Here is a 57,671-nt window from a genome sequence, read left to right as displayed (position 1 = left end):
TCTGTCACAATCCCTACATTTTGCTTGCCCCCCTCGAAAAGCTAAATTAACCCCACACATGCAAATCCAGCCCATCTGTCTAGCTGGAGACCCCGCATAAAGCGAATAAGGAGGAATATCGCGTTTAATTATTGCACCTGGTGCTACGAATGCCCATTCTCCGATCGTCACTCCGCAGATAATCGTTGCATTCGCCCCAATGGTGGCTCCACGTTCGACCACTGTCTTCTTATATTCGATACTCTTGTCGTGCGGAAAGGCTGAACGAGGACTAAGTTCATTAGTGAATACCATACTTGACCCGCAAAAAACGTCATCCTGTAAAATGACTCCTTCATATACGGACACATTATTTTGAATTTTAACACCATTTCCGAGTGTTACATGATTATCGATGTATACGTTTTGTCCCAAACTACATTGGCTTCCAATAATAGCTGATGATGAAACATGTGTAAAATGCCATATTTCCGTACCTTCACCGATCTGAGCTCCCTGATCAACAATGGCGGATGGATGAACATATACATTCATAGTTACACCGTCTCCTCGCATTAGAGTTAGTATTGTTGTTATATTCATGTCTTAGTGATTTTAGTAATCAAACGTAAAAAAGACTCTATCCCGAATAACTTGGCCCGGGTTAAAGTCTTAGCTTCATTCCTCACAGGAATTCCTTACATCACACTTGCCAGCTCGGGAATATCCATCCATTCGATCCCATTTCCTCTGTTTTGCAATTGCTCCACAGTTGCCCGAAGTTTATCGCCTTGATGGCAGGTGATAATCAAATAATCTGTACCTGTAATTCCCGCTTCAATCTCTTGTTCAAGCAAACGAATCATCGAAACAGATCTATCTAGGACGATTCTTGCCATGACTTCTAGCAGCAGATCCAACTGATCAATAACTGCTTGAGGCTCGTTGCGAATAGGGATTTTGGGGCCATCCACAAGCCGCGCATTACATAAAAATCCTGTCTCCATCCCACTACGCAAAGCATACGCAGCAATTGCAGCTGCATAAGTAATTCCTAGCTCAATCCGCTCTGGCTCGGTCACCGCTTTCCACATCGAATCGCTAACCTCTATATTCAAACAGATCATAAGTCGATGGTCGGCACTGTAATCCCTCTTATGTACTTGCATGGTCCCCGTACGAGCCGTTGCTTGCCAATTGATCGACCCTAAGCGATCGCCGGGACGATATTCAGTCACACCGGATGTAAGAAAAGGATCCTCAATAATCCATCTCCGCACAGCAATCTGCCCGATCCAACTATGATTTGGGAGCGGTAACTCATCCAAATGAATGACTTTAGGGTAGACTAACAGTTCTAATGCAAGAGGAAACTTCTTTACATTCCCCCCCATACCGAGAGGATCACCAGTAGTCATGGTTACCGAATCTAAGCGGTATAACCCCCTGCGGCTACATGTAATTTGGTGTCGTCTAGTGATTTGACGATACGGACGGAGATAGAACAAACTAATATGATTCTGTAGGGTCTCCCCCGAATATATATCCAAATTGCCTTGGGCTCCAAATATCAGTCCACTTGCCATACTTGATTCCAAACGCAGCCAAGGTAGCGGTAGCAGTTTCTCATTTGTGATCACTTCGATCATATCGATGCGCTCACCCTCAAACACTGCCTCCTTGGAGAAATAGCGCGAATATTTAACACCCTTCAAAGCCCAGGAGTTATAAACTAGGGATAAAATAAATACAATAAAGCCGACGCTGATTATGAACCAAGTCAATTGCATTCTTTAGTTCACCTGCTTGCCCTTTATCATCGAAAGGGGTTCTGCCGGTACCTCAATCTCACTCAGGACTTGTCGAATTATATCTTTGCCTTGTTTGTCCTCAGTTCGTAGACTATGACGGAGTAGCAAGCGATGGGCAAGCACCGGTTCCGCTAAAGTCTTGATATCATCTGGAATCACATAATCCCGCCCTTGTACCAAAGCATACCCTTGTGATGCACATAGTAATGCTACGGTCGCACGTGGACTTGCCCCGAGCCTAACTTCCGGGTGTTTTCTAGTAGCTTCAACAATCCGTATAATGTAAGCTAGTAATTCTTCTTCGATTTTGATTCCTGCGGTAAACCTCTGTGTTGCTGCAATCTCTTCTCCAGAGGTTACCGAACTCAGACTGGTTAGAGGATTATTCTCGCGGAAACGAAGCAAGATGTTCATTCCTTCTTCAGCAGTGGGATAACCCATAGAAATACGGATCAAGAATCGATCCAATTGCGCTTCCGGCAATGGGAATGTCCCTTGACTATCAATTGGATTCTGCGTAGCCATAACAAAGAATGGAGTTTCCAACATATGTGTAACACCATCGATTGTCACCTGGCGTTCCTCCATGCACTCTAGTAAGCTTGATTGCGTCCGAGGCGTCGCCCGATTAATCTCATCGGCTAACAATACTTGAGTAAAAACGGGGCCAGGACGGAATTGAAACTCCCCCGTCTTCTGGTTGAAATAATGAATACCGCTGAGATCCGATGGAAGTAAATCCGGTGTAAATTGAATCCGCTTGAACTCACCATCGATAGAGCGGGCAAGCGATTTCGCCAGCAGTGTTTTCCCTGTACCAGGAACGTCCTCAAGGAGAACATGTCCATTGCCGAATAAAGCGGCCAATAATAAATCGATAACATCTCGTTTTCCGACGATCACTTTACCAATGTTCTCACGAATACGACCAACCACATCTGCTGCTTCCCTCAATTCCATCCAGGCACCGTCCTCTGTAAAAGTATGCTCTAGCTATATTATTAAAACTCTAATCTATTCATCATAGCAAAAAGATTGGTAGGTTTATAGCAGATCAATTACATCGTTGTGCCTTTGTAAGTCAAAGGCGCCCTTCCATGTGGGAGGGCGCCTTTATTTTATTAGTGTGCCGCGCTAGTTATTTCTGAAACTAAAGTATCTATTTCATTAAGCAGTGACTCTGAACGCTGCAACAATGCCTCTTCATCAACCGCATCTAAGTATATCCCCCGTAGCTCGTCTTTGACTCTCTTTGCCTCAGTCAAAAAAGTAGTCGATTCCTTCATAGAGGATGTGTATCGTGCCTTTACTTCCGCAACTTCTTCCGCATATTTCTCGTCTGTACCTTCCGTTATAGCCAGTTCATACACATCAAGAATGCTATCACCTTCACGAACTGGATAATGCTCGTGCGGAGCCGTACTATCAAAGATCGCTAAGCTTAGCTCAGGGAAGATCAGCATATCCAAGCTATGTGGATCGAATCCACAGTGGTAAATCTCTGTATCGATATCTCTATCTAAAGCAGCATTAGCGATCTTTTTAAATAATGTTGATTTACCCGAACCCGGCCGGCCTTTAACAAAAATACGTGTCTGCAATTTATCTGTCAGATTAGGTACGAAATCGACCGCACCACTCGAAGTTGCTGCACCTAGGAAACGATGAATTTCTTTACCTACCTTCTCTTCCAATTGAGGTATTAGATAGTCATCTCCCCACTCTTCAGCGAGCTGGTTCATAACTTCACGGTCCAGATTATCGATATAGAATTTCTCCCACTCATCGTGAATGCGTAGCGTTCTCAGAAATGTCTCATAAGCTTTGCCATAGAGATTACTAATCTCACTTTCTAACGTCGTGATGGTCTCAGAGTTCTCAGCAATTTTCTCTGTGTCTAATGTTTCACGAATATCGATATAACGGATTTCTGTTCCTTCTGGCTTGAGCTCCTCTGACCATGCATCTCCATCTACCAACCCGAGCTGCGCATCTTCTAGTATGATTCCCTCCAGCAGATTACTTTCTAAGGGCTGATGAATGAGCTCTATATTCCAACCACGCAAAGTCCAGGCCGAAGCGAGCCGACCCAAAACCGTTGCTGTCCCTCCAGGATATCCCTGCACAACATATATCGTGCTCAGCCCCTGATATACAGACTCCACCAAGCTGTGCAACCCTTCCGCTGTATTTCCACGTGCAAAATAATGTTTGACCTGTTCCGCCATTTCCGTCAAACTCCCTTCTTTGTTCCGAAAATAATGATTACCTTACACCCTATGCAAGAGTTTGCCACTGTGTGTTAGCCTATACGGGAGAGAAGAAAGTATACGGAATCGACAATTTTTTTATTTCAAATGCGGGGGATGGCTTACACCTTAGGTTATACCCGAAGCCACCGATGTAACTCAACAACCGAAGACATCGCATATTCTATTTGAATAGGAGCTCCGTTCTGAAGCACAACTAAACAAGGCACACTGGATATTTTCCATGCATCTCGTAAGAATGGGGTGTAATTGATATTCATCTTGGATACCGTAATGACAGTTCCCGTCTCCAATACGATATTCAGCATCTTTTCCGTAAGCTTGCAGGTACCACAAAAGGGTGTATAGAAGAACAAGGCTTCTTTGCAACCATTTGGTGTCTGCTGCACTGGACGACTCCGCCATTCGTGTTCTGTCATCTCGGGAATTATGATCTCATTCACCCTCTTTCTTCTATTGGCCCCCACTATTCCGATAACTTTTTGGCGATACCCCTGTGATTTTCTTAAATACCCGGGAGAAATAGAATGTATCTTTGTAACCGAGCAACTCCCCGATTTCCTTTACGGTCATTTCCGTATTGAGCAGGATGTTTCTCGCTTCCGCAGCCTTGAGCCGATGTAGAAATTCATTTAATGGATACCCACTATAGTCATGAATAATTCTTCGAAGTGTTGACAATGAAATATGGTGCCTACTTGCCATCTCTTCAGGTTCAAACGGTACATAGAGTGACTGTGAGATATCCTCGATCACTTTGAGTACGAACGTTCTTGGGCCACCTTCATCCTTACCGTCGGAGCCAGCAGCCAGTTCATATAAGAACGACTCGAGCATCATGGATGCGCGATCCAAATTACTAGGCATCCCGCTATCAATCAGCATGAACATCATTTCCATCTTATGTAGAAGAGCATCATCAATTGTCGCTTTATGAATCAATGAGGGAGAACCAAGCCAATTGTCCACCCATTCAACTACTCTATCTCCTTCAACAGTGAAATAATATTCATCCCAGTATCCATCGTCATTCGGACCATAGTTAAACACTGCGCCAGGGAACAGGCAAAACCAGTTACCAGCCTCGACCTTTTGCAGTGGCCCACCATCCACCTGATAATATCCCCCACCATCCGTAATGACTACAAAAGCCCAATTCATAAAATTAGCGTCTTTACGCTGCATGGTTCTTCCAGGCAAATGTCCGCCATTAATCACGGTAAGTGACTTCACCTTAAGTTTACTTGAATCCACTATAGAGTTAAAAATGCGGATCGGACGCGAACTAATCATATAGTCCATATACTTTGTCATCCTACACATTCTCCCTTTATCATAACTGTGATAAATTGTTGTTACTTGAACAAATAAAACATATCTGTGCTAAATGACTTGTTCTATTGTAGCAAATTGGCATAGATAACGAAAGGATGTAAACGCAATCATGAGCCAACTAAAAATAGGTCTTATCGGTAACGGTTCCATTTCTGAATCACACTTATTAGCGTATCAATCCAATCCAAAGGCACAAATAATCGCGATTTGCGATTTGAACGAAAGTAGAGCACAAGCAGGTGCTAAAAAATTCAATGCCCCGCATGTATATACCGATTATCGCGATCTTTTGGCTAATCCAGAGATTGACGCAATCAGTATCTGCACTTGGAACAATTCACATGCTGAAATCAGTATCGCTGCCCTTGAGGCCGGTAAGCATGTACTGTGTGAGAAGCCACTTTGCAAAACCGTCGATGAAGCACTACAAGTTGAAGCAGCGGTTCGTCGCACCGGGAAGTTACTCCAAGTGGGTTACGTACGTCGCCATGCATCTAACATTTCCGTATTGAAAAAATTTATAGACAACGGCGATCTGGGTGAAATTTATTTCGCTAAAGCCAGCCTTACTCGCAGACTCGGAAACCCAGGAGGTTGGTTCGCTGATAAGGAACGCTCTGGAGGTGGACCACTGATTGATATCGGTGTACACGTTATCGACCTATGTTGGTATCTGATGGGTAAACCAAAAGTGAAATCTGTCAGCGGTAACACTTACAACAAACTTGGTAATCGTTCAAATGTTGAGAACTACGATTTCTACAAAGCATCCGATTTCGATGCATCGCTCAATACAGTCGAAGATATGGCAAATGCCATGATTCGCTTTGAGAATGGCGCTTCCCTGATGATTGATGTCAGCTTCACGCTCCATGCCAAACAGGATTCAGCCTCTATCAATGTATACGGTGATAAAGGTGGAGCAGAAATCGAACCTACACTTTCGATTGCTACTGAAAAGCATAATACGATCATTAATATTGAGCCGCAAATTACAACTCCAGGTTTTGATTTTCAAGGAGCTTTCCAAAATGAAATCAATCATTACATCGACAGCTGCCTAGGTATCATTGAAACTAACAGCCCTGTAGAAGACGGTGTTGAGATAATCAAAATACTGAATGCTATCTATGAATCAGCCGCTACAGGCCGTGAAATTCATTTCTAAAAAATATATATTTTTAAATTAAAGGAGGCCGCATAAGTGAAACTGCAAAATAAAATCGGTGTCATTGTCGATAGCTTTGGTGTAGGCGTTATGGAAGGTCTAAAGAAAGCGAAAGAAGTAGGCGCTGAAGGTGTGCAAATTTACGCCGTATCTGGCGAGATGGACCCAGCGGTGTTGACGAGAGACAAACGTAAAGAGCTCCGGAGCTATATTGATGGTCTAGGACTAGAAATATCAGCACTATGTGGCGATTTAGCTGGCCATGGCTTCCAAGATAGTGCGGTGAACCCTGATAAAATTGAGAAATCCAAACGAATTCTTGATTTAGCACTTGATCTAGGTACTTCCATCGTGACTACTCATATTGGTATTGTTCCCGAAGATCCAAACAGCCAAATTTACGACTCTATGCAACGGGCAGTTGAAGAACTAGGCGTATATGCGAACAGTATGAATGCTTATTTCGCCATTGAGACCGGTCCAGAACCTGCCTCACATCTAAAAGCATTCCTCGACACCATGACGACAAAAGGTGTATCCGTTAACTTTGACCCCGCTAACATGGTTATGGTGACTGGCGATGACCCTGTTCAGGGCGTTAAGACACTGCGGGACTATATTGTCCACACGCATGTTAAAGATGGTAAACGTATGCGTCTTGTAGATCCAAGAGATGTGTATGGTTATCTTGGTTATGGCGGAATGTCTCATGAGAAAATTGCTGAAATGGCCGCATCGGGTTCGGCATTTGAAGAAGTTCCATTAGGTGAAGGTACAGTGGACTTCCCAGCTTACTTCGCTGCCCTTCAGGAAATCGGATATAACGGTTACCTGACGATTGAACGCGAAGTCGGCTCTTCCCCAGAAGAAGACATCCGTAAAGCCGTGCAATTCATCCAAGCTTACCGTAAATAAGGAGAGATAATCATGAAATTAGGAGTAAGTTCTTATAGTTTGTATCAGGCTATGGCCTCAGGTAACATGAACATTCTTGAGGCCATAGAGTGGGTAGCGGAAAATGGCGGCGAGCACATTGAAATCGTTCCGTTTGGATTCGACTTCGAAAGCAATCCTGAGTTGGAGGATCAGATCCGTGAGAAAGCTGCAGCAATGGGCATTGACGTTTCCAATTATGCGATTGGAGCCAACTTCATCACTGACTCTGAAGAGGCTTATGAAGCAGAAATATCTCGTGTTATTAGCGAAGTAGATCGTGCCAACCGCCTTGGAGCAAAATTGATGCGTCATGACGTAGCTTCCCGCCCAGATACCTCCATTGTGAATTTCAATGAGGATCTGGACCGAATCGCTGTAGCTTGCCAAAGAATTGCTGATCATGCTAAACAATACGGTATTATCACAAGCGTGGAGAACCACGGATATTATGTTCAAGCCAGCGACCGCGTGCAAGCTTTGCTCCACGCCGTTAATCGTCCAAACTTCAAGACGACACTTGATGTCGGCAACTTCGTCTGCGTGGATGAAGATCCTATATCTGCAGTGAAGAAGAACATTCCGTTCGCTTCGATGGTGCATATTAAGGATTTCTATATTCGTCCTGCACACCGCAATCCAGGAGATGGCTGGTTCCCAAGTGCTAGCGGAAACTTCCTTCGTGGTGCGATAAGCGGACAAGGAGATCTTGATTTATGGGAAATCCTCCGCATTGTGAAGCAGTCCGGTTACGATGGATATCTATCCATCGAGTATGAAGGTATGGAAGAATGTACAAAAGGAACTAAAATTGCACTGGATAACGTGAAACGTATTTGGAGCGAAGTTTAATTTTATTACAAAAGGGCTAACTAAGATCACGTTGATCTTAAGTAAGCCCTTTTTCTCTATTCGTTATCCACCTGTACAGTCCTGTTAGTACGTTATTCTCCTTATGCATGAGCACTGCCCGACAAATTTAGACCAATTACCCCGGCAATAATCAACATTAGGCAGATGGCCTTCATCCATGTGAGATCTTCTTTAAAGAAGATCATGCCGATTAACACGATCAATACTGTACCCATACCCGACCATATCGCATATGCTGTGCCTACATTTAAATTTTTAAGTGATATGCCTAGTGAACTGAAACTCAAGATATAGAACACAGCCATACCAATAGAAGGCCACAGTCTCGTATATCCCTCCGATAGCTTCATGAACGTCGTCCCCAATACTTCAAATACGATAGCTATTGCAAGCCACAAGTATGCCATTCCCACCACTACCTTCTAAATATTTTATTTATGGTTACTCTTATCACTACAAATCCCTTCAAGCAGAATGTCTACGACTTGTGTAATACCTTCTATAAGAGTCATTTCCCCAGCCCGGGATACCTGATATTCGATCAACCGATACATGGAGCCAATATACATTTGTACAAATAGGTGAAAATTAAACTCCTTAAGAATACCCTGCTCTACCCCTTCATCTACCAATGCCCGAATACCGATCCAGCCTTCCCTCATATATTCATCGGCATATCTCCAAGCTTCCGGATATCCGTTACGGAGTTCATCTAGCAAACGTACATCTTTCATCGCAATTCCACCGGGCAATATGATCAGGGCTTGCTTCAATTTTTCTAGGGTAGGTAGGGATTCGTCTTCTCTAATTGCAGCTTCAGTTGCCCGCATTTCTCCAATAGATTGCTTGACTAGTGCCAAGACCAGCGATTCCTTGGATTCAAACTGCTGATATAATGTCTTCGAACTGATTCCCAGTCTTGAAGTGATATCCCGTATCGAAAACTTCAACCCGCGATAATCCACCTCGGCGGCGACAGCCTGAAGTATACGTTCTCTCATAATTTAAACTTCGTCTCCTTCATGTTATCCGTATTTGATCTTATACCTCTTGGTAGTGTAGCCCCTCTTTCCGAATGAATAAACCTCGGTATAAAGAATAATGGATACAGCAACAGAAATAAATTAGGGATCCACCAGAAGAGATCAAAGTCTCCACGGATGCTCCAGAAGGCAATGGCTTGCAGCCCTGAACAGAACGTCAAAACCAAGGATATTAAGGCGAGTGACTTCCACGCAGGATTGTCATTGCTCTTCGCGCATAGATACAAGGCTGTCAAACCTGTAGCCGAGATGAATAAATCAAGCGGAAGGAAAGACACATTCCAAGCAACCAGCAATGGATTACTGTAATCCTGATATAAATACTCTTTAGGAATCCATCCAAGAAAAGTGATTCCCCAATAGATGATAAAGCCGACATCCGTTAAGAGCATAAATCTCTTTAAAGTTCTGCTCATTTAGCCGCCTCCATTTGAATAGTTATCAGAAAATACAGAAAACATTTTTGTTTATTTGTTTTCCAGCGTATCAAATTCTTCTCTAAGTGTCAAAGAAAAGGGGACTATATCCCCATCTCATGAAATGTAAAAGAAGGTTACCCTCATGATGGGTAACCTTCTTGAACTGGTTTATTTTTAGACCAGTGCGTTCGCAGTTACAATTGACTGATAAGTTGCATTCACATTAAGCGGTGCCGTTGGCACACCGCTCTGGTCAAAGATCAGACGCTCTGCATCCAATTCTTCTAGCGTAGAGACACGACCTTCTACATAGTCCAGAATTCGATCTCCGGCAGATTGGATCCGAGCCTTCAATCCACCGTAACGGATATCAAGCACTTCCCAGCCAAAGGCTTTGTAGGTGAGCATCCACATTTTGCGATTTGCCAAGCGAAGCTCTTCAACTAAAGAGATTAATTTAGGTAATTCGTCACTGACGATCGAGGTCAATTCTCCCAATTGCTTGGCATCATAATGACGTTTGATACGTACACCCAGCGTCGATTTCACCGATAATACAGCAGCTAGTTTCTCATAGCATGCGAATAACTCATGGAAAGGAGTTGGCATAGTCTCTTTGCATCTGCACCATTTCTTCTCCATCTCAGCATAATATCCCGGCAACATGCTCTCAGTCTCAGCTCCAATATGCCCATCGAACAACCCTATCATTAAATCCTGCCATAGCAGGAATTTAGAAGTGTTAGCCATCCAGTGGTTGCCTTCATCCACACCTGGAACTTCGTCCATATACTTGAGCGAGACCAGCGGTTCAAATAAATCTAAGCCCGTACAAGTCTTCAGACGTTTGGCTAGATGCTCGTCATCCACATCATCTCCATACCCATGTTCTGCAAACAACTGGAGTCCAGCTAAAATGACAAGATGATTCGTTTCATTTCCATTGTCACCCCAAGCAGTCGAAAAGACTTCCTTCAGTCCTTTGTTCTTAGCAGCTCGAAGCGCCGGATGACTTATAGTCCATGTCTTACCGTAATTTGGCACGATAGAATTCCACATATGAATTCCACCTGCAAAGATCGGCAGCGAGCCAAATTTTAGATGCATATCATATATTTTCTCGTAACTTGCTTCATCACCTTTACCATAATCCCAATATACAAACTGAACACCTTCAGGGATTTTATCCATATTCTCGTCCGAAAAATTTGCATTAGGGTTATATAAATGTCCCTGATAATCATTCGCGAGCAGATTGAAATACATGTCGCTCCAAATCATTGGATGCAGCTCATATTTATTTGTGATTTCTAGAACCTTGCTTACGTGTTCATTCATAATTTCAAAGCGGTCACGGAAACCGTGCTCACGTAAATACCGTCCTAATCCAACTTGAAACGCTTCATCCATACCGATATGAATTCGTTTCGAACGGAACGTCTTTGCCGCTGTACCGATCATCTGCTCAATAAATTCATAGGTTTTGGGCTCACTCGGGAGCAAGATATCGTTATGATCCTTGATCTGACTGGCATAATCCCATTTCAATGCATGAGGCAGGTGACCTAGCGTTTGTATGCATGGAATCATTTCAATCCCAAACATATCAGCATAATCGTCACAATCCCTTAATTCTTCAACTGTGTAACGGCCTCGCATGTAGCCGAAGTATGGCAACTCCTCAACCTCATAAGTATCCTCGGTATATATCATCAAACCGTTTAGCCCCATGACCGCCATATAGCGAATAAATTGCTTAATTGTATCCGTTGTCATAACTCCGTTGCGTGATACATCTAGCATCGTCCCATTGAAATCAAATCTCGGCTGTTCCGTTACCTCAAATGAACCGCCTTCTTTGGCATGCTCGACAAATAGTCCAAGCGCACGGTAGAAATGAATCTTATTCTGATAGTGGATACGTCCCTGGCCTTCGCTTAGTGAAACCTTCAGGGGGCCTTCCTCTTGAATTATGTCGATGGTCAAACCTTCATTGTGAAGTTGTAACCCAAGCATATCAGCCAACTGAGCTACGCCTTGCGATATCTCTTGGGTCACGCCGTTTAAATGTATCTTCACTTTCTCTACCTCCTCTAGTCTAATTGTCTTCTTTTATTATGAATAAAAGGGGGCTCCCCTTGTCATCCAAAATGACTTAAAAAGCCCCCCTTTTAGTTACTTAATAAAGACGAAGACCTGTCGTCACAATCTCACATGGACCAACCACCATAGATAAACCACCTACGGCATTCTTCGTTAGAGGCGGCATCGCCTCTTCCAAGATCGTTGTTTTGTAGAAGTGCTCACAAGGAATATCTGTACTTAAGGTAAGCTCCGTTTGTTCTTTGCTCATGTTGTACCAACGTAACATGAGATCTCCACTCTCTTCATTCATCTTCATCGAAGAGAAGGCAAGCTCAGCACTTTCCCATTTAAATGGAGTATATGCTGGAGCAATCGGTCCCTCATGAACGTCGCTTTGGCTTACAGTCCATGGAACTTGGAATTGATATGCTTCAGCGTAAGCGCCGGAAGTCATACCGTCTCCAGTGTGTGGAATAAGCTCCATATGGACAGTATGTTCACCCAGGCATTGTGCTTCTGGTGTAGGGAACAATCCCCAATCGCCTAGTTCTCCCACACTGCGAAGCAATGTGATGGCGATCGTATTACGTCCGTCACGTAGTACTTCATACTCGTTCAGACCCAGGTTCGCAACGGTTAGCCCCGCAGTTCCATCGCTTACGTCAACGAAAGCTTGTTGGTGCTGCGTGTTGCTAGGGTTCTGCCATTCTGGCGCAGGAACATTATCCCGCTCCACAACCTCAAACATTGAATCAACTTGATGTACTGAAGCTTCTAGATCCGTAGGGAACAGCGCCCGAACGCGGTGATCCTTCGCTTGGTTATCCAGCTTCGTCTCGATCTGTACGCCTTTTCCACCTTGCTCCAAGGAAATGACAGTTCGGATCTTCATGATCACAGTACGGCTGCTCCGCTGTGCAGTACGCTCTGGGTAATATACCAGTGCCCGTTGTTCTTCATCTAATTTATCATCTGCTGATGCAGGAATTTCCCACTCATGGGTAACTTCTACCGAAGCGCGATAAGGTGTATCTTCCAGCACGGAGATCCCTGCAGTAAGTCCCTTCGTCGTCAACGTCTTCTCACCATCTGGTTGTCTGTACATATATTCGTTACCGATATCTCCAGTATTCTCATATACCCCTAGATCACTGTAGATGCGGCCTGTTGTTTTGTCTGTGAGTGTGAATGAACCGTCGCCCGCAACATTCACTTTCAACGTAGCATTCTCCATTGTACGGTCTCCCGTGAATAAAGAATCACTTTGAGCTGGAGCTCCTGCTTTCCGTACCCATGCATACGTGCGTATGCCAATAGCTGGAACGTTCTCTGCTTGGAACGTCAGTTTGACCTTACGACACATATAAGGCTGACGGAATTTATCGTCTGGTAAGTCGTAACCAAATAAAAGACCTAAATCTTCCACCGTGCAATTCAGCACATTTCCTTGCTCATCAACCAACAGACGGCCGGAAAGATCAATGTCCTTCATCCGCTGTGCAGTCTCCTCAAGCGTGAAACCTTCCCGCAAATACAAACGGGCAGCATCCAACTCGATCGATACCGTTCCCGTACGGCTCCATCCCGTCGTGTTCATCACGAGTAGTGGTAGCGGGTCTTCGCCAAACTCAGCAAAGCCTGCAGTGTTCACTGCCTCAGCAATGATACGTTTGCTGTCATCGATGATGCTCTCAGCGACATGGCGGCTCTTGTCGAAGCGTGTAACCATCTCACGATGCACTTCATCCACGCTACAACCACAAATACTATCGTGTGGATGGTTCTGCATCAAGGTCTTCCAAGCGTACGTAAACAGATGATGCGGATAGTCTTGTCCCAACACATGAGCGATAGATGCAAGGGGTTCAGCGACCTTCTCTAGAATCGCTTGTCCTTCCTGATTCATCTGCTTCAGGTAGACACGAGCTGACGCGGTATTTACAAGCGTGCCCCAACCATCGGTACGTTGGCTGCGAAGCTCGCCTTTTACCGACGACAATTCACGATCGCTAGCACTTTCAATCGCACGTAGATAATCCGGGAAGTTCGAATGAATGAATTCCGTATCCGGGTACAATTCCTTCGCTTTGCGGATAGCTTCCGGTAGATCAAGTTGCAACGGTTGATGGTCGCAACCATTCATGAACAGAAGTTGATCTGTCGAAGCATATTTCTCTGCATCTGCCAGCTTCTTATCCCAAAATTCTTTGGCCTCTGTTTCATCGGTAGGTACTTCGTTCCCATTAGAATACCAGTTAGCAAACAAAATGCCGAGCACTTTAGATCCATCTGGACCTTCCCAAATCAACTCGGAGAATGATGACTCATAGTCGCCGTCCGATACCATGTTATTGAATCCAGTTGGTTTCACACCACGTCCGAAGAACGCATTGGTGATACCGGATTGCAACATCAACTGCGGGGTTTGTCCCACTAGACCAAACGTATCCGGGAAATAGCCGATCTTTGAAGGCTCGCCGTAACGCTTAGAATCCTGGTGCCCGATCTGCATGTTACGTACGTTCGCTTCTCCACTCGTTAGGAATGCATCCTGCAGAATGTACCATGGGCCGATCAATAGACGTCCCTCAGTAATATATTTCTCCAAACGTTCCTTGTTCTCCGGTCGTACTTGGAGGTAATCTTCTAGGATGATTGTCTGTCCATCAAGATAGAAACTCTTGAATTCCGAGTCCCCATCTAATTTATCCAATAATGCATCCACCAACTGGACTAGACGGACATGATGCTTCTCATAAGGTAGATACCATTCCCGATCCCAGTGCGTGTGGGAAATGATATGTGCGGTTCTTTTGTTAGCCATAACCCAGATGACTCCCCTTTCAAATAAACCCTATTATCATAAGGAAATATCGGCCTCATTAGGCCGATATCCCCTTTGCTCTTCTATTCGTACTAATCGTACTAATTCATCAAAAACTATGCTTCCAAAGGAAACTTTTCCATGTACTCAAGCAACTCATCAACAGTAGTAAAGGCTAGGCCTGTCACTGTATCTGCACAGCCATAGTAAATCGCAATTCGTCCTGTTTCAGCATCTGTTAAAGCCGCGCAAGGGAAGGTTACATTCGGAACATCTCCAACGCATTCGTACAAGGTTTCTGGTCCCATAATGTAGTTACGTGACCGTGCAATAACTTTCCATGGCTCATTAATATCCAAGAGAGCAACACCCATACGGTATACAAAACCGTTACAAGTATTGATTACCCCATGATAAATCAACAACCAACCTTTATCAGTTTCAATTGGAACCGGGCCTGGACCGATTTTCTTGGACTGCCAAGCCGAAGTGTCCCCATCTACTGTACCCATTACATAACGGTGTTTACCCCAGAAAGTAAGATCAGGGCTTACACTGTAGAAAATGTCTCCGAAAGGAGTGTGGCCCGTGTCACTTGGACGGCTGACCATAGCATAATGATCATTGATTTTACGTGGGAAAAGTACACCATTACGGTTGTAAGGCAAAAAGGCATTTTCCAATTGGTGGAACGTTTTAAAGTCGAATGTATAAGCGATCCCGATGGTAGGGCCATGATAGCCATTGCACCACGTAATATAGTAGCGGTCTTCAATTTTGATGACCCGTGGATCATAACGGTATTCGCGCTTAATTATTTCTTCGTCTCCCTCAAAAACGATAGGCTCGTGGTTGATTTTCCAGTTCACGCCATCGTCACTGAAACCAGCGAAAATGTCCATACTGACAGATTTCGAGTCGCAACGGAATACGCCTGCAAACCCACCTTCAAAAGGAACAACTGCCGAGTTGAATACACTGTTAGAGTTCGGAATAGCATCCCGATTGATAATCGGATTTGCGGAATACCGCCATACCGGTGAGTTAGTGTTGGCAGGTTTCTCCTGCCAAGGAATGTTTGACAATTGTTCTCCAATAATTTTGCTCATTTTCATTTCTCCTTTTCATTAGAAGCATTTATATTTCAGGTCCATCCGGATTTGCTTATTATAGTCAGGCTTAGAGAATGCCTTCCTTCATCGCACGATATACAAGCTGTGAGAACAGACTGTTTGACCATGCGAACCATTTGCGGGTGAAAATCGTTGGATCATCTACATGGAATCCTTCATGCATAAATCCTGTATCCGCATCTGTGTTCTCTAGCATAGCGATCATTTCCAGTTTTTCTTCAGCCGACTGAGCTGTAATTCCTTGCATGGAAAGTGCCATGTGCCAAATGTAGTTCTTTGGTGTATGTGGACTACCGATACCTTTAGCCATTTTACCTTCAAAGTAGAATGGGTTCTCTTTGCTCAGCGCAAAACGTCTAGTATTCTGATAAATTTCATCATCTGCACTCACGTAACCAAGGTACGGGATAGACATCAAACCAGGTGTACCTGCGTCATCCATCAAGCAGTAGTTGCCAAAGCCATCTGTTTCATAGGCATAGATAGGTCCAAATTCAGGATGACGATAAATACCATACAACTTGATACCGTAATCCACTTCAAATTCCAATTCCTTCAGCTCAGCTAGGAGTTCCATATCACGGAATACCCATTCTGCAAATTCCTGCATTTGACGAAGTGCCACAACCGCAAACATGTTACCTGGAATGTTATAGTGGAAATCGCAAGCATCGTCACTGGAGCGGAAACCTGACCAGATCATGCCGGTGTAATTGACTGGCATTCCAAGGCCATTGTTACGCAATGAATCCTCAGGAATTCCGTTATTCCGAGTGAATCGATAAGGAGATTTCTCGAAATGATGTTGTTCGGTTTTGAATAGCTCAATGATACGTTTCATAGCCGATTTGAATCCAGCGTCGAAGATATCAGTTAATTCAGTTTCTTTCCAATATGTGTAGGCCAGACGGATAACGAAACATAAAGAATCGATCTCAAATTTACGTTCCCATACCCATGGCGACATTTCAGTAACATCCGTCGTATTCCAATGCCAATCGTTAGCAGACTCGTTGAATGCATTAGCATATGGATCAATATGAATATATTGAATATGACGCTTAATAAGCCCACTGATAATACGTTGTAAATCCTTATCTTCCTTAGCAAACGGCACGTATTGAATTACTTGCTCTACCGAGTCACGCAGCCAAGAAGCTGGGATATCCCCTGTGATGACAAAGGTTGTTCCATCATCCATCAGTTTCGTTGTTGTTTCTAAAGTATTAGGAAAACAGTTTTTGAATAACTGTAATAGTTTCGGTCGATGAGCCAGCTTTTCCTCGGCTTCGGCCAGTACCTCTTGTATTGCTACCGGTAGTGTAAGCTCAGGCATCGGTATTTTTGGAAGTCTGAATTGTTCCATGGTAGTCTCGCTCCTTTAAATTTTATATTAGTAGTTAATTTTAATTGTCTTAATCTCATACGGCGTGAATTGCAGTTCAATCCGACCACCAACATGATCTATCACGTCCATCTCTTGCTCCAAAGCATTGGAGTGGAAGATTTCAGTACACGCCTGAGGCCAATTTAGTTCTACAGTTTCCCGACCACCTGCTGATTCGTAGAATCTTAGGATACTCCCCGTTCCATCTTCAGAAGGTTTAACTGTATCGAGTATAACATGTTGTCCCGAGAACTGGATTAAAGATTGCATATTCGGCAGTGAACCTTGCTTATTCTGAGCTGCTACAACAACTGGAGCATGGTTCAGTTCAGCTGCTTTTCTTAGTGTATGAGCTTGACGCCAGTCCTCCATATGAGGATAAAGCGAATAAGTAAACTCATGCTCGCCAAGATCAGCCGTGACATCTGGCCATTTCGGCGCACGTAGCAATGACAGGCGAATGGTACTACCTTGAATGTCATAACCGTATTTGCAATCATTCAACAAGCTGACACCATATCCGCGCTCGGATACATCAGCAAAACGGTGACCACATACCTCGTACTGCGCCTGTTCCCAGCTAGTATTACGGTGAGTTGGACGTTCCAGCGCACCAAACGGAATTTCATACGTCGCTTTGTCAGTTACCACATCTACTGGGAAGCCAACCTTCAGCAATTTATGAGATTCATTCCAGTTTACCTTTGTCTTGAAATCAATGCGCCCATCATGATGATATAGAATCATGTCTTGTGTAATTTCCGATTGATTCAACTTCCAACGGAAACGCAGCACATCTCGAATAGTTCCAGAACTAAGAAGTTTCATCTCTAGAAGTTCAGCATCTCCAGCTGGTTGCTCTTCATACCGGGTATCAATATCCCAAGCATCCCAAAGCGTTGGACGGTCATGGAAGAAGTGTAATCTATTCGCACTTTCTCCAGGCTTAATTGTTTCTCTGTTCGCTGTTTTATCAAACAGGCTAACAATTTCACCTAGATCATTGAAACGAATACGATAGTATTCCGTCTCCCACTCTTTGCTCAAACTAATCTCATGCTTTGTATTAGAATGAACAAGAACAGCAGCATCTTTCTCATTTCTCAGCCAGATCGTCTTATAACCAAGTGCTGGAACGTTAGGTACACGTACCCAAGCCGTGTTCGCATCATTCGTTGTAATATCCATACCGAGACGTGTTCCTTCTCCGTCATAAACGGCTTGTCCCGTCAATTCATTCTCACTAGCGATTTCAATGACAGCGTCACGAGACCAGCCAAGACTGTTGAATATGATATAAGGCGTACCTTCGCCCTCCGTATTCACCTGTCCTGCTAGCAACTCCAACCCTTGAACAAGACCCTTATTTCCATGTTCAAAAATTTCCGCATATTCCTTCATCGACGTTACATAAGTTTCTGTTATCGCCGAGCCCGGAATAATATCGTGGAACTGGTTGAGCAAAATAAGTTTCCAACCGTCATGTAAAGACTGGCTTGCCTCAAGCTTTTGCTGCGGTTTCATATCTGGCGCTGCAAGTGTGTTCCACAATTCAGCTTCCCGATATAGAACCTCAGCCTTACGGTTGTTCAGCTTATTACGGCCATGTGTTGTATAAGTCCCTCGATGTAATTCCAGATACAAGTCGCCCCGCCATTCAGGAAGCTCTGGTGAGGCTGCCGTAATGCCAGCGAAGAATTCCGCAGCATTACTATATTTACTGACTGGTTGACCAACCATTAGATCTCCACGATTAATGTACTCCAACATTTCGCGAGTGGCACCACCGCCACCGTCTCCATGTCCGTATAGTAACATCTGCTCGTTATGCTTAGCTTTCTCCCGGAAGGACTGCCAATGGTCATGGACATCCTTCGGTAGCGTATTTTCATTAACACCATGATTTAGATAAGACAACATAGGTGTTCCATCAATCCCGACCCAGTGGAACAGATCATAAGGGAATACATTCGTATCGTTCCATCCGAGCTTCGTCGTCATGAAGTACTGAATTCCACCATGCTTCAGAATCTGTGGCAAAGATGCACAGTAGCCGAATGTATCCGGCAACCATTCGATCTCAGATGTCATGCCGAACTCTTCCTGATAGAATCTCTGTCCGTACAGCATTTGGCGCATAAGAGATTCCCCGCTTGGAATGTTCAAATCCGGTTCAACCCACATCCCGCCAACAAGTTCCCAGCGACCTTCTTTAATTCTGTCCTTCACTCTTTCATAAAGTTCAGGATCGTTATCCTTTAAGTAAGCAAACAACTGAGGTTGACTCTGAGCATACTGGTACTCAGGGAATTCATTCATGAGTGCATCTACCGTTGAAAAAGTCCGACTCGTCTTACGAACGGTCTCTCGTACTGGCCAGAGCCAGGCGATATCGATATGTGATTGCCCAACCATGTGGATCGTACCCTCGGCATTTCCGCCGATTTCCCCAGTCTTCTTCTTCAACCGTAATTCTATATCCTTAACGAGACTACCTTCACGAATGGCTTCCTCATCAAGTGCTACAAACTCATCCATGGCAATATATAATGCCTCAATCAAGCGAGTCCGACGGAAATCCTGCTCAGGCAATAACACTGCGGAATCACGGATAACAGTTGCCGTGTACATCAAACTTTGTATTGGACGATTAACGCTAACAATTAAGCTTTGAATCGACCGTATTGGCGGTTGAATAACCGCCTGCTGATTTAACGGGTCCACTGGTTCAGGAATGGGGTCAAACATCTCAATTTCAAGCTCCATTGGCCGTCCTACAACGTCTGCACCTAATGTAACAAATGTATGATTGCGATCTAACCCTTGATATGAATTTCCATTTATACGAAGTATTCCTTCGCCACCACAATTAAATATCAAGCCTACATGGGATTTCAGCCAGTCTTGTGGAATCTCTAAGCGAGAACGAAAAAAGTATGTTGTTCCTTGCTTACTTGGAAAAAGATCAAAATCTCCCCCTGCCGTGTAAGGTGCCACGTCATCGTACTCTCCAGGAAGTTTATATGTGGATGATATGATCTCCCAATCGCGAAATTCACGCTGTTCCAACCATTGAGACTCGGATAGCTCTCGAATAAAACGTTTGATCCGTTCCATCTATATTAATCCTCCTGCACAATTAAAGTTGCATGTAGCGTATCGTTCACGTGTTTCCCTACCAATACGCGGAATTCACCAGGTTCTACAACAGGCTTGTAATCCAAGCCAATATACTCAAGCTGTTCAGCTCCAACTGTGAACTCAACTGTTGTACTCTCACCAGGAGCTAGCGTCACCTTGCGGAACCCTTTTAGCTCTTTGGCTGGTCTAGTTATAACACTGACAGTATCGGAGATATACATCTGTACGACCTCTGCACCTTCCATGTCGCCGGTATTAGTTACTTCTACCGTAACAGTGGCTACTCCATCCGCAGGAATTACTTCCGGCTGGACGGTGAGATTAGAGTAACTAAATTCCGTGTAACTCAGTCCATAACCAAACGGATAACGCGGTTGAGAGTCGTCTTCTAGATAACGTTTTCCTCTAGAACGCTTCCCATTATAATATACCGGAAGTTGCCCAACATGTTTCGGTATAGAGATCGTCAATTTACCCGACGGGTTCACATCACCAAACAAGATATCCGCAATCGCATGACCACCCTCTTGACCTGGATACCAAGCCTCCAGAATCGCATGCGCGTGATCTTCAATCCAAGGTTCTGCAATTGGACGACCGTTTATATAAACTACTACAAGGGGTTTACCAAGTTTATAGATTTCTTGAATCAGTTCAAGCTGAACTCCGGACAGCTTCAAAGACATACGATCTATGCCTTCCCCACAGTCCATATCACTCCAAGAATGATCTGTAACCTTTGAAGCACCTGTCTTCAAATCAATAGATCCTTCACCAAAATCGCGGGCACTGGATCCTCCAACAACCATAACTACCGTATCTGCATCCTTGGCGCAGGTAAGGGCGTAATCAAAACCTTCTTTGGAATCATCCTTAATCCGGCATCCAGGCGCATAAAGAACGCGTCCCGGTTCCTCAGCAAACTTACTACGGATACCACCAAGAACAGTTGTTACCTTAGAGCTAGGTTGCGGTGAAGTATAGTCTCCGAGTTGATTGTAGCCTACATCTGCATTGGGTCCAATGACAGCGATCTTACCAGAAGCTTTGGATAGTGGAAGGATCTTACCTTCATTTTTCAATAGAACAATACCCTCACCGGCAATCTTCCGGGCAAGTGCAGTGTGCTCTTCACTACCAATTACTTTAGCTGCATTCTTTGGATCGGCATACGGGGAATCAAACAATCCCAGTTTGAATTTCAGATTCAGCACACGACGAACTGCAGTATCAACTATCGATGTGTCTAGTTTTTCCTGGCGTACAGCTTCAAGCAAGTACTTCCCGAACATTTCACCAGACATTTCCATATCAATACCTGCGGAGATCGCTTGTACTGCTGCATCCAGCCCACCTTCAGCGGTATCGTGGCCTGTAGCCAGCATATCAATGGCACCACAGTCGGTTATGACCATACCGTCAAATCCCCACTCTGTACGGAGAATATCCTGTAAAAGCTCTCTATTCGTCGTACAAGGCATACCATCAATCTCGTTATAAGCTGGCATAATTGATACAGCGCCCGCTTCCACCGCTTTCTTGAACGGAAGCATATCAACTTCAAGCAATTCTCTCTTACCCATATGAACAGGGCCAGCATTTCTACCGCCCTCTGAGCTACCGTAGCCTACAAAATGTTTCAACGTAGCGACCACGCTATCCTCTTGATCCAATGATTCTCCCTGAAGTCCTTCCACAGAAGCGACCGCAAGCTCACTGATCAAATACGCATCTTCACCGAAGCACTCTTCAGTCCGACCCCAACGAGGATCACGCACTACATCAAGTACTGGAGAATAAGTCGCGGCTCCACCTTGGCTCCGCGTCTCTCTCGCCACAGCACGGCACATTTCGCGATATAGATCTACATTCCATGTGCTACCAAGACTTAGCGGTACAGGGAATACTGTAGCACCAATCGCCATATGCCCATGGGAGCATTCCTCTCCAATCAGGATAGGAATACCCAAACGGGAATGCTCTATAGCATAACGTTGGATTTCGTTAACGGCCTCTGCGCCTTCTTCCGGGGATAATCCAGTCTCGATTGTGACTCCCGTCCACGGATCAGCGCGAAGCACGCCGTACAACGAACCTATACCGCCATTCTTTACCTGTTCCTTGAATTCCTTAGTAAGCTCGATTTTGCCGTCTTTATTCTCATAAGTCTGCCATCCAAATGGTTGGATCAATTGGCCGATCTTCTCTTCCAAAGTCATCAGACTGAGCAAATGTTCCACTCGTTCTGAAGTAGAATTGTTACGATCCTTATAGATCATAGTTGCCTTCTCTCCTTCTTTGAGGACCTTATTCTTTAACAGCTCCTATAGTGAGCCCTGAAATGAAATAACGTTGGAAGAACGGGTATGCAAAGATAATAGGTAACGTAGCCAGAACAACCATCGCCATACGCGAAGTATCTTGAGGCAATGATCTCAAAGCTTCCAAACTCAGCGAGCTATTCGATGCATTTTGCATGATGAATTGCATACTAGTCTCGATACGCATCAACATCGATTGCAATGGCACTAGGTTCGGATTGTCAATATAGAGTAGCGCATTAAACCAGTCATTCCAGTAACCGAGTGTGCTGAACAAACCAATCGTTGCCAGACCCGGTAGGGATAAAGGAAGTACCAATTTGAGGAAAATACGGAACTCTCCTGCTCCGTCAATTTTCCCTGATTCAATAATAGCGTCAGGAACGCTTGTGCTATAGAAAGTCCGCAAGATCATAATGTAGAAGGCATTTACCGCTAGCGGCAAAATCAAAGCCCACACCGTATCTTTTAAACCCATAAGCTGAGTAACTACAATATAGGTCGGAACAAGTCCACCATTAAACAACATCGTGAAGAAGGCAAAGAAAGCGAAGAAGTTACGATATTTGAAGCTCTTTCGCGAAACAGCGTACGCGTAAAAGGACATAAACAGCAAACTGATGATAGTACCTACGACTGTGACAAAAATCGTCACCCCATAGGAACGGATTAATGAATCCCCCATATCAAATACATATTGGTAAGCCGAAAAACTCCATTTTTCAGGAATTAATCTGTAACCATTGTTAGCAAGCGCACCCTCATCTGTTAGGGAAATGATAACTACAAACAGAAAAGGAAATACGCAAAGCAAGGAAAAGATTCCGGCAATGAGGTTAAATGAAATATTCATTGGTGTCGATAGGTTATGAAAATCGCGTTCTTTCTTTTTTCGTTGAGACACACTACTCACTCCCTTCGGTATTTTAGAACAAGGCGTTATCCTTGTCGAATTTTCGTACGATATAGTTTGATGCCATAACTAGAGTAAAACCTACAACCGATTGATACAATCCTGCCGCAGCACTCATGCCAATCTCACCTGTTGTTTTAAGACCACGATATACGTAAGTATCGATAACGTTTGTCACGCCATACAATGTTCCGGAATCCCTTGGTACTTGATAGAACAAACCAAAGTCTGCATAAAATATTTTTCCGATAGCTAGCAATGTCATGATCGTGATGATTGGTCTAAGAAGCGGTAGCGTAATTGCACGAATTTGTTGCATTTTGCTGGCGCCATCGATCATTGCGGCTTCGTAAAGTGATCTGTCGATCCCCATAATAGAAGCTAGATATACAACGCTGTTATAACCGACTGCCTTCCACAAATAAACAAATACTAAAATGAACGGCCAATACTTCGATTCCGAATACCATTGAATCGATTCAATGCCCATTGATTCAAATACTCCGTTCAACAATCCACGGTCTGAGCTCAAGAAACTAAACGTGAAATAACCGACAATGACCCATGAAAGAAAATAAGGGAGGAACATGCCGGTCTGGTATATTTTCGAGAGACGCTTGTTGGTAATTTCGGATAATATGACAGCCAATATTACCGATAAGATGAGTCCAATAAAGATAAATGCAATATTATAGAGCAATGTATTCCTTGTAATCACATAGGCATCATCCGTGCTAAACAAAAATTTAAAGTTGTCCCATCCAACCCATTTACTGTTCACAATGCTGGCCCAGAAGCCATCGCGGCTGAAGCGATATTCCTTAAAGGCTATGACCGTTCCGAGCATCGGTAAATAGGAGAAGAAGAGGAACCACAGTGCGCCGGGAAGAACCATGAATAACATAACTTTATTTCTGTTGATATTTTTGAAAAACTCTCCGACCATTTTCACGTTATATCCCTCCTGAAAGTGTAAATTTCATGAAAAAAAATCGGGCGAAAGGCTATCACCCGCCCGATTTTCTTCATTAATTATTGATATTACTTACCAGTTGCCGCTCTCCACTCATCGATTTGTCTTTGAGCTTCTGCCATAACTTTATCCAATCCAGCAGCTTTGAATTTCTCAATAGCTTTTGGTAGATATTCATCTGGATCAACGGTTCCTGTCATTAATGCTGCCCAATACTCTTCCTTAACGTTTTGAACAGAAGCAAGTTCAGTAGATACCTTCGAAGTATCGAAGTTGAAACCTAGCAATGGAGCATCAATTCCTGATTCATTAAATTTCTTGAATTCATCCCATTTGTTCTCTGGGTCGCCTTCATTTAGGTAAGTAAGCATTACGTTACCAAAAGCAAATGTTGGCATATCATAGTCTTTAGATTTATCTAGATTCTTCATAACGTTTTCACTAACTTTTTCGTAGTGGACGCCTTCAATACCGGAATCGATCATATTACGCAATACCGGATCTGTGTTCAACAGATTAAGGAATTCCATAGCTTTCTCAGGATACTTAGAGTTAGCTGAGATTGCTTGCATTGAACCCATTACAGACCAGTTGTAAATAATTGGGTCGCCAGCTGGTGTAGATACGATTGGGTAACCCATGCTTGTAGACCAAAGGTTATCTGCGAAAGGTTGAGTTGATGCACGGTCTACCAACCACTTGCCTGATTTGTACAAGTCATCTACTGAAGTTACTGTGGATACTTCTGGGGAAACAAATCCCTCTTTGTAGAATGTGCGTACAGTTTTCAATGTTTCTTTTAATTCTGGTGTTTCTAAGATGTTAACCACTTTGTAGTCTTCAGTATCAAGGTAAACAGCCATAGGCAATTTCTCGATAACATAGTCAAATGGCATTACAGGTACGAAATCCTTAACCATTGCATAAGGAGTAACGCCTGGTTCGTTTTCTTTGATCGTCTTCAACAAAGGAATTAGACTTTCCATTGATTTCACATTTGTGATATCCAAGTTGTATTTATCAACGAGTTCTTTGTTGAAACGCCATACTTCTTGAGCTGGAAGCTCTTTGTTAGCCGGTACTCCATAGTTATGACCGTCTACTTTGGAACCTTCAAGGAACGCAGGGTCAAGAGTTGCTACGATGTCTTTACCTTGATTTTGCAACAAATCATCTAATTGCATAAATGCGCCTTTACGTGCGTTTTGCACGTAATCAAACGCCCATGAACATGTAAACATGATATCCATCGGTTCGCCGGATGCAGCCATTACCTGCATTTTTTGCGAATAGTCACCGAAATCGATCATTTTCAATTTGATGGTTGCATTTATTTTTTCTTTGGTATATTTGTTTACTTCCGCCATAACCAAATCAGCATCTTTTTGTGGAGCTCCGACCGTATACCAGATCAATTCAACTGGTTTCTCGGACTTAGATGGTGTTGATCCAGAAGCATTGTTATTGCTCGCCGCATTGTTGTTTCCACCACAAGCAGTGACCAATAGTGTAAGCGCCATCAGCGATGTTAGCAAAAGAGAAAACTTTTTTCTTCTTGTACTCATTATTGAATACCCTCCCTTTGATTAACCTTACTTTTGTTTTTGTCTATGCCCCTTAAGGACTACCTTAACTTTAAATTATGAAAGCATTTTCACATAGAAGTGAAACTAAATAAATCATGTACAAAATAAAGAAAAGGCTCTAGCTAGAAACCGCTAGCTTAGCCCTTTATATTCTGTTGGAGAGATACCCACATATTTTTTGAATTGTTTATAAAAATAACCAGTTTCCCAATAACCGACACTTCGAGCTATTTCATGAACTTTCATCTGACTGGTTCTAAGCAGCTCTTTTGCTTTGTCAATTCGATACCAGTTTATATAATCGGTGAAAGATTCATTAACTTCCTTGTGGAATAGTTGTCCTAGATATACCGGATGAATATTGTACAGCGCACCCAGTGTCTTAAGGGATAGATCTTCGTTATAGGACTGCTTGATATAGTTCAGTACCTGCTGGACTACTGGGCTCTTCATATCGCTGGCCAGAGAATCCACAGTAATTTCTGCAACTTCCTTCATAATATCAATTAATTCCTCAAGCGAAGATGTAGTTCTAATCTTCTCGAAGTGCTTCTTGTATAGTTCAGATTCCTCAGCATGCCTAATCTCTTCCAATTGCATTTTGAAGCGAATAATCCATTCCATAGCCAGGTCCTGGAGTAAACTAGGAGAAATCCACTCCACTTGTCGGAGTGATCCGAAATCCTCTTCTATACGAGCAAGTAGTCCCTCCTTATCTTTTGCCATAATCAGCTTAGCGTAGTTACTCCAGTTCATATGGAGACCTTGTTCAGCATTAGTCTGATGGTCTTTGAGATCATCATATCGAAGGATGTTTTGTTCCTGGTAGATCATGAAGTACTCCTGAACCTTTTTGGCGTTAGTGTAGCTACGAGCGGGCTCCACTTCCATAATCTCTACGTTCCCTACAGATAGATGCAAGGGCTGAAGGGGTGTAAGTAGGTCAATAAGTTTATGATGTACAATGTCTACTTTTTTTATTCCCTGTTCTATGTCATCAAAGTTATAAACCAATACGATATCCCCATCCATATCACGGAACGGAATGATCCCCTCTTCCCCTTCCAATTGAGTTAGAACGGAATCGAACGCCTCATGTTCTGAATCCTGTAGTCGTAAAATTGAAACTAATATGTAACGCTTATTAAGGACAATACCCAGCAAATCTGCACGTTCTTCAAATTCTTGAGGATTAATCTGTCCTCTCATCCAGCGGTGCATTACATTATCCTTTAAAATCATGATGCTATACGCATTTAAGGTATTATATTTGGTTTTGGAGACATTCAACTTCTCGACCACCGTATTCAGAGTAGCCTTAAACTCCTCCAAATTAATAGGTTTCAGCAAGTAATTTTCTATACCTAGTGTTAAGCCTTCCTTCACATATGCAAAGTCATTAAATCCGCTCAATACTATCACCTTAAGGTCTGGATGAATTTCACGAACGAAACGGATCAAATCAAGGCCATTCATTTTCGGCATAGAAATATCGGTAACAAGAATATCCGCAGGAGTTACCTTTAATGCTTCTAGTGCTTCTAACCCGTTCTCAGCATGCCCGACGATTTCCATTCCCAGAGCAGCCCAATCAACAATATCGTACAAACCTTCGATAATAAATGGTTCATCATCTACAATAAATACTTTATACATTTTTCACTTCATCCTCCCCCAAATCAGGAAACCAAACGGTAACAACCGTTCCCTTCCCAAACTCACTCTGAACGTCAACACCATATATACTTCCATAGAGTAACTTTAACCTCTCGTGAATACTACGAATTCCAAAAGATCCCGAGTAAATGTCTGGATGTAACAATCCCTGCTTTATTTGTGCCAATTTCTCCGGATGAATACCTTGTCCATTATCTCTCACTTCAACGCATAGGATTTCATCTTGACTCGTAACCCTAATACTAATTTGATTATCGGCCCTGTCGGTTCTCATTCCATGGAGAATGTAGTTCTCAATAATCGGTTGCAGGGACATTTTTAGTACTAACTTGTTCTCCAGTTTCTTATCATATTGAACATCATAAGAGAACTTATCCTTGTAACGTATTCGAAACAGTTCCAAATACATCCGACAGGCCTCGAGTTCATCCTTTAACGTATACCTAGGCTTCTGCTGAACATAACTTTTGAACAGTACAGATAGACTGTATATCATTTCTCCAACATCTGAAGCTCCCTGGGATATAGCTCGCATCCGGATCACTTCCAGGGTGTTATATAAGAAGTGGGGATTCACTCTAGCCTCTAATGCGGCAATTTCGGTATGCTTTTGCTTAATCTCCGCTTTGTAAACACGGTCTATATACAAATTAAGTTCTTCTAACATCTCATTGAAGCTCTTGGCGATTTGACCGATTTCATCTTCTTTAATATCTGTAATTCTCGCTGTTAAATCCCCTTTCTTCACTTTTCTTGTAAAGCGAATAATGCTGTGCGTCCGCTTAGCAAAATTACCTATGAACAGAGAAGAGATGATAATAGCGAATAAAATACAAATCGTACTAACCGTCAGTATTGTATTCCTTAATCCGCGGTACGAGGCCGCAAGTTCCTTCTTGGGTACCAAACTAAGTACAGTATATCCGCCTTGGATATCCGTTAACTTTGTGATAGACATTCCTGTCGTAGTCACATCATTTTCATACACTGTGTTTATTTGATCAGCGTATGGATACTTTTGACCATAATAAGTACCCGACGAATCAAAAATGACTTCGCCTACACTCGAAAGAACAAGAATCGTACCTTTAAACTCATCTTTATAGTTTTCCAGACTACCCCAAATCTTCTCTGAATTGAAGTAAACCTGTAATTGGCCAATGTTACGTAATGACGTATTATTATTAATCGGTACACGAACTGAGAACATGGGCGATTCCGGTAATTGAATACTTTGTCGCACCCAAATATTTGGTATGGAGACGTTTGATCCTGCTTCCAAATACATGGCATCTGGGACGTAGGAGTGTGCAGCATTCGTACCAACAATTTTAAACTGTGTATTGTTGTACACATATAAATACTGCTGAGCAGCACTATATAACATCAAACTCGCAATATCCGGATCGTCCTCTACATGGTTTCTAAAAAACTGTACGGGATCACTAGTGGCACCATTGTCACTATAAAAACGATCCAATCTGTAGTTAACATATTCCTCATAAGGGTGCTCCAGAAAATATGAAGTATTGGACGCCAAATCACCATTTCTATATACATCACGCATCATAGTCTGTACGGATTCATATTTGTTATTAATGTACTTACTTACGCTTTGAATAGCGCTTTTCTGGACATCTAATTGTCTCTCAACCATCGCTTGCGACATCGTGATAAACATCAAATAGGAAAATATAATAACAGTTACAATCGTAATCACGGAAAAAAGAATGATAATTTTCATAAACAATTTATTTTTGAGGTATTTCCTATAAATCTTGCTTATCAGCATAATGTCCTCCTAGATCTGTCAGCTCGAAGTTATAATAAAGTGATTTATCTAGCTAATTCATCATAACCGTTAACCTTTATGGGAAACAAATCTAATTATAATTCTAAACTGATTACAGCCCTACTTCTAGCTACATAAATATAAATAAGAGCATCTACTCTCCAACTTCCTTGGAGAGCAGGTGCTCTTATTATAGAGTATTTCTATACTATCCTTTCCCTAACCGCGAAACTCTTGAAGACCAGTGTTCAGTTCAAGCGTAGCTGAGTACACCTGTTGATATAATTTGAAGAGACGACGGTATTTCTCCACATGTTCAGGAATCGGCTCGTAAGTAGTCCCGTATCCAATGAACTGGTCTGCACATTCTTTTAAACTACTAAACCAGCCGCATCCTACCGCAGCCATCATAGCAGAACCCATTGCTGGTCCCTGTTCATTCTTCAGTGAGACAACTGGAATACCAAAGATATCGGCTTGCATTTGTAACCAGGTCGGATTCTTAGCTCCACCACCAATCGATATAACTCGTTCTATTGAAATACCCGCCTGCCGGAACAATTCTAATGACTCCTGCAAGGAGAAGGTGATGCCTTCCATCACGGCACGAGCTAAGTGTTCACGGCCATGTGTACCGGACAAGCCAATAAAGCTACCACGGATAACACTATCCGCATGTGGAGTACGTTCACCTACAAGATAGGGTGTAAATAGTAACCCATCTGATCCGACTGGTACATTTGCAACGGGGGCAAGTAGATCCTCGAAGCTCAAATCTGGAGCAAACGAATCCTTAAACCAACTCAAACTGTATCCTGCAGCCAGCGTTACTCCCATTGCATAAAATGCACCAGGATGAGCGTGATTGAAGAAATGTACTTTGCCGGCAAAGTCTTTATTCTTGTCTTCCTCATACGTTAGAATGACACCCGAAGTTCCGATACTGCAGAGTGCATCCCCGTTACGGACAATACCTGCGCCGACAGCACCGCAAGCATTATCTGCTCCACCACCAAAAACACGTGTCTTTGGAGATAGACCCGTTTGCTCTGCAAACTGTGGTAACAGTGTCCCCGTCGCTTCAGTACTACCAACAATCGGTGGACAGAAGTTCTCAGGAAGACCAAAAATCTCTGCGATTTGCGTGCTCCATGCTCCTTCTGAAACGTTCAGCAGCAATGTTCCGGCAGCATCCGATATTTCCATTTGTACCAACCCAGTCATACGATAGCGCAAATAATCCTTAGGTAACACGAAGCAAGTTGCCTTATCGAACAATTCCGGTTCATTCTCCTGCACCCAAAGAATTTTGGGTAAAGTGAAGCCCTCCAACGCAGCGTTCTTCGTAATATCAAGCAAGTTGTGGCCAAGCTTCGCTTCGATCTCACGACACTGTTTCGTAGTCCGTGTATCATTCCAGAGAATCGCATGACGTAACGGCTTGTTCTGTTCGTCTAGCAGCACCAATCCATGCATCTGACCTGAGAATGAAATCCCCTCAATTTGATCCTGTGATATTCCGTTCTCTTGAATTAACGTCTTCAAGCAAGAAATAGTCCCACTCACCCATACCTCTGGATCCTGCTCACTATATCCTGGGTTTTCATGAATTAGCGGATAAGAGGCAGTAGCCTCCCCTTTGATTTCTCCGTTCTTATTTACTAATACTGTCTTCACCGAACTCGTTCCTAGATCAATACCAATCACATAACTCATCTCAGATATTCTCCCCTCATTAACCGCTCTTAAGGTTTACATTTTTTACATTGTCCAGCTTATTTCAGTATTTAAAAAGGGGACGACAGGCGCCCCCTTAATTCAGCATATATGTGCTGATTATTTCACTAAATTACTTAGTTTAAAACATATATTCGTTCAATTGAGCTTTAATTAATTCCAAGTGATTGGACTTGTTCTTAATCTCATCAGCTTGCATTGCATATGCAGCAAGGGATTTCAAATCTGTCTTACCTGCAACGATGTCAGCGCCGATACCGGATTTAAAGCTAGCATAACGTTCGTCAAGAATATTGTCGAAGAATTTATCTTCGATTAATTTCCCAGCTACTTTCAATCCTTTAGCGAAAGTATCCATACCTGCGATGTGAGAGTAGAACAAATCTTCTGGATCGAATGATCCGCGTCTAACTTTGGCATCAAAGTTAACTCCACCTGAACCCAGACCGCCATTCTCCAAAATTTCATACATCGCCAAAGTAACGGAAGCTACGTCAGTTGGGAATTCATCTGTATCCCAGCCAAGCAGCATGTCGCCTTGGTTAGCATCAACCGAACCCAGCATGTTGTTGATACGTGCTACGCGAAGTTCATGCTCAAAAGTATGACCTGCAAGTGTAGCATGGTTAGCTTCTAGGTTAAGTTTAAAGTGATTTTGAAGATCATATTTTTGCAAGAATGCAATCGTTGTAGCTGCATCAAAGTCGTATTGGTGTTTGGATGGCTCTTTTGGTTTTGGTTCAATCAAGAATTGACCTGTGTAACCAATTTCCTTAGCGTAATCTAGAGCCATATGGAAGAATTTCGCCAAGTTATCAAGCTCAAGACCCATGTCTGTGTTTAATAGGGACTCGTAACCTTCACGTCCACCCCAGAACACATAGTTCTCGGAACCAAGTTCAAGACCTGTATCCAAACCTTTCTTCACTTGTGCTGCAGCGTAAGCAAATACTTCAGCATTGGATGAAGTCGCAGCGCCATGAACAAAACGAGGGTTTGTGAACATATTTGCTGTATTCCATAGCAATTTAATGCCAGTAGCGTTCATACCTTCTTTAAGTTTAGCAATAATGACATCTAAATTTTCGTTAGTTTCTTGCAGCGTGTTACCTTCTGGAGCAATATCACGATCATGGAAGCAGTAATAAGGAACTCCTAGCTTCTCCAAGAACTCAAAGTTAACTTCAACGCGAGCCTTTGCCAAATCCATTCCGCTTACAGTTTCCCATGGACGAATCATGTTGCCTTTACCAAATGGATCGCTACCATCCATTGTTAATGTATGCCAGTAAGCCACGGCGAAACGAAGATGTTCCTTCATTGATTTACCAAGTACTACTTCGTTCTCATTATAATGTTTGAATGCTAGTGGATTACTTGATCCTGCGCCTTCATACTTAATTTTATTTACGTTTTTGAAATAACTCATAATTGAGTCCTCCCTGCCTAATTTTAAAATTTAGTAAGCCTTTTCATTCAAGTCCTATACAATGGCACGCACTCACAATAATGGTGGCGTGCCGCTTTTTCAACATGATCTTACCACGACAAACTTAGTTTGTCTAGTGAACTAACAAAGTAATTGATTTATCACCTAGTAGGTATGTTATGATAGCAAATATATAGAATATCGTACAAAGCTACACCTATTCTGGAGGATGACGAATGAAGATTACGGGCGATCAACAACTGATCAAAAAAATGAATAAAAGGATCGTTCTAGATACGATACGAAAGCAACAACCGCTGTCCCGAGCGGACATCTCCTCAGCCATTGGGCTGAACAAAGCAACTGTATCATCGCTTGTGTCCGAACTGATTGAAAGTCAGCTTGTCACTGAAATTGGTCCTGGCGAATCCAGTGGCGGACGGAAGCCCACACTGCTGTTATTCAATCGAAGTGCTGGTCATGCCATCGGAGTAGACATCCGTGTCAACGATTTGCTGATGATTCTTGTTGATCTCGAAGGCAATGTAATTCAGGAGAAGACGGTTCCATTGACTGACTGCTCCCCCGAAAATGTTCTGAATCAAATGCGTAAACATATAACCCTTCTGGGAAAAAAAGCACCGGCATCCCCATACGGAATAGTCGGTATGGGGATCGGAGTACCCGGACTTGTTGACGAGGAGAACAAGGTCGTCTCCTCCCCCAATTTAGGGTGGAACAACATCTCTCTTTATGATTCTCTAAGCACGTTATTTGGCGATAACATTCATATCGACAATGAGGCAAATGCCGGGGCTATCGGTGAGAAGCTATTTGGAGCAGGACAAGACTCTGCTAATCTGATCTACCTCAGTATCGGCGTTGGTATCGGATCGGGAATTATTGTCAAAGGAGAATTGTATCGTGGCACCTCCAATTTCTCTGGTGAGGTCGGCCATATGACGATAGCCGAAGATGGCCCTCTCTGTCGCTGCGGTAATCGTGGATGTTGGGAGACGCTTGCTTCGGAGAAAGCATTACTAGATCGCGCCGCTGTTCTATGGGAAGATTCCCGTCCCAATTTAGAAGAGATTATTATTCAGGCCAAGACAGGTCACGAGACTGCTATAGCCTTATTAGAAGAATTGGGTTCACACTTAGGTGTTGGACTGGCGAATCTGATTAATATTTTGAATCCTGAGTTGATCGTCATTGGTAGCAGGCTCTCACTTGCGGGAGATATGCTTCAAGACGCTATGCTACGGACGGTTGAGTCCCGCAGCTTGTCCTATCATCGTAAGAAGACTAACGTCACATTTGCTGCACTCGGCATCCGTTCAACCGCATTAGGTGCGGCTTCAATGCCGATTACTTCTTTTCTCGCAGACCCCGATGTAACTGTGGCCAGTAGTTCAAGCTTGTGACAGCTGCTATTATCCCTTAACTTTGCGCAATTCCCGCGGAGTCTGTCCGTATTTTTTCTTAAAAGTCCGTTCAAAGTGATTTAGGGTGCTGAATCCTGATGCGAAGCAAATCTCTGTGACGGGAAGTGTTGTTACGCGTAATAAAGAATGGGCGAATTGCAAACGCTGCTCCTGTAAAAAAGTTTGAAAAGACACCCCTACTTGTTTGCGAAAGCACTCGCTAAAATAGTTGGCGGACAAACCCACGTTCTTTGCCACTTGATCCAAGGTGAGCGAATCGCGAAAAAGATGCTGGATATAGGTAATAGCACTACGAATCGAAGGATGTAGATGACGCAATTCTGCGTTTGCTAACTCTTTCGATCGTCCAGGGAGCTGGCGCCTGAGGTCAATTAACACTCGCTCCAATGCACCTTGAATGATGTAACCGCTGCCTTCCTGCGGATCCTCACTTTCTTCCCACAGCCGCCTAAATTCTGCTTCGAAAGTCTGGAAGTCCTCTTCTGGTAGTTGGTGATAATCCCCACCTCTGTTCTGAAACAACCATTGAAACAGCTCTGGCCGTAGGAAATGCTGGGTAAAGATCAGATTATAGAGTTCAACAGTTTGCCCTGGATCTGGTACAAGCTCATGAAAATCTGCAGGAGTCATTAGAAAAATGTGCCCCCTAGTAAGTGGCATTTGCGTACCATTTAAGATATGAATTCCATTGCCCTTGATGACAAGAGCCATTTCAAAAAATTCATGCCAATGTACATCAATCTGACCATCAATCTGGTGATAAAAAATTCGAAAGGGAGAAGAATCAGACATGTATTGTACATTCTGCAACCGATCAGGCTGTTTACCGCTCATAGCCTTTCCTCCCTTTCATTCCGTCGTTGTAACTATTCGATTATTCTACATTACAGAATGAATTTCCCGCAATGTCTTTTCCCCGGGCAAGCCAAATACGAAAGCCAGGATTATTCTCCGGTACTACTCTCGCTTCGGTGGAAAAATAGCGCATAGTATAACCGCAGCGCCGATATATGCTTTTATTCGGCTCTGCTCCATGGATAATTCTTGAGTCGTGCAGCGAGCATTCCCCCGGTTCAAGCTCTAAATAAACGGCCTCAGAATCTTCCACATCTTTGATCTGAGATGAGAATAAATTTTGTTTGCCGTCCACCTCCACATACTCCGAGAAGCCGTTATGATGCGTGCCAGGAATGACCCTCATGCATCCATTCTCCTTGTTGCTTCGATCGATAGCCAGCCAGACGGTTACGATTTTATCATAACGGTCCAGACGGCCTCTCCAATAAGTAGAATCCTCGTGCCATGGAGTGGCGCGTCCCACGTATGGATCCTTGCATATGAAGTGGCTCGACCACAATCCGATATTAGGTCCAATGATCTGCTCAACCAAATCAAGCACTTCTTCGCTTAGCAAATAGGTAAGTAGGCGTTCATCCCGAAAATGGGGGGTGTCCAGCTCATCAGACAACTTATCACCTTTGTGTGCCAGCTGTTCTTCAAAGATGGATCGCAATGCAGTGAACGCCTCGGGTGAGAATAGTTGCCTTTTATTTAGTAGGTATCCGTTCTTATGGTAATGCTCGACATCAGAAACTGTTAATAGGTTCTTACTCATCGCTATGGCTCATCTCCTTAACCAATTGTGGCTTTTGTCACACCCATACTGTAAGCTATCGTGTTTATAGTTACTTCTGCTTCTTACGGTAAAAGTGTGCATATCTTCAGAAAGGCCAAATCTGAGAATATGCACTATATTGAGGAAGAAACGAAAAGCGGTGTTATTGAATATGAGATACGATCTTTCTAGAACAAGGAAGGGAGATCTATCCCATGGTTAACTATCCAGCATTAACTTCGCATACTAGCGAAGGCTTATCCGATCCGCTTATTTATGTGCATGACTTCACAAACACTTATAAAAATCACCTCCTCTATCCCCCTGCTGTACGTGAAGCGGCATGCCTAAAGGTACAGATCCCGTGGATATTACAGCCTATGCAGAAGGGAGACCTGCTTGCTGGGCGCAAACGAACACCATTTCTCGGGTTCACCCCGATTCAGGGATTCGGTAATATTGATCGAACGGGTTATTACATGGAGGAGCAGAGCTTACGGGATGAGTTGGAACCGTACCTGCAGACAGAAGAACAGAAAGTGGAGCTTGAAGAATTGATCGCTTACTGGCAAACCGAAAATACCAACTCCAAAATACGTGTTCGTTATACCGAAGTGATGGCACGGGAGCTGTGGACCGATAATTGGGGAGTTGAGAGCGGAGTCATTTATCCTCTTTATCGGATGGCTGGGGCCCACATGGATATGGATAAGCTCGTTCGTCTAGGGCTACCGGGTCTAAGGGCTGAGATCCGCGAGAAACTTGTTTCCAGCGCAGAAACTTACCACCCTTTATATGAATCAATGCTAACAGCACTGGATATGCTCGAATACTCCATGATCTACTATATCGAGGATGTGAAGCAAGCCTTAGAGCAAGCCGACCAAGCATCCGATAAGTTACATTTGAAACGTATGGTAGAGGTTTTGGAGGCAATCCGTTATCATGCGCCTCGACATCTTGATGAGGCAATGCAGCTTTGCTGGCTTTATATGCTATTGTCGGGGAGCATGGAGCATGGTCGGATGGACGTTTATTTCGGTGATCTACTTGTACAGGATCTGAATACCGATTTTATTTCGGAACTGGAAGCACAGGAGCTCGTCACGGCATACTGGCGTATGATCCTTGGCGTACTGGGACGAGATGCCCGGGTGATCGTCGGTGGTGTAGGACGCCGAAATCCCGAGAACGGAGATCGCTTCACCTTGTTTGCCATAGAGGCTTCGCGCCACGTCCCATTCCGACCTCAGCTCAGCCTTCGCTGCAACAAAGGAATGAACCCTGAAATCCTTGCAAAAGCTCTAGACTCCCTCGGAGAGGGAACCACGTTTCCAATTCTGTACAATGATGAAGCAAATGTACCCGCAGTAATGCACGCCTTCGACGTATCCCGTGAGGAAGCTGAGCAATATGCCTTCTTTGGATGCGGAGAATATATGTTGGATCATCGGAGCTATGGTACACCAAGCGGTGTTATCAACCTTGTGAAAGCACTTGAATTAACGCTGTTTAACGGGATCGATCCATTGACCGGACGAGAGCTTGGTCTGAAACTCGGCACTCTATCCGATTTTGCAACTATCGATGACCTCTGGGAAGCATACCAAAAACAGCTTAAACACCACATCGACATCATCGCCGATCAAGAAGCGCTAGAGTATAAAATCGTAGGCGAAGAAACCTCACTGTTATTCATCAGCATGCTGTATGACGATTGTATTACCCGCGGCAAGGCTGTATTCGAAGGCGGCATCCGTCATCTTGGCGGCACTTTGGAAACTTACGGCAATATAACAGCATCAGACAGTCTTGTTGCTATCAAGAAGGTCATTTATGAAGAGCAAAAAATAACGAAAGAACGACTTATGGAATTGATCCTTACCAATTTCACAGGAGCAGAGGGCGAAAGGAAACTGCTATTGGAGGCTCCAAAGTTTGGGAATGACGACGATGAGGCCGACCAAATGGCAGTCCTGTATCATGAATTTGTATGCAATACGGTAAGGAATCAGCGGGATCGAACGGACCTTGATTCTTATCTTGTAGTTATGATTAACAATGATGCCAATACCACTCTCGGTCGACTGACCCTTGCCTCTGCGGACGGTCGCCTTGCCTACTCACCGATGTCGAATGGCAATGCTCCCTCTCCAGGCATGGATCGGAATGGAATTACTGCACTTTTTAACTCGATGACGAAGCTTGATGCCGGGTTGCATGCCGGTTCCTCGCAGAATATAAAGTTTAGCAAGCAGATGTTTAATGGGGATCGTCCGAAACTGGAGGCGTTACTGGACACTTTCTTTGAATTAGGTGGCACATCAACCAACATTAGTGTCGTCAGCAAAGAAGATTTGCAGAATGCGATGAAAGAACCGGAGAAATATGCTAACCTCATTGTCCGTGTGGGTGGATTCAGCGCTTATTTCGTTACGTTGAACCACAATGTGCAGCGGGAAATATTGGAGCGTACACTCTATTAATTTATGGGGAGGAGAGATCTGGTGGAGGAGTCTGGTATTGTCTTTGACATCGCGCGCTTTTCGTTGCATGACGGTGATGGAATTCGCACAACTGTATTTTTAAAGGGATGTCCTCTCCGCTGTTTGTGGTGTCATAATCCGGAATCGCAAAAGTTCGAACCTGAAGTTTATCCGCTTGAAGGGGACACTGGCGACGTGAAGACGATTGGAAGTCCAATGTCGGTTTCTGAAGTTATAAACGTAGTCATGAGGGATTTGCCATATTATAAACGTTCCGGTGGTGGCTTGACGCTCTCTGGGGGCGAGCCGCTAGCGCAACCCGATTTTTCGCTTGCCCTATTGCGGGAAGCGAAAAATCGAGGTCTTCACACCTGTGTGGAGACCTCCGGGTATGCGCATCGATCGATTCTTGAACGAATTTCCCCCTATGTCGATTGTTTCCTATTTGATAGTAAGGAATATAATGCCGATCAGCATAAAGAGTATACAGGCCGTTCTAACAACGTTATTCTGGCCAATCTTCAATGGCTTTGTGAACAAGGTGTACCCCTCATTCTACGCTGTCCTATTATACCTGGCTTGAATGATCGACCTGATCATTTTGCGGAAATCGTCAAATGGGTTAATAGCAATTCAAACATCATCGGTGCCGAATTACTTGCATATCATCCATATGGGCGATCCAAAGGGGATGGCCAGGGAAGCACCTTCATAGCTCCAATTCCTACGGAAGAAGATAAGGCAAATTGGCTATCAATCATTCGTTCCTATGGGTGTGAGAAAGTCGTCATTGGATAGACCTAAGCCGTTATCAAATATCAAATACTCGCTGGCTATGGATTAAATCTATAGCCTCCTCATCCTTTAGAGGTTTACTGATTAAATATCCTTGGATTACATCACACTTGGCTTGCTTGACATAGTCTAACTGCCGCCTCGTTTCAACCCCTTCGGCCACTACTACTAATCCCATTCTACGACCAATCAGTACAATAGCTCTTGCGAGTGAACGCTTATCTTCTTCTATAGGAACTTGTTCAATAAAAGTCCGGTCTATCTTCAGTGTAGTGATCGGCATTTGTTGTAAATAACTCAATGAAGAATATCCGGTTCCAAAATCGTCAAGAGCAATTTGAACATCCAATCTTTTCATAAATTCTAACTTTGGAATCACAATGTCAAATGACTCAATAATAATCGATTCAGTAATCTCGAGTTCCAAATATATTGGATTGAGTCCTGTCTCATCCAAAATACGGATAACCATATCGACAAACTCATCTTGCACCAATTGAACGACCGAGATGTTCACCGAGATTTTATAATCTCCAATCCCTTGGTCATGTAAGCCTTTAGCAAAACTGCAAGAGCGTAATAATACCCACTCGCCGATGGGCACAATGAGTCTGCTATCCTCTGCAACTTTGACGAACGATAACGGGGAGACTAACCCGAGCACCGGACTATTCCAACGAATTAGCGATTCAAATCCAACAATTTTCCCCGTTTTAAGACTGACTTGAGGTTGATAATGCAGCACGAATTCTTCCTTTTTAATGGCTTCGCGAAGATATTTTTCTACATTTACACGATCATTAAACGTTTGTAAGAATGAAGGGCTGAAGACCATATACCTTCCTTTACCCGTCTCCTTAGCTTTATACATAGCAACATCTGCATTTTTCAGTATTTCTTCACCACTCACACCATCTTTGGGATAGAAGGAGATACCCATACTTATTGAAACGTACAAATCGCTATCATTGATCCGAAAAGGTTCCTTAAATCCTTGAATCAATAACTCGGCAAGGTCCTCCGCTTGCGCTTCTCTCTCGATATCCCTCTGAAGAATAACAAATTCATCCCCACCTAACCTAAACAGCATTCCTTCCTCTCTGACCAAGGAGGATAGCCTGAGGCTCACTTTCTTCAAAAGTTGGTCACCGAACTTGTGCCCTAGCGTATCATTGATATATTTAAAGTTGTCTGTATCCACAAAGAATAGTGCGGATTTTCCCAGGGAATACGTGAAGTAGTACTCAAGCTCTTCAAGTAAATATTGACGGTTTGGCAAATCACTTAAAGTATCATAATACGCAAGATGTTGAAGCCTCTCTTGAGATAATTTCAACTCATGAATGTCGACATCAGAACCTGCCATTCGGCAAGCCATCCCCAGCTCGTCGAACAGTACTTTCCCTCGTCCAATGAACCAATTGTACTCTCCGTTCTTCTTCAATAAGCGATATTCACATTCAAACAGTTCCTTCTCACCTGCTTGTGCTGCTTTTAATTCTTCGCTAACTCTCTTTACGTCCTCAGGATGCATCACATGCTTTAACCGATCACTAGGCATATCATCTTCATACCTATAACCGAGCAATTGAAACCATCTTGGGGAATAGAAACGTCGATTTCGGATAAAATCTATTTCCCATATCCCACCGTTGGACGATTCCGCAACTAACTTGTACCGTTCTTCACTTCTGCGGAGTAGTCTGTCATTCTCAACCAGCATGTCGTAGTTCTCTCTTAATTCATCTTGGGTCACTGCCAGTTCTTCGTAAGTCTCTTCAAGAGCTTTATAGCTACGCTGCAATTGATGTTCATAATTTTTTTGTTCCGTTATATCAATCATCGAACCCGAAAATCGTCCCGGGCACCCGTCACTATTTCTTAGTAACATTCCTCTAGCTTGAATCCAAAGATACTCCCCATTTTTCTTAATCATGCGGTACTCAGCTTCATATACCGGAGTTTCACCATTTAAGTAAGCCTGTCTCGCACCTTCCGTAGCTATAAGATCATCGGGATGGAGTAATTCACGCCACTGTTCTGCTGTCGTCTCAATTTCATCTCTCCTATAACCTAAGAGGTCAAATAATCGGTCTGAAACATCATAATTACCGGTAGATGGGTCTGTATCCCAAATAACAGCTCCTGATCCGAGCGAGGCCAGACGAAATTTTTCCTCACTGTTCCGCAGTTTATCCTGGTTCAATAGTAATTCATGCATTTGGACTTGCATTTCTTCCTTTGTTACCGCAACTTCCTCATAAATTCCTTCTAGCTCCTGATAACTGTTCTGCAGCATCTTTTCGTACAGCTTGCGCTCATGTATATCTATACCACAAACAATAAAAACATCAGGATATCCCGATACTCCAGTAATAACCGTTGTTCTAAACAGAAATGTCTTGTGGTCCCTCTGCTCATTACAAATTAATGTGATCTCCTGCTGATCCACAAAATTCATAGCTAAGGCATCATCCATGAGCTCGACAAGTTGTCCATAATATTCCTGAAGATACATTAGCTCGTTATATTTCTTTCCAATCACATCTGCTTCTTGGATCCCTGTCAGCCATTCGACATATTTGTTAATTCTGAGAATGCTCTTGTCACTATGTACAGCCCAAATGAATAATTGAGTATGGTCAAAAACATTCTTAGAAAACTCCTGCTCCCCATGAATAATTCTTCTTAAGTGGTTAATATACAGTTTTAGTACCAAATAACTTACAGCTATTAATATAATAAAAGATAAACTAAATATCATAATGGATTTATAGGATGATGGATATATTGCTCCATCCCAATTACCATAGGCCGCAGGCGGGTATAGCAACGCAGCTAATACGATCGTTATAGAGGCCAACATCATCCTAGAAATCCGCTTCATCCGTGTACCCCTTTACGAAATAAAGTAATGTGAGATAAGTAATTTAATCGCTTTGTCTGTTTAATTTTAACATATTTTCTATAAATATAAATACAGCATTTTCCTTTTACGCGAGCAGTGTCGAATAATTAGGTAAGAGTAATTTCGAAAGAATAGAGTTTCATTGAACCAAAAAAGAACCGATAAACCCTTCACTATAACCAAGGATTTACCGGTAATATGTTGGTAGAGATTTGTTTCAAATGCGTTAGTTCTCTTCCGAATCTAGGAAGGGTTTGTTCACAAAGTAATACATGACGCCCATAAGTAAAACCCCTCCAATCAGATTTCCAATCGTCACCGGAATTAGGTTATGTAATACGCCTGGGAAAGATATTGTTCCTGGATGGTCCAACACGAGTGCGATCGCGAAGGTACACATATTGGCGATGCTATGTTCATACCCCGAGATAAAGAAACAGAATACGAACAACATCATGGCAAACATCTTTGCCCCATCTCCCTTAAGTGACATCGGGATAAAGAATGCCATACAAACTAGCCAGTTACAGAGAATCGCCCGGAAGAAAAGCTCACTTGCTGACGTGGTCATTTTGTGCTCTACAACATTCAACAAAAAACTGTTAACTGACGAATCTGTAAATAAACCTGTTAGAAAGATCAGTAAGGCGAATACCGCCGCACCCATGATATTTCCAATATAACTAAACAACCAAAGTCTTACGACATCTCTCCACTTCAGTTTTTTTCTGAGAGCAGCATAGGTATAGTAAAAAGTGTTCCCCGTGAAGAGGTCTCCGCCACCGTAAGCTATAAGAATAATTGCGGCACCAAACGTGATGGCTGCCATGGGATACGCAAATGGGGAATGTTCCATATAGAAGTAGTTTCCGCTTTTGAAGGCAACAATTACACCAAACCCAATAAACATACTCGCGAGCATGGCTCTTGCGATATATCGAATCTGGCTTTGCTTAAAAATCTTATATTTCTTAAGTGCCAGTTCTTCAACCCTTAGCAGCGATTCTGTCTCCATAGTTCCTCCTAAATAGTTAACGTAATAGATTTCATATTTATCCTTAGTATATGGACTGAAGACAAGTTGATACATGCTGAGGGCGATTACTTTCACTTCGCTAAAGCAGGATCTAATCTAATTTTTTTATTATTGGTGGAGTTTGGAGGCTCGTATATTTACAATTGGCTTAGTTTTGTGCATAATGTAATTAGAACATCATGATAATGATTATCATTATTAATAATAATATACTTCAATAATATAGCATGAATACAAAAGGAGCTTAACAACAATGAGAATATCCGCTCGGAAACCTTCGCCGTTAACAGTCGATGATTACCTAGATCTACTTAATCTCGCGACCCGTCTTGGGGACTTAAAGTGGCAAGAGGAAATCATTCGTAAGCTTTCATGTCTACAGGATAACCTATCTGAAGTTGGCAAATAGTGGGGACGTTGACAGGATAACGGATATCCTGTATATTGGACCAAAATAACCCTGATGAATCAACTTACGACGGAAGCACCCGTAAGAAAAGGCATTTATGCCTTTCTTGCGGGTGCTTTTTTTGTGTCGTATTCGTTCATTCAGGGACAAGGAGAGTGATGATAGGATGAAAATGCATAAGTTAAAGCTGGAACTGACCGCCGCGCTTGTTGTGGCACTCCTTCTTAGTACAACTATAGGAAGTGGTTCGGTAGCAGCAGCTACCCTGCAATTTACAGATGCGGTTAGAACATCATTAGTGAAGACTGCAGGGACCGCGGGGAGCACCAAACAAGCAAAGCTCGTTAAGCAATATGATGATTTGGCCGCACTTCAAAAGCAAGCTATGGAATGGGACAACAAGACTTCGACACTCCACTACAATAATGAGGCCTTAGTTACAGCTATACGAAAGAAAATCAAGGAAATCGACGCTGATAAGATCATAAAGTTAGAAGACCAAGTCAAACAGATTAAAGCAAAGTATCAGCCTCTATTTAACACATATAGTTCACTGACCAAACAGGTTGCTGCTGTTAAATCATTCAAAGATAAGTCTCTCTACAAAGTGCTGCGGGGAGAAGCTGATGTGATGAAAATTGCTGTAGGTTTGGCCCGACAAGATATCCGTACGAAGGAAGACTCCCTAAAAGCGGCCAAAAGTGATAAGTCACGAAAGGCTACTCAAATCCGTTCCATTCTGACTGAAATAACGCCACTTAAGACCAAAATAACGGCAGAACGAAGTCTCCAATCTACACCAAACAAGAGCATTACCACCGAATGGACCAATTTTAAGGGCGCAGCTAAGAAAGGCGACGCTGACCGATCAGGCGATTGTTTAGCCAGACTTTTGACCCTATCCGGTCAAATAACAACATACAAACAAAACATGTACAACCTAGAAGTTAAAATTAGTGCCGTAATCCAGCGGGCTAATTCACAGTTACCGTAACTCTCATGGAAAAAGCTGACCCCACACTACAATTGAGCGGGGTCAGCTAATTATTTAAGATCTTATATTATTGCTACAGCTCAGTACTTCCCATGAGATAGCAATCCACTTCGCGGGCAGCTTGGCGCCCTTCATGTATAGCCCATACAACCAAGCTTTGTCCTCGTCTCATATCACCAGCTGCGAACACACCTGGAACATTTGTCGTGTAATGATCTAGCTCAGATTTCACGTTGGAACGTTCGTCACGTTCAATACCAAGCTGTTCCAACATGCCGCCTTCTGGCCCTGTAAAACCAAGTGCCAACAACACCATATTAGCCGGTATTACCTTTTCACTCCCTGGGATTTCGACGGGAATCAAACCGCCCTGCGGATTCTTGCTCCACTCAACTTCTACCGTTCGAATGGCCTCCACATTTCCATTAGCATCACCGATGAAGCACTTGCTGGCTGTTAAATAGCGACGAGGATCGGTTCCATATAGCTTCGTTGCCTCTTGCTGACCGTAGTCCGTCTTCAATACCTTTGGCCATTCTGGCCAAGGGTTACCCGGTTGACGGCTTAATGGAAGCTGTGGCATGATTTCCAACTGTATGACGCTTTTGCACTCCAGTCGGATTGCTGTCGCTACACAGTCTGTACCTGTATCTCCACCACCAATGACGATGACATCCTTGTCCTTGACTGATAAGTACTTACCGTCCTCAAGTTCTGAATCGAGTAAGCTCTGCGTACTGCGCGTTAAGAATTCCATCGCTTGATGTATCCCCTTAAGCTCTCGCCCTTCAATATTCAGATCCCGCGGTTTTGTAGCGCCTCCACACAGAACAACGGCATCAAACTGCGAGCGTAATTCCTCTGTAGTGATATCCTTACCTATCTCCTGTTTCGTGATAAAGGTAATCCCCTCGGCTGCAAGGAGATCGACACGTCGCTGCACCGTCCCTTTATCCAGCTTCATGTTGGGAATACCATACATCAATAATCCGCCTATCCGATCGGCACGTTCATATACCGTCACATCATGTCCTGCTTTATTAAGCTGATCCGCGCATGCTAGACCCGCAGGACCTGAACCAACGATAGCCACCTTCTTACCTGTATGAGCAGTAGGCATGGTGGGCGTAATCCAACCCTCCTGAAACCCTCTATCCACGATTGCTTTCTCGATATTCTTGATCGTAACTGGAGAGCCACTCTTCCCAACTGTACAAGCCCCTTCACACGGTGCCGGACAGACACGTCCAGTAAATTCAGGGAAATTATTAGTTTTGTGTAGACGCTTCAAAGCTTCTTTCCAGCTTCCTCGGTACACCAGATCATTCCACTCGGGAATTAGATTGTGTATTGGACAACCCGATGCCATTCCTGATATAAGTCTGCCAACATGGCAAAAAGGTGTCCCACAATCCATACAACGAGCACCTTGTATCGTTAACTTCTCTTCCTCTAATGGTATGGCGAATTCTTTCCAGGCATTGATTCGTTTTAACGGATCTAACTCCCCCGGAACTTCACGTTCATATTCCAAAAAACCGGTTGCCTTACCCATTTCCATCCCCCTGTTCATAAATAACGACTTCAAACTCGAATCTATTACGCTATCACATTATTACAATGAAGTATTAAAATTAACTTATGTTAACATTTCAGAGGTTGTCCGTAGAATGATGAAGATCACGCACTAGTCATCTTCGATAAACATTCATTCAAATTATGCAAACAAAAATATATATACCCATTTTTTTCTTAATCGAGTAAGTAATTTGATCTCATGATCTGGGCCGATTGATTGATAAAATGGCGGTACTACAGCATATCTTGTATGTAGGTTTTATTTTTTAGATAGACCCCGATATTTCGGGTGAGAAAACCCATTGATTTCCTAAAGGAACCACATGTATGATGTGTGATAGGACATACTTTCGTAGTGATGCCGGACATGGACATCATCAGCTAGTACATACATTTTTTGGTTCATTTCGAGGGGGATTTATTTTGGAAAAGGACGAATATCACGCTCAAATCGATTCGATCATTCATTCCTCCGCTTTGTTGAAGTCCATTGATAAGATGGGTGTAGGAATAGCTATAACTGATCCGACTCTGCCAGACCATCCATTGGTCTACGTTAATCAAGGGTTTGAGAAAATCACCGGATATACGCGCGAAGAGGTCCTGATGCGTAACTGTCGATTTCTTCAAGGTGAAGAAACGGACAAGGAGCATCTTGGAGTCATTCGTAAAGCGATCAAGGAAGGTCGCTCTGATACGGTCACCATCAAAAATTATAGAAAAGACGGCAGCACATTTTGGAACCAATTTATTATCAGTCCGGTCATCGGGTCCGAGGGTAAACCCACATACTTTATAGGTCTTCAGTTAGACGTCACTAAAGAAGTTGAAGAACGTAACGCGTCTAAGCAAAAGATTCAACAACTTTCTTATTTTGATCCATTAACTGAATTGCTCAATATGAATCGCTTCAAGGAAATTATGAAATCGAAACTCGAAGCGACTGGATCCACGAAGAAAATGGCTGCTGTACTGCGTGTAAACTTAAATAGATTCCGTTATATTAATGAAAGTTATGGGGAAGTTACAGGAAATGAGATTCTGAAACAAGTTGCAGAGCGTCTAAAAAACACCTTAGCGGATGGGACACCTATTTGTCGTAGCTTTGCAGATGACTTTATCATATTCTTGTCTGATATTTCTGACCCACTTCAAATTCATGAGATTGCAAACACCTTAAGTGATACTTTAAAGAAGCCTTATTCTGTGTTCAATGAGGAGATCACCAGTGGGTGTGGTATGGGCATTAGCCTTTACCCAGATGATAGTCAAGATGTAACCAAATTACTAAAGCATGCTGAACTTGCAATGAAAGAAGCGAAGGCCGAGTCATTAAACGGTCCGCACTACTTCGATTATTATTTAATGGATAAATTACATAAGAGAATTAATATTGAGAAGAAACTACCACGAGCCATGGCAGAAGGTGAATTTGAGCTTCATTATCAGCCTAAAATAGATACCTCCACTTTAACGCTCACCGGCTTTGAGGCTCTCATTCGTTGGAATGATCCTGAACTGGGACTAGTTCCGCCTAACAACTTCATTCCGATAGCAGAAGATACCGGACTTATCGTTCAATTAGGAGAATGGGTACTATTGGAGGCATGTCGAACCAATAAGAAGTGGCAGGATGCTGGCCTCCCTAAGCTACCGGTATCCGTAAACGTCTCAGCCGTACAATTCAAACACCCACAATTCGTTCATATGGTCCAGTCAGCGTTAGAACAAACTGGGCTTGACCCACAGTATTTAGAGCTTGAAGTAACAGAATCCCTACTTAACACGCCATTATTTATTATGGAAAAGCTTGATTCACTGCAAGAGAAAGGGATAACTCTCTCTATCGACGACTTTGGAACAGGATATTCCTCTATTTATTATCTAAAAGAACTACCTCTTCAAGTTCTAAAGATTGACCGTACCTTTGTTCGTGAGACACCTAGCTCTATACGAGACAGTTCCTTACTACTGTCCATCATTCAATTAGGCAAATCTCTCGGGATGACCGTATTAGCTGAAGGTGTCGAGACCGAGGAACAATTTAATTTCCTACGTGACAATGGCTGCGACCAAATCCAAGGTTATTATTACAGCCGCCCACTCAATCAGATGTCCATGGAAAAACTGCTAAATTCAGACCCGAGCTAATCGCTTGGGGTTATATTAAAAGAACCGTTTCCACTGATCATTAGATCATGTTGGACACGGTTCTTTGTTTGATTTTATATGGTGAAATTACACTTCAGTCATAAAGTTTCGATTCTTTTTTTATTACATAAGTACCTGCCATTAGATCATGCAGTCCTCTCTTCTTCTCATTGAACGCAATCATTATAAATCCAATACACAAAATGATAGCAGATATAAATCTGGCAAGGTAACGCCCTATGGAGCGTAGATAAGATATTTTCTCACCTTCCTCATCCACAATTTTGACACTGAGGATCAGCTTCCCAACCGTGCCCTGCCAAGCAGTACAAGGTAATAAAGTGAAGTATAAGAAACTGAGTATCCATTCTGCTACCCAGTTAAATGGCGAGAACCAAGTTAGAATTTCTAAAATCACGCAGTCAATTAAAAATGCAAGCAAACGTACCCAAAAACCTACAAATTCAGGGTTAGGGTTCCGATAGATCATTCCCTGCTGATAATCGTAATTATTCTTGGAAGAGTCCCTATTATCGTACATTTCAACGGCCTTCTTTCCCGTTCATATCGATTCATTTATTCATCTATCTGTAATTCCCTGTTTATGTGAAAAACCCCTCTTTATGATATTCATAAGATGAAATTTACATGCTGGGTAAACATCTCAATAACCTTAGCCAAAATAAAAAAAGCACCCGAAGGTGCTTCTATTTAATCATTATGGATTCGATAATGGTATTCTGATACCACAGAAAAACCCAGCTTATTATACAAATCTAGCGCGCCTGCATTTTTACGGAGCACCTGAAGATAGATATGCTGTGCTCCTTGCGCCAAAGACCACTCACAGAGCGCTCGGAATATCGATCCAGCTACTCCTTTTCTGCGGTGCCGAGGATCAACAATCACGTTGCTAATACCTGCCCATCCTCGTTCAAGGACTGCGCTAGCAAGCCCTATCCTTTCACCATTCTCCAACACAGATACAAAACATTTCGGAACCATAATTCCTTTGAAAATGGATCTATATAATTCTTTACGCTCATTCGGAAAATCTTCCAACACTAAGAAATCATAAAACCAGCCATCATCAACCTCCAGCGCAAACTTTGCGGACCATGACGTTATCTGTTCTGTACGTTTCAGAATTTCTTCGCAAGAAGCCGCCATCATAAAGCATTGCATAAAGGCGGAGTAACCTCTATGCTCTAATATTCCATCTAATTCAGAGGGAGAAGAATTACTCACCTGAAAGCAAGGAGAAATACCCCGATTGCGGTAAAATCCTTCAATCGCCTCCAGCCAATCGCCCTCTGGGAAAGCGCCTGCTGCAAGGACGCTATTCGCCCGCCTCGTAACTCCATCATTGGCGCGTAGTCGCCATTTGCCTAGGTCCGCACGCTCCCGTGGAGGCCATGCATTGGCTGCAAGTTGTTCCAGCAATCGTGCTAGGTCTTCTTCTGAATGAATCATTTCAGAGTTTATCTTAGCCATTGGTCAAAAAACTCCTTGTACCCCCGTTTCATTACGGAGCTTGAAAACATATCAAATGCATATTCCCGGTTATCCGGTGAATATTTAAGCGGAGAGGCAGCCGCCATATTGACCAGTTCGAACCAATTACGTTCATTCCCTGCAAAAGCATGCTTGGAGCTAATATGCCCGTAACAAGGATGTTCCGGCTTGACCACAATTTTGCCCATGGCAAGCGCCTCAGTAAGTGGCATCGCAAAAGTATCGAACTTAGAACAGCTCCAATATACTTTCGCCGAGTTCATGAGTGTGAATATCTGATCCTGTGTCAAAGCAAACTGCAGGTTAACGTTTGAAGGGATGTCGTATTTCTTCATACTTTCCTTGTACCGTTCCCCGCCAAACACCATGAAGATGTCTTTGTCTGGATTATGCCTTGCATAATCGAGCACCAAATCTGGCCGTCGATTCTCTTCATCCCTACCAATCCAAAGTATGCGATTGTCGACAATAGCACTTGGATCAAAATGTTTCTTCGACATCTCTTCGCTGAATCCTATCGGGATGACATTCACATCTGTGACCCCAAATACATCATTGAATTGGCGCTTTAGAAATTCCGTCTGTACGATAGCTTTATCCACGATCCCGTAAAATGGCTTCATCATTTCATACCCTGTTAACGCAGGATCAGGAAAACTATGCGGGAACAGCACACTATTCTTGATGAACATCTTCAGGAAAGTGAAGCCGGATACAGTGTAAATTACGTGCTCAATATTTTGCGAGTAAATCTGGTCTAATACGATATCGTAGTTAACCAAATCTCCCTTTTCATGCTCATACCCTGGAATCCAGTCATGTCCGCTGACATGCCGCTCAGGAGATATAAAGACGATCTCGACGCCTAATTCCAAGGCAATATCCCGAAGTCGCTCAGCAAACACCCTCGGACCTTGGGACTCCGTAAACTGAATTTTTCGCATCACCAACCCGACTTTTTTCATGAATTCACCGTCTTATCTATATAATTAGATTCCACTTTATATGCATCCAATAATTCTAAACACTCCATCAAACTTGATGACGTTTCTCCCCACTGTGTTAGCAACTTGTCCTTTGGCCAAAGTGTTGATTCTTGGCGTAAATCACCTTGGATCAACAGAAGCATCCATAGGGAAAATAGTGCAGCGAAGAGATAATAATCTTGTTTGAAGCTATCCTTATTCTGATTCCCCTGTGTACCACGAAGGGCAGCGGTTTGATCTATATAACAATTTAAGATTGCTTCCCTATCCGAACTTGTCATTTGCTTTGGAAATAGAGGATGCGACATATCAATCAGATGGTATAAGTCCCACAGCGATAGATTCGGATGGGCATGTTCCCAATCCAGTATATAGATCTCTCCGCTCTCTGTCTCGGCATAGTTCCCTAAATGAAGGTCACCGTGACAAAGTACCTTGTCCCCCGTGAAGACTTGTCCCTCCGCCACGAGCCTTATATCCTCAAGAAATCGATTGGATATCCCCATCTGTTTCATAACGACTATGACTTCATCTTCACGAATAAGTAATTCCGATACTATTTGTTCAATAGGTGGTTTAGGCCCTGTAGCAGGTATTCCATCCCAGTGTGTCTTAGGAAGGGAATGCCAGCATGCCATCTCTTTAACAACCCCCAAGGCGTGTTGCAGACTGTACTCATGACGTAGCGGGCCAATATCTTCATAGATCGTCCAGCTCTGCTCCCCTCTCCCTGGACCAGAAGAGGCAAGTAATTGGGGATATATCTTGGGGAACAAATGCAGGATATGTTGATACACCCAGACTTCCCGATCTTCGGTAGCGTCATTCGTTAAAGGCTTGAACACATAGCTTCGTTCAGGCGACACATAGAATCGCTCCACGAGTTTACCGTTCATCCCTTGATACAAAGTTTCTCTGCTCCATATGTTCCGATCATCTAGCGTACCGTCAGGTAATACATACTGTCCAGAATTATCCATGTGATCAACATCCCCCCCTTTCCCCTTATTTCCTTCAGGGGTACAAAAGGTTGTGAGGGGTTGTCAAATTCAAATCAGTTGAACAGTTTTTCAATAAGAAAGAGGGAGTTAAATATCTCCATGATCGCTTTTGTCCCTAAATTTCTTGTTTATATTGTTATAAAGGATTCAATTTAGACCAATGTCATGAGTTGAAACAACTATCTTTAAATTATCCTATCTGATGGTACCGCAGAAAAACCTGACCGATAACGGTCAGGCTTTTCTGGTTCGGTCTTTATCCAATTGTGTACCTAAGATCTCTGCTTAGGGAATTAACAATTTTATGGACTTTGAAATCTCACTGCGCAAACCATTGCTATTGGCTACAGCAAGAACATATACACGATATTCAACTCCTTTAATAATCGCAGCACCACTGACATCATTTATTTCAGAGAATGATCGAGTAATAGCACTATTTTTTCCGTCACTTAAATACCTAGAGGAGGATGTCACATTAATAGCATCGGACAATCCAAAGCTAACATCAGATTGAACCACAAAAACTCGATATTCAGAAATATTGGTCTCATTTCTTAAATTATTAAAACTAAAAGTAATATTATTTCCATTTTCATTATAGGTTACACCGGTGACTGTACCTACTGGAGTCTTAGCTGAAGTCACCAGTGTAATCTCACGTGAGGAATCAGATAACGCATTGTAGGAACTTCCATACCCTACAGATAGGACATACACCCTGTAAGTGGTGTCGTTCTTAAGTAAGTTACCACTTACATCCCTCGTATCCGCTGATAGCACCTGATCAAAGGAACCCTTACTCACTTCTGTATAATTCGGATATCTTATATCGTTTGCTGCTGACAAGCTAAAGTTGCTACCATATTTTGAAGTTGGCACAACCATAATCCGATAAGAACTTATGTTAGACTCATCTAAAGCCTTAGTGAATGAAATACGTAGATCACGGCCATTACCATAATCGGTATCATCACTTACACTTAGACTTCTAACCTTACCTACACTATTTCCGTTCATCAAAGTAATCGTAGATGAGGAAGATGATAAGGCATTGCTGACAGAGTAGCTACCATTACTCACGGATAGAACATACACTCTATATTGCTTATTGTTCGTAATTAAATTGCCGCGTACGTCCCGGGCATTGCTGGATAGCACTTCGTTATAATTGTAGCCTTTGCTCACTGTTGTATAGTAGGAACTGGATACATTATTCGCATCTGACAAGCTGAATCCGTTGCCATAATTATCTGTTGGCACAACCATGATCCGATAAGAGCTAATATTCGATTCTTCGGAAGCCCGAGTGAACGATACGCGCAGATCACGACCGTCACCATAATCATTAACATCACTTACATATAAACTTGAGACAGTACCTACGTTATAGCTGTTAAGCAAGGTAATGGCTTGGGATGCAGAAGACAACTCATTGCTACCCGCATTGTTACCACTGCCTATCGCCATGACGAACACACGATAGCTAACTCCGTTTCTAACGGTAACGCCATCGATATCTCTAACACCGGAAGATAACACTTGGCTGATGTTAGATCCTGTTTTGTTTACCTGTGTATAGTTGGAGCTAGAAACCGCATTTGCTTTTGTTAAGTTAAAGTTTCCATAGTCGCTCGCTTTAACTACGAAAATACGATAAGAACTAATCTTGGACTCATCCGACAGCTTGGTAAAGCTGACGCGCAGATCTCGGCCATCTCCATAGTCGTTTATGTCTTCTACAGCCGTAATGACTGGGGAGGTTATGGAACCTACGCTCAATGTAATTGATGATGAACCAGAAGATAATTTATTCGAAGCCACAGATGAATTGCTGCTTACAGATAGAACATAAATAGTGTAAGGCACATTACTCTTAATCAACTCCCCGGAAGTATCCCTTGAAGAAGACGTCAAAGCTGAAGTTTGTGTACTGCCACCCGATTTATAGATCGTAGTGTAATTCTGACTGCTCACATTATTAGCCGCAGCTAGATCAAACTTGCTAATGTCCTTAGTCTTTACAACAAGAACTCGATAACTAGCAATGTTACTATCACTCGAAGGACGCGTGAAGCTTATAGATAAATCCCGTCCATCCCCATAATTGTTCACATCACTTGCCTTCACATCTGTGGTTGCTGCCACATAGGTAACGTTATCCAATGTAATTGTTGAAGAAGCACTTGAAAGTGCACTCGCGTTATTTCCCTTACCAACTGCCAAAACATAAGCAACATACGCTTGCTTACTTCCAATCAAATTACCGTCAACATCCCTTGAATTGGCTGTCAGTTTAACCACAGGATCAGCACCCGTAGCTAATACGGTGGAATAATTAGCAGATGATACTCTTAGTGCATCCGCCAGATTAAAATTAAATGTATTCGCCGCTTTAACCACTAGCACTCTATAATGATCAACAAGTGACTCATTAGTTGATTTCGAGAAGCTAACTTGTAGGTCACGACCATCGCCAGCGTCACCCACATCCTTCACCGTAACATAAGATACCGGATTGACGCTTCCATTCCCTCCGTTACTGTTATCAGAAGTGATAGTCACTGTTTGTGTCTTGGAATTCCATCCAACTTCTTGCCCAAGTGCTTCACCAACAAACCGGACAGGGACCATCGTTCTACCCTTCAAATTTTTCCCTGGAACATCTAAACTTACGGCCTTATTGTTAATCGTAGCGACCTTAGATCCGATCTTCAGGACAATGGTCGTGTCATCTTTAATCGCAGTTACTGTTTGTGTCTTCTGATTCCACTGGATCTTGGCATCAAGTGCTTCGAAGATTGCGCGTAACGGCAACATCGTCCGACCCTGAATCATAACTGCTGCTTGATCTGTCACCAACGGAACACCGTCAATATAAATACGTATAGGCGTAGCTGCCTGAGCTGACGATTGGAACAGGATCGGTAAAACTAGCAACCCAGCCAATAAAGTTACCCATAATTTTTTCACATGCTCATCCTCCTGGATAGTATAAAATAATTCATTTTTTTTCCTACTCTATTTGACGTATCGACCCGGTTAAAAGTTTCCAATTTCACCGGTTACAATAAATTAACCCAGAAGAAAAGCATAAGAAACCCCTTTTATACGTGAAAAGGGGGTGCGTTTAACTTATTTATCTCCAGTTAGCCGTTCTTTAGTTGGCGTTTGCCCCCCATTCAATCGCTTAGCGAAGGTCTGCTGCCAGCTATCTGACAATTCAGTTACTTCTAAAATACGTGAGACTCCGTCCATGTTATCCTTGTCTTTATGCATGATCTGGTTCGCAAACGTCAAAGTCACTCTGGCCGGATGCCTGTGCGAAAGGATCAATCTGTCCTCTGAGCTAACGAGTCCTTCACGAAGTACTCGCAAATAATACCCCGTATATCCTGTTTGCTGTACTTTCAAAGGAAGATCCGGTACCCCGTACTTAACGGCTAGTTTAAAGCAAGGTTGTCTTGGTTGGCTTACTTGCACGAGCGCTTCCCCTAGTTCAAAAATATCGCCGATACAAATATCGTCTTCCACCATGCCTTCCGTCGTTAGGTTCTCCCCAAAGGCACCAAAAGCTAAGGCTGTCCCTATTTCCTGTTCCCAATAAGCGTACCATTCAAAGGGATATACACATACCGCTTTGTCTTCTCCGCCATGATGGACATGATCCGCTTGTCCATCCCCCTCAAAGTTAAGCAAGGAAAGATAAATCGCTCCATTAACTGGGGTCTTATTAATTCCTGTCGATACTTCCTTGCCGTTATGTATTACTTGTGCTGGCTTTCCGACATTGATTGATCTAATTTTGATATTCTCAGTCATGTCACACACCTCATATAATTATTGTAGTTCTACCTATCCACTAAATAAATCGCTTTCATTTGAAACTTAATCCAGTTGTATACGTAGTATCATTAGAACGTCCCTTATTTTGATGCTTACTCTGTTTATTATGATACATCAACATTGCCTAGAGAGGATATTACAAATGATGAATATAAAACAAGTTATTATTGTCGGTACGATGGCCTTTGTCATTACATTAGGGCCAAGCTTATCGGGATACTTATCCGGCACTGATACTGCCCTGAACCAACCAAAGCAAACTGATCTCAGCAACGATACCAAAGAAACCGGGATAGACCCCGTAGTCGAAGCTCTTGGATTAACTGATGAAGAAGCTGTATACGAAGAGTTACTTGAAGGACACTCCTTGGCTGATATCGCTGAAGCTAATCATAAAGATATCTCACAGATTATTGAACTACAAGTCTCACAACTGCAGGAGCAATTATTGGTCCGATTCTCTGAAGGAAACCTAACGCAAGAACAATATGAACAGCAGGTACACGAATTGCCTGAAATCATTACAGACAGTGTTCACAGGCAATACGCTCTATCCTAGTAAGTTTTTAATTGAACTAAAAAGGGGTGTTCCACAGGTTCTTACAACCTGTGGGACACCCCTTTAATATTTCACCCTGATTGTTACGGTTAACTAATGCCGCTTGGGTAACAATTTAACGTATTCATCTGACAACTTCATCAATTCATTCACATAATCATAATCCTTGAGGTATGCAGCGTAATCTGCCACAGGTTCCAGTGTTTTCAGTGATATGGCTGTTCCATCCTGAAATCCTTCCCCCGGTACAAACATAATCTCATCGTTAAAGAACGATCCTGTAGGAAGATAATATCGCATTCCAAACACATTCCGATCAATATTAAGTAAATCTTGACCCATTGCAGTAAATTGATTGTCCTTTAAAGATATTCCTAACAAATTTGTGATCGTTGGTAACATATCAACCTGTCCACCCGCACGTTCAGAAACGACACCCATGTTTTGTCCTGCAATATGCACAATGAACGGTACGTTAAAACGACTAACTCGGTCATCATAAGATATACCCAGCTTCGTAGTAATCTCTGCTGCACTCGTGTCGTTAGGTGACACCCCAAAATGATCCCCATAGAATACAAGCATCGTATTATCCCACATATCGGCATCTTTCAATCGCTGAATCAAGGTACCGATTGCGTAATCAGTATAATTAGCTGCGAGAAGGTAATTCCCCAAATTGGCACCTTCCAAATTAGCCGGAAGCGTCATGTGTCGCTGGTCTTCTGGCACAATAAACGGAGAATGGCTCGACGTTGTCACAAACTGAGCGTAGAACAACTTAGAGCGATCCTTAATTGCCTTCAGCTTTTCTACTCCGACCCGGTACATTTCCTCATCTGAGGCACCAAAGTCATTAAAATGATCATTTTCATAATAAGGCTTATCATAATACTTATCGAAATTCAGAGCAGGATATAACTTATTTCGATCCCAAAAAGTTACATTATTAATGTGAAACGTATTGGCCTCGTAGCCGTGACCTTGAAGCAATCGTGGCAAACTTGGCAGCTCCCGACTGCCAAATCCTGTAGACATTGCAATCGTCCCTGTAGGGTAAATCGACGTATTAGACATGAACTCTGCATCTGACGTATTTCCTTGCCCAATCTGCTGGAACACATGCGGGAAATATATTCCCTCCTCAGCCAGTCCATTCAATACAGGTGTTACCTCCTGACCACCCACACTCAAATGGATCGGGAAGTTCTGAAATGACTCCAATTGTATGACAATCAAGTTTTTCCCTTTGGCCGCTCCAAAATATTCTGGTTGTCCTGCTGTTTCAGGAGTATCCCGATAAGGATAACTAGCCTGTAGATTCTCAATTTTGGTGATGGTCTCCTGCAGATTTCCCTCAGCAATCATTCGTTCTTCTTCCTGATTGCGAAGTGCTGCATCTACCTGGAAATTCAAGAATCCCATATGCTCCGCGCGTACAAGCTCGTTATCAATATCATTACCTGAATTAATGTACATTCCAGAAAACAGCATACAGACCACCATAACAACAGCAAC

Annotated in this window: 44 protein-coding genes (2 of these 44 only partly in view); 10 read left to right on the top strand and 34 right to left on the bottom strand. The window is 43.0% G+C overall.

The window, feature by feature from the left end; translation table 11 throughout:
* The 6 genes from NST85_RS02730 to NST85_RS02705 all read right to left on the bottom strand — a co-directional run.
* Nucleotides 1-534, bottom strand: the 5' portion of a protein-coding gene (locus NST85_RS02730; RefSeq protein ID WP_341188478.1) for an acyltransferase. It extends 51 nt beyond the left edge of the window; only the first 534 of its 585 coding nucleotides appear in the window; the start codon lies at nt 532-534; its stop codon lies off the left edge, out of view.
* A 143-nt stretch (nt 535-677) separates the two neighbouring features.
* Nucleotides 678-1,769 (bottom strand): DUF58 domain-containing protein, encoded by a 1,092-nt coding sequence (locus NST85_RS02725; protein WP_341188477.1) that lies wholly within the window; start codon nt 1,767-1,769, stop codon nt 678-680.
* A gap of 3 nt (nt 1,770-1,772) precedes the next feature.
* Nucleotides 1,773-2,750: an AAA family ATPase gene (locus tag NST85_RS02720; RefSeq protein WP_341188476.1), complete on the bottom strand. Its 978-nt coding sequence runs from the start codon at nt 2,748-2,750 to the stop codon at nt 1,773-1,775.
* A 161-nt stretch (nt 2,751-2,911) separates the two neighbouring features.
* Complete coding sequence (locus NST85_RS02715) at nt 2,912-4,018, bottom strand: hypothetical protein (RefSeq protein ID WP_341188475.1); 1,107 nt, start codon at nt 4,016-4,018, stop codon at nt 2,912-2,914.
* 155 nt (nt 4,019-4,173) lie between these two features.
* A complete protein-coding gene (locus tag NST85_RS02710; RefSeq protein WP_341188474.1) occupies nt 4,174-4,503 on the bottom strand; it encodes a thioredoxin family protein in 330 nt (109 codons plus the stop codon).
* 10 nt (nt 4,504-4,513) lie between these two features.
* Complete coding sequence (locus NST85_RS02705; protein ID WP_127193038.1) at nt 4,514-5,374, bottom strand: AraC family transcriptional regulator; 861 nt, start codon at nt 5,372-5,374, stop codon at nt 4,514-4,516.
* A 130-nt stretch (nt 5,375-5,504) separates the two neighbouring features.
* Between NST85_RS02705 and NST85_RS02700 the strand changes: the two genes are divergently transcribed.
* From NST85_RS02700 to NST85_RS02690, 3 genes are read left to right on the top strand one after another with little or no spacing between them, the layout of a single operon-like run.
* Nucleotides 5,505-6,563, top strand: a complete 1,059-nt coding sequence (locus NST85_RS02700; protein WP_341188473.1) for a Gfo/Idh/MocA family protein — start codon at nt 5,505-5,507, stop codon at nt 6,561-6,563.
* A 36-nt stretch (nt 6,564-6,599) separates the two neighbouring features.
* Nucleotides 6,600-7,478, top strand: coding sequence for a sugar phosphate isomerase/epimerase family protein (locus tag NST85_RS02695; protein ID WP_211350140.1), 879 nt, complete (start codon nt 6,600-6,602; stop codon nt 7,476-7,478).
* Nucleotides 7,479-7,490: 12 nt separating this feature from the next.
* A complete protein-coding gene (locus tag NST85_RS02690) occupies nt 7,491-8,348 on the top strand; it encodes a sugar phosphate isomerase/epimerase family protein (RefSeq protein ID WP_341188472.1) in 858 nt (285 codons plus the stop codon).
* Between the two features lie 101 nt (nt 8,349-8,449).
* Here NST85_RS02690 and NST85_RS02685 read toward each other — a convergent pair whose 3' ends face one another.
* The 16 genes from NST85_RS02685 to xylA all read right to left on the bottom strand — a co-directional run bounded on the left by NST85_RS02685 (nt 8,450) and on the right by xylA (nt 32,829).
* On the bottom strand, nt 8,450-8,776 hold the full coding sequence (locus tag NST85_RS02685) for a DMT family transporter (protein ID WP_341188471.1): 327 nt from the start codon (nt 8,774-8,776) through the stop codon (nt 8,450-8,452).
* A 24-nt stretch (nt 8,777-8,800) separates the two neighbouring features.
* Entirely contained in the window at nt 8,801-9,370 is a 570-nt protein-coding gene (locus tag NST85_RS02680) for a TetR/AcrR family transcriptional regulator (protein WP_341188470.1), read from the bottom strand.
* Nucleotides 9,367-9,828, bottom strand: coding sequence for a DUF5360 family protein (locus tag NST85_RS02675; protein ID WP_341188469.1), 462 nt, complete (start codon nt 9,826-9,828; stop codon nt 9,367-9,369). The genes NST85_RS02680 and NST85_RS02675 overlap by 4 nt, the downstream gene beginning before the upstream one ends.
* Before the next feature lie 177 nt (nt 9,829-10,005).
* Nucleotides 10,006-11,910: a beta-N-acetylhexosaminidase gene (locus tag NST85_RS02670; RefSeq protein WP_341188468.1), complete on the bottom strand. Its 1,905-nt coding sequence runs from the start codon at nt 11,908-11,910 to the stop codon at nt 10,006-10,008.
* Nucleotides 11,911-12,010: 100 nt separating this feature from the next.
* On the bottom strand, nt 12,011-14,740 hold the full coding sequence (locus NST85_RS02665) for an alpha-mannosidase (RefSeq protein ID WP_341188467.1): 2,730 nt from the start codon (nt 14,738-14,740) through the stop codon (nt 12,011-12,013).
* 116 nt (nt 14,741-14,856) lie between these two features.
* Nucleotides 14,857-15,849 (bottom strand): glycoside hydrolase family 130 protein, encoded by a 993-nt coding sequence (locus tag NST85_RS02660; protein WP_127193044.1) that lies wholly within the window; start codon nt 15,847-15,849, stop codon nt 14,857-14,859.
* A gap of 70 nt (nt 15,850-15,919) precedes the next feature.
* On the bottom strand, nt 15,920-17,239 hold the full coding sequence (locus NST85_RS02655) for a glycoside hydrolase family 125 protein (protein WP_127193045.1): 1,320 nt from the start codon (nt 17,237-17,239) through the stop codon (nt 15,920-15,922).
* Nucleotides 17,240-17,266: 27 nt separating this feature from the next.
* Nucleotides 17,267-20,377, bottom strand: a complete 3,111-nt coding sequence (locus NST85_RS02650) for an alpha-mannosidase (protein ID WP_341188466.1) — start codon at nt 20,375-20,377, stop codon at nt 17,267-17,269.
* Between the two features lie 5 nt (nt 20,378-20,382).
* Nucleotides 20,383-22,680, bottom strand: coding sequence for a glycoside hydrolase family 3 N-terminal domain-containing protein (locus tag NST85_RS02645; RefSeq protein ID WP_341188465.1), 2,298 nt, complete (start codon nt 22,678-22,680; stop codon nt 20,383-20,385).
* Between the two features lie 28 nt (nt 22,681-22,708).
* A complete protein-coding gene (locus NST85_RS02640; RefSeq protein ID WP_170220211.1) occupies nt 22,709-23,575 on the bottom strand; it encodes a carbohydrate ABC transporter permease in 867 nt (288 codons plus the stop codon).
* 73 nt (nt 23,576-23,648) lie between these two features.
* A complete protein-coding gene (locus NST85_RS02635) occupies nt 23,649-24,581 on the bottom strand; it encodes an ABC transporter permease (RefSeq protein WP_127193155.1) in 933 nt (310 codons plus the stop codon).
* 95 nt (nt 24,582-24,676) lie between these two features.
* Nucleotides 24,677-26,173 (bottom strand): ABC transporter substrate-binding protein, encoded by a 1,497-nt coding sequence (locus NST85_RS02630; protein WP_127193049.1) that lies wholly within the window; start codon nt 26,171-26,173, stop codon nt 24,677-24,679.
* Nucleotides 26,174-26,326: 153 nt separating this feature from the next.
* Entirely contained in the window at nt 26,327-27,850 is a 1,524-nt protein-coding gene (locus NST85_RS02625; protein WP_127193050.1) for a response regulator transcription factor, read from the bottom strand.
* Nucleotides 27,843-29,663 carry a cache domain-containing sensor histidine kinase gene (locus NST85_RS02620; protein WP_127193051.1) on the bottom strand — a complete coding sequence of 607 codons (1,821 nt, stop codon included), beginning with the start codon at nt 29,661-29,663 and terminating at the stop codon, nt 27,843-27,845. Before NST85_RS02620 ends, NST85_RS02625 begins: the two co-directional genes overlap by 8 nt.
* A 219-nt stretch (nt 29,664-29,882) precedes the next feature.
* Nucleotides 29,883-31,379, bottom strand: coding sequence for a xylulokinase (gene xylB, locus NST85_RS02615; RefSeq protein WP_127193052.1), 1,497 nt, complete (start codon nt 31,377-31,379; stop codon nt 29,883-29,885).
* 142 nt (nt 31,380-31,521) lie between these two features.
* Nucleotides 31,522-32,829 (bottom strand): xylose isomerase, encoded by a 1,308-nt coding sequence (gene xylA / locus NST85_RS02610; RefSeq protein ID WP_127193053.1) that lies wholly within the window; start codon nt 32,827-32,829, stop codon nt 31,522-31,524.
* A gap of 236 nt (nt 32,830-33,065) precedes the next feature.
* On the opposite strand from xylA, the gene NST85_RS02605 reads away from it, so the two are divergent.
* Nucleotides 33,066-34,253, top strand: a complete 1,188-nt coding sequence (locus tag NST85_RS02605) for an ROK family transcriptional regulator (protein ID WP_127193054.1) — start codon at nt 33,066-33,068, stop codon at nt 34,251-34,253.
* Between the two features lie 9 nt (nt 34,254-34,262).
* Here NST85_RS02605 and NST85_RS02600 read toward each other — a convergent pair whose 3' ends face one another.
* Nucleotides 34,263-35,108, bottom strand: coding sequence for a helix-turn-helix transcriptional regulator (locus tag NST85_RS02600; RefSeq protein ID WP_127193055.1), 846 nt, complete (start codon nt 35,106-35,108; stop codon nt 34,263-34,265).
* Nucleotides 35,109-35,148: 40 nt separating this feature from the next.
* Nucleotides 35,149-35,889: a phytanoyl-CoA dioxygenase family protein gene (locus tag NST85_RS02595; protein WP_127193056.1), complete on the bottom strand. Its 741-nt coding sequence runs from the start codon at nt 35,887-35,889 to the stop codon at nt 35,149-35,151.
* Nucleotides 35,890-36,104: 215 nt separating this feature from the next.
* Here NST85_RS02595 and NST85_RS02590 point away from each other — a divergent pair, with 215 nt between their 5' ends.
* Together NST85_RS02590 and NST85_RS02585 are read left to right on the top strand one after the other, a co-directional pair.
* A complete protein-coding gene (locus tag NST85_RS02590; RefSeq protein ID WP_341188464.1) occupies nt 36,105-38,375 on the top strand; it encodes a pyruvate formate lyase family protein in 2,271 nt (756 codons plus the stop codon).
* 21 nt (nt 38,376-38,396) lie between these two features.
* A complete protein-coding gene (locus NST85_RS02585; protein ID WP_170220205.1) occupies nt 38,397-39,173 on the top strand; it encodes a radical SAM protein in 777 nt (258 codons plus the stop codon).
* A 13-nt stretch (nt 39,174-39,186) separates the two neighbouring features.
* Here NST85_RS02585 and NST85_RS02580 read toward each other — a convergent pair whose 3' ends face one another.
* Together NST85_RS02580 and NST85_RS02575 are read right to left on the bottom strand one after the other, a co-directional pair.
* Nucleotides 39,187-42,057, bottom strand: a complete 2,871-nt coding sequence (locus NST85_RS02580) for an EAL domain-containing protein (protein WP_341188463.1) — start codon at nt 42,055-42,057, stop codon at nt 39,187-39,189.
* Nucleotides 42,058-42,304: 247 nt separating this feature from the next.
* Nucleotides 42,305-43,093, bottom strand: a complete 789-nt coding sequence (locus NST85_RS02575) for a formate/nitrite transporter family protein (protein ID WP_127193060.1) — start codon at nt 43,091-43,093, stop codon at nt 42,305-42,307.
* Between the two features lie 274 nt (nt 43,094-43,367).
* On the opposite strand from NST85_RS02575, the gene NST85_RS02570 reads away from it, so the two are divergent.
* Together NST85_RS02570 and NST85_RS02565 are read left to right on the top strand one after the other, a co-directional pair.
* A complete protein-coding gene (locus NST85_RS02570; protein ID WP_170220206.1) occupies nt 43,368-43,523 on the top strand; it encodes a hypothetical protein in 156 nt (51 codons plus the stop codon).
* Between the two features lie 166 nt (nt 43,524-43,689).
* Nucleotides 43,690-44,517 (top strand): hypothetical protein, encoded by an 828-nt coding sequence (locus NST85_RS02565; RefSeq protein ID WP_341188462.1) that lies wholly within the window; start codon nt 43,690-43,692, stop codon nt 44,515-44,517.
* A gap of 73 nt (nt 44,518-44,590) precedes the next feature.
* Here NST85_RS02565 and NST85_RS02560 read toward each other — a convergent pair whose 3' ends face one another.
* The gene (locus tag NST85_RS02560) at nt 44,591-46,072 is read right to left on the bottom strand and encodes a glutamate synthase subunit beta (RefSeq protein WP_341188461.1); all 1,482 of its coding nucleotides are present in this window, start codon (nt 46,070-46,072) and stop codon (nt 44,591-44,593) included.
* A gap of 446 nt (nt 46,073-46,518) precedes the next feature.
* Between NST85_RS02560 and NST85_RS02555 the strand changes: the two genes are divergently transcribed.
* Nucleotides 46,519-48,246, top strand: coding sequence for a putative bifunctional diguanylate cyclase/phosphodiesterase (locus NST85_RS02555; RefSeq protein ID WP_341188460.1), 1,728 nt, complete (start codon nt 46,519-46,521; stop codon nt 48,244-48,246).
* A 94-nt stretch (nt 48,247-48,340) separates the two neighbouring features.
* Here NST85_RS02555 and NST85_RS02550 read toward each other — a convergent pair whose 3' ends face one another.
* The 6 genes from NST85_RS02550 to NST85_RS02525 form a co-directional block, all read right to left on the bottom strand.
* Nucleotides 48,341-48,787, bottom strand: coding sequence for an RDD family protein (locus NST85_RS02550; RefSeq protein ID WP_341188459.1), 447 nt, complete (start codon nt 48,785-48,787; stop codon nt 48,341-48,343).
* 170 nt (nt 48,788-48,957) lie between these two features.
* The gene (locus NST85_RS02545; protein WP_341188458.1) at nt 48,958-49,740 is read right to left on the bottom strand and encodes a GNAT family N-acetyltransferase; all 783 of its coding nucleotides are present in this window, start codon (nt 49,738-49,740) and stop codon (nt 48,958-48,960) included.
* Entirely contained in the window at nt 49,728-50,726 is a 999-nt protein-coding gene (locus NST85_RS02540) for a glycosyltransferase (RefSeq protein WP_341188457.1), read from the bottom strand. Before NST85_RS02540 ends, NST85_RS02545 begins: the two co-directional genes overlap by 13 nt.
* Nucleotides 50,723-51,727 carry a phosphotransferase gene (locus NST85_RS02535; RefSeq protein WP_341188456.1) on the bottom strand — a complete coding sequence of 335 codons (1,005 nt, stop codon included), beginning with the start codon at nt 51,725-51,727 and terminating at the stop codon, nt 50,723-50,725. The genes NST85_RS02540 and NST85_RS02535 overlap by 4 nt, the downstream gene beginning before the upstream one ends.
* Before the next feature lie 306 nt (nt 51,728-52,033).
* Nucleotides 52,034-54,721 (bottom strand): copper amine oxidase N-terminal domain-containing protein, encoded by a 2,688-nt coding sequence (locus tag NST85_RS02530; protein WP_341188455.1) that lies wholly within the window; start codon nt 54,719-54,721, stop codon nt 52,034-52,036.
* Between the two features lie 162 nt (nt 54,722-54,883).
* Nucleotides 54,884-55,570, bottom strand: a complete 687-nt coding sequence (locus tag NST85_RS02525) for an MOSC domain-containing protein (protein WP_341188454.1) — start codon at nt 55,568-55,570, stop codon at nt 54,884-54,886.
* 166 nt (nt 55,571-55,736) lie between these two features.
* Between NST85_RS02525 and NST85_RS02520 the strand changes: the two genes are divergently transcribed.
* On the top strand, nt 55,737-56,153 hold the full coding sequence (locus NST85_RS02520; protein ID WP_127193069.1) for a hypothetical protein: 417 nt from the start codon (nt 55,737-55,739) through the stop codon (nt 56,151-56,153).
* Nucleotides 56,154-56,246: 93 nt separating this feature from the next.
* On the opposite strand, the gene NST85_RS02515 is transcribed toward NST85_RS02520, so the two are convergent.
* Nucleotides 56,247-57,671: the 3' portion of an LTA synthase family protein gene (locus NST85_RS02515; protein ID WP_341188453.1), read on the bottom strand. The gene runs 450 nt beyond the window's last position; only the last 1,425 of its 1,875 coding nucleotides appear in the window; its start codon lies beyond the right edge, outside the window; the stop codon is at nt 56,247-56,249.

This window comes from Paenibacillus sp. FSL K6-2524 (genome assembly GCF_038005525.1).
Classification (GTDB): domain Bacteria; phylum Bacillota; class Bacilli; order Paenibacillales; family Paenibacillaceae; genus Fontibacillus; species Fontibacillus anaericanus.
Note: the sequence above shows the minus strand (reverse complement) of the source record. Positions and strands in the feature narration are given on the sequence as shown.

Bases quoted from the DNA above. Each gene is read 5' to 3' on its own strand.
- NST85_RS02645 (WP_341188465.1), bottom strand. From the start codon at position 22,680: ATGATCTATAAGGATCGTAACAATTCTACTTCAGAACGAGTGGAACAT.
- NST85_RS02525 (WP_341188454.1), bottom strand. From the start codon at position 55,570: ATGACTGAGAATATCAAAATTAGATCAATCAATGTCGGAAAGCCAGCA.
- NST85_RS02620 (WP_127193051.1), bottom strand. From the start codon at position 29,663: ATGCTGATAAGCAAGATTTATAGGAAATACCTCAAAAATAAATTGTTT.
- NST85_RS02545 (WP_341188458.1), bottom strand. From the start codon at position 49,740: ATGGCTAAGATAAACTCTGAAATGATTCATTCAGAAGAAGACCTAGCA.
- NST85_RS02650 (WP_341188466.1), bottom strand. From the start codon at position 20,377: ATGGAACGGATCAAACGTTTTATTCGAGAGCTATCCGAGTCTCAATGG.
- NST85_RS02700 (WP_341188473.1), top strand. From the start codon at position 5,505: ATGAGCCAACTAAAAATAGGTCTTATCGGTAACGGTTCCATTTCTGAA.
- NST85_RS02680 (WP_341188470.1), bottom strand. From the start codon at position 9,370: ATGAGAGAACGTATACTTCAGGCTGTCGCCGCCGAGGTGGATTATCGC.
- NST85_RS02655 (WP_127193045.1), bottom strand. From the start codon at position 17,239: ATGGAACAATTCAGACTTCCAAAAATACCGATGCCTGAGCTTACACTA.
- NST85_RS02705 (WP_127193038.1), bottom strand. From the start codon at position 5,374: ATGACAAAGTATATGGACTATATGATTAGTTCGCGTCCGATCCGCATT.
- NST85_RS02665 (WP_341188467.1), bottom strand. From the start codon at position 14,740: ATGGCTAACAAAAGAACCGCACATATCATTTCCCACACGCACTGGGAT.
- NST85_RS02640 (WP_170220211.1), bottom strand. From the start codon at position 23,575: ATGAATATTTCATTTAACCTCATTGCCGGAATCTTTTCCTTGCTTTGC.
- NST85_RS02570 (WP_170220206.1), top strand. From the start codon at position 43,368: ATGAGAATATCCGCTCGGAAACCTTCGCCGTTAACAGTCGATGATTAC.
- NST85_RS02625 (WP_127193050.1), bottom strand. From the start codon at position 27,850: ATGTATAAAGTATTTATTGTAGATGATGAACCATTTATTATCGAAGGT.
- NST85_RS02600 (WP_127193055.1), bottom strand. From the start codon at position 35,108: ATGAGCGGTAAACAGCCTGATCGGTTGCAGAATGTACAATACATGTCT.
- NST85_RS02565 (WP_341188462.1), top strand. From the start codon at position 43,690: ATGAAAATGCATAAGTTAAAGCTGGAACTGACCGCCGCGCTTGTTGTG.
- NST85_RS02550 (WP_341188459.1), bottom strand. From the start codon at position 48,787: ATGTACGATAATAGGGACTCTTCCAAGAATAATTACGATTATCAGCAG.
- NST85_RS02560 (WP_341188461.1), bottom strand. From the start codon at position 46,072: ATGGGTAAGGCAACCGGTTTTTTGGAATATGAACGTGAAGTTCCGGGG.
- NST85_RS02675 (WP_341188469.1), bottom strand. From the start codon at position 9,828: ATGAGCAGAACTTTAAAGAGATTTATGCTCTTAACGGATGTCGGCTTT.
- xylA (WP_127193053.1), bottom strand. From the start codon at position 32,829: ATGAGTTATTTCAAAAACGTAAATAAAATTAAGTATGAAGGCGCAGGA.
- NST85_RS02715 (WP_341188475.1), bottom strand. From the start codon at position 4,018: ATGGCGGAACAGGTCAAACATTATTTTGCACGTGGAAATACAGCGGAA.
- xylB (WP_127193052.1), bottom strand. From the start codon at position 31,379: ATGAGTTATGTGATTGGTATTGATCTAGGAACGAGTTCGGTGAAGACA.
- NST85_RS02540 (WP_341188457.1), bottom strand. From the start codon at position 50,726: ATGAAAAAAGTCGGGTTGGTGATGCGAAAAATTCAGTTTACGGAGTCC.
- NST85_RS02580 (WP_341188463.1), bottom strand. From the start codon at position 42,057: ATGAAGCGGATTTCTAGGATGATGTTGGCCTCTATAACGATCGTATTA.
- NST85_RS02520 (WP_127193069.1), top strand. From the start codon at position 55,737: ATGATGAATATAAAACAAGTTATTATTGTCGGTACGATGGCCTTTGTC.
- NST85_RS02595 (WP_127193056.1), bottom strand. From the start codon at position 35,889: ATGAGTAAGAACCTATTAACAGTTTCTGATGTCGAGCATTACCATAAG.
- NST85_RS02685 (WP_341188471.1), bottom strand. From the start codon at position 8,776: ATGGCATACTTGTGGCTTGCAATAGCTATCGTATTTGAAGTATTGGGG.
- NST85_RS02720 (WP_341188476.1), bottom strand. From the start codon at position 2,750: ATGGAATTGAGGGAAGCAGCAGATGTGGTTGGTCGTATTCGTGAGAAC.
- NST85_RS02630 (WP_127193049.1), bottom strand. From the start codon at position 26,173: ATGAGTACAAGAAGAAAAAAGTTTTCTCTTTTGCTAACATCGCTGATG.
- NST85_RS02635 (WP_127193155.1), bottom strand. From the start codon at position 24,581: ATGGTCGGAGAGTTTTTCAAAAATATCAACAGAAATAAAGTTATGTTA.
- NST85_RS02590 (WP_341188464.1), top strand. From the start codon at position 36,105: ATGGTTAACTATCCAGCATTAACTTCGCATACTAGCGAAGGCTTATCC.
- NST85_RS02575 (WP_127193060.1), bottom strand. From the start codon at position 43,093: ATGGAGACAGAATCGCTGCTAAGGGTTGAAGAACTGGCACTTAAGAAA.
- NST85_RS02660 (WP_127193044.1), bottom strand. From the start codon at position 15,849: ATGAGCAAAATTATTGGAGAACAATTGTCAAACATTCCTTGGCAGGAG.
- NST85_RS02690 (WP_341188472.1), top strand. From the start codon at position 7,491: ATGAAATTAGGAGTAAGTTCTTATAGTTTGTATCAGGCTATGGCCTCA.
- NST85_RS02725 (WP_341188477.1), bottom strand. From the start codon at position 1,769: ATGCAATTGACTTGGTTCATAATCAGCGTCGGCTTTATTGTATTTATT.
- NST85_RS02535 (WP_341188456.1), bottom strand. From the start codon at position 51,727: ATGGATAATTCTGGACAGTATGTATTACCTGACGGTACGCTAGATGAT.
- NST85_RS02605 (WP_127193054.1), top strand. From the start codon at position 33,066: ATGAAGATTACGGGCGATCAACAACTGATCAAAAAAATGAATAAAAGG.